Source organism: Streptomyces sp. NPDC051684, assembly GCF_044453445.1.
Taxonomy (GTDB): Bacteria; Actinomycetota; Actinomycetes; order Streptomycetales; family Streptomycetaceae; genus Streptomyces.
Window position 1 is genome coordinate 1 of sequence record NZ_JBITCS010000012.1, and the last position, 57,455, is coordinate 57,455.

Genomic DNA, 57,455 nt, shown 5'->3' on the forward strand with positions numbered 1-57,455 from the left:
AACGGCTCAACGACCACCCAGGCCTGATCAGTCAGCTCATGACGACGCACCACGAAAACACCAACGCGCCAACCACTTTGCGGACACGACCTAGGACCGGCCCGTCAGCCGAGCGCGTCCCGTGTCTCGTGCAGGATCTCCAGTGTCCGCTCGGCGCCGGCCGCCTGCGCCACCAGGTGGTCGAGGACCTCCAGGTGCATGCCGACCTCGTCCCGCGCGTCCAGGTACAGGGCCCCGGTCACGTACTCGCTGTAGACCATGTCCGGCAGTTCCCTGACCGGGAACCGGAACAGGGTGAACGGGCCGAACGTGCCGGGGTGCGGGCCCGTGTCGAACTCGGCTATCTGGAGCGTCACGTTGGGGCGCCGCACCGCCTCGATGAGCCGGTCCAGCTGGCCGCGCAGCACGTCGGGGCCGCCGGGCGGGCGCCGCAGCACCGTCTCGTCCATGACGACCCACAGGTGCGGCGAGTCCTCCCGGTCGAGCAGCGACTGGCGGGCCATCCGCAGGTCGATGTGGCGGTCGACCTCCTCGGGCCGTGAGCGCCCCACCGTGCCGGCGTCGAAGACGGCCCGCGCGTACGCCTCGGTCTGCAACAGGCCGGGCACGAAGTGCGGTTCGTAGGCGCGGATCATCGCGGCCGCGCCCTCCAGGCTGACGTACAGGCTGAACCAGTCGGGCAGCACGTCGTGGAACCGCTGCCACCAGCCCGGCAGGTTCGCCTCCTCGGCGAGCGCCACGAAGGCCTCGATCTCCCGCTCCGGCACCTCGTACTGTTCGAGCAGCATCTGCACGTAGGGGATCTTGAGGGCGACCTCGGCGGTCTCCATCCTGCGGATCGTCGCGCTCGCCACGCGCAGCGGCCGGGCCGCCTCCTCGCGCTTGAGTCCTCGCGCCTCGCGCAGGTCGCGCAGCCTGCGACCGAGGACGACCTGGCCGACGGTGGGCGCGGGGCGACGTTCACTCACCTTGGTACGTCCCCCAGGAGTTAGGAGCCGGTGCGCTCCCAACCCCGACGCTCCGGGCGTGCGCCGAGGCGCCGCTGGTCGCGGCTGCGGTAGACGACGTACGGGCGGAACAGGTACTGCACCGGCGCGCTGAACATATGCACGAGCCGGGTGAACGGTACCAGCGCAATCAGTAGCATGCCCACTACCGCGTGAATCTGATAGAGCACGGGCACCCCGTCCATCAGCGCCACATCGGGGCTCAGTGTGAACAGGCTGCGCGACCACGGGGCGATGGTCTGCCGGTAGTCGTAGCCGTTGCCGCCGGAGTGCGTGAGCTTGGCCGTCATGCCGAGGATGATCGCGCCGAGCAGGAAGACGTACATGGCCTTGTCGTTGCGCGTCGTCGCGCGGAAGACGGGGGCCTTGGTACGGCGCCGGTAGACGAGCATCGCGATCCCGGCCACCGCGAGCACACCCGCGAACGTGCCGCCGATCAGCGAGAACATGTGGTACGTGTGCTCACTGACGCCGACCTTCTCGGTCCACGACTCCGGGATGAACAGGCCGACGATGTGGCCCACGAGCACGAAGAGGATGCCGTAGTGGAACACCGGTGACGCGATGTTGAGCAGCTTCGACTCGTAGACCTGTGACGAGCGGGTCGTCCAGCCGAACTTGTCGTAGCGGTAACGCCACAGCGTGCCCGCGATCAGCAGGACGAATGCTACGTAGGGCAGGACGCCCCAGATCGCCGTGTTCACCGGGCGTGCTCCGTTTCGAGGAGGGGGAGTGCGAAGGGTTCGAGGCCGACGTTCTCCTGGGGCGGCCCCGAGCGGGCGAGCGCCTGTGCCTCGGCCCGGTCCTTGGGAGAGGGGCCCGGCAGGGCGGCGCACACCGCGTTGAGGACGACCGCGTACGGCGTGCCGTGGTCGGTGAGGGCGAAGCGCAGCAGTTCGAGGCCGGCCCGGTTCTCCTCAAGCAGGAACGGGCCCGCCTGCGCGGAGAATTCGAGGACGGCCGGCAGGAAGTCCGGGAGTTCCTCGCCGGTGAACTCCATGCCGTGCTCCCGGTAGACCTCCTTCATCCGCACCAGGGACATGCCGCGCCGCCGGGTGTCTCCGTCGCGCCACCACGTCAGATACAGGCTGTGCCGGTTCTTGAAGTCGAAGACCTGCACGTAGTGGGCCTGGAGGTCCCGCATCGGGGTGGCCTCGGCGTGCGCGACGAAGGGCTCGAGCGGCGGCGCGGCCGCGCGGATCAGCGGGAGCCGCTGGTAGAACTCCTCGTCCGGGTACGTGAGACAGAGCGCGGATGCCTGAAGGAGCAGGGAGGTCCGGTCGGTCATCAGCTGTCCTCCTTGTCGATACCGTCCGTGCTGTCGGCGGTCTGCCGTTCCTTGCTGAGCTGGAAGTTCTCGACGGAGACGACGGGCAGCAGCTTGCGGCCGTCGGCGACCGTCGATCCGGAGTCGCCGCCGAAGGGGCCCTCGCCGCCCATGCCGGGACCACCCTCGTGGTCGAGCGAGCAAGTGTCGGACGGCAGCGCGGACTCCTCCAGGCGCTCCGCGTCGCCGATCGCCGCGGTCGGGATCACGTACCGGTCCTCGTACTTGGCGATGGCGAGCAGCCGGTACATCTCCTCGATCTCGTACGGCGACATGTCGATGGACTCGGCGATCGAACTGTCGGGCAGCTCACCGAGGTTGATGGCCCGCATGTGCGAGCGCATCGCGGCCAGCTTCTCCAGGGAGGCCCGTACGGGTTTGGTGTCGCCCGCCGTGAAGATCTCCGCCAGGTACTCCAGCGGGATGCGCAGCGTGTCGATCGCGCCGAACAGGTTCGAGTGGTCCTCGCCGTCGTGGCCGGTCTCGGTGAGCGCGTCGACGACGGGGGAGAGCGGCGGGATGTACCAGACCATCGGCATCGTCCGGTACTCCGGGTGCAGGGGAAGGGCCACCTTGTACTTGCTGATGAGCGCGTGCACGGGCGAACGCCGCGCCGCCTCCATCCAGTCGTACGGGATGCCCGCCTCCTCGGCGGCCCGCTGCACCGCGGGGTCCTCCGGGTCGAGGAAGACGCCCAACTGCTCCTCGTACAGGTCGTGTTCGTTCTTCGAGGAGGCGGCCTGGGTCACCTTGTCGGCGTCGTAGAGCATCACGCCGAGATAGCGCAGTCGGCCCACGCAGGTCTCGGAGCACACGGTGGGCAGGCCCACTTCGAGGCGCGGGTAGCACAGCGTGCACTTCTCGGCCTTGCCGGTGCGGTGGTTGAAGTACACCTTCTTGTAGGGGCAGCCGGTCACGCACATCCGCCAGCCGCGGCAGGAGTCCTGGTCGACGAGGACGATGCCGTCCTCCACCCGCTTGTACATCGCGCCCGAGGGGCAGGACGAGACGCACGACGGGTTGAGGCAGTGCTCGCAGATCCGCGGCAGATAGAACATGAAGGTCTGCTCGAACTGGAACTTGACCTTCTCCGCGGCCTGTTCGCGGGTCTTCTCCACCATCGGGTCGAGGTCGCCGTACTCGGCCGAACCACCGAGGTTGTCGTCCCAGTTCGAGGACCACTCGATCTTCATCGGCTTGCCGCTGATGAGCGACCGCGGCTCGGCGACCGGATAGTCGTCGCCCAGTGGCGCGTTGGTCAGGTTCTTGTAGTCGTACGTCCAGGGCTCGTAGTAGTCCTTGATCTCCGGCAGCTTCGGGTTGGAGAAGATGCCGAGGAGCTTCTTGAACCGGCCGCCGCCCTTCAGCTTCAGGGCGCCCTTCTTGTTCAGCTCCCAGCCGCCGCGCCACTTCTCCTGGTCCTCGTAGCGGCGCGGATAGCCCTGGCCGGGGCGGGTCTCGACGTTGTTGAACCAGACGTACTCCATGCCGTTGCGGTTGGTCCACGCCTGCTTGCAGGTGACCGAGCAGGTGTGGCAGCCGATGCACTTGTCGAGGTTCATGACCATCGCGACCTGAGCCATGATGCGCATCAGTACTGGACCTCCTGGGAGCGGCGGCGGATGACCGTGACCTCGTCGCGCTGGTTGCCCGTCGGGCCGAGGTAGTTGAACGCCCAGCTCAACTGGGCGTAGCCGCCGATGAGATGGGACGGCTTGAGGATCAGTCGGGTGAGCGAGTTGTGGATGCCGCCGCGCTTGCCGGTCGTCTCCGCCTTGGGGACGTTGACGGTGCGTTCCTGCGCGTGGTGCATGTAGACCGTGCCCGCCGGCATCCGGTGGGAGACGATCGCGCGGGCGACGACGACGCCGTTGCGGTTCACGGCCTCGATCCAGTCGTTGTCCTTGACGCCGATCGACTCGGCGTCCTGCGGGGACATCCAGATGGACTGGCCGCCGCGCGACAGCGCCAGCATGAACAGGTTGTCCTGGTACTCGGAGTGGATGGACCACTTGTTGTGCGGGGTGAGGTAACGGACCGTCACCTCCTTCTCCCCGTCCGGGCCGAGGCGTGGCTCGCCGAACAGCCGGTTCATGTCCAGCGGCGGCCGGTAGATCGGCATCGCCTCGCCCAGCTCGTGCATCCAGTCGTGGTCGATGAAGAAGTGCTGGCGGCCCGTGAGGGTGTGCCACGGCTTGAGGTGTTCGGTGTTGAGGGTGAACGCCGTGTAGCGGCGTCCGCCGGACTCGCTGCCCGACCACTCCGGCGAGGTGATCACCGGGACGGGCGCGGCCTGCGTGTCCGCGTACGTGATGCGTTTGCCCTCGTGCTCGGCGGACAGGTGCGCCATCTCCTGGCCCGTACGCGCCTCCAGGGTGTGGAAGCCCTGCGTGGCGAGGCGCCCGTTGGTGGTGCCGGACAGGGCGAGGATGGTGTTCGCCGCCTTGACCGCCGTGTCCAGGGACGGGCGGCCGTCGGCGGGGCCGCCGCGCACCGTGCCGTTGCGCTCGCGCAGCTCCGTGACCTCCTGGTCGGGCTTGAGCGCGATGCCCTTCGCGGGCAGGCCCAGCTGTTCGACCAGCGGGCCGAGCGCGGTGAACTTGGCGCCGATCGCCGTGTAGTCGCGCTCGACGACCGTGAGGTTCGGCAGCGTCTTGCCGGGCGCCGGCTCGCACTCGCCCTTGCGCCAGTCCAGGACGACACCGCCGGGCTGCGCGATCTCCCCGGGGGTGTCGTGCTGGAGAGGTGTCGCCACCAAGTCCTTTCGCACGCCCAGATGTTGGGCCGACAGCTCGCTGAGCTTGTGGGCGAGCGCCTTGAACGTGTCGAAGTCGCTGCGGGCCTGCCACGGCGGGTCCACGGCCGGAGTGAAGGAGTGCACGTAGGGGTGCATGTCCGTCGAGGCGATGTCGTGCTTCTCGTACCAGGTCGCCGCGGGCAGCACCACGTCCGACAGGAGCGTCGAGGACGTCTGCCGGAAGTCGAGCGAGGTGAGCAGGTCGACCTTGCCCTCGGGGGCCTCGTCGTGCCACGTCACCGTCGTGGGGCGCTCCTCGGGGGAGGCCTCCTCGGCGCGCAGCGAGGAGTGCGTGCCCAGCAGGTGCTTGGTGAAGTACTCGGCGCCCTTCGCGGACGAGCCGAGCAGGTTCGCCCGCCACAGGGTCATCACGCGCGGCCAGTTCTCCGGTGCGTCCGGGTCCTCGCACGCGAACTTCAGCGAGCCCGCCTTGAGTTCGGCGACCGTGTCCTCGACGGACTGCTCGCCGAGCGCCAGCGAGCTGCGGTCGAACGTCGGATACGAGGGCATCCAGCCCGACCGCGCCGACAGGGACAGCACATCGGCGCCCGTCATGCCCTCAAAGGCGCCCTTGCCGAGCGGGGACGCGAGCACGTCCGCGCTGAACCGGTCGTAGCGCCACTGGTCGGTGTTGAGGAAGAAGAAGCCGGTGCCGATCATCTGCCGCGGCGGCCGCGACCAGTCGTTCGCCGAGGCCAGCGAGGCCCAGCCGGTGACCGGACGGCACTTCTCCTGGCCCACGTAGTGCGCCCAGCCGCCGCCGTTCCTGCCCTGGCAGCCGGTGAGCTGGAGCAGCGACAGGAAGCCCCGGTAGGTGGTCTCCGAGTGGAACCAGTGGTTGGTGCCCGCGCCCATCAGGATCATGCAGCGCCCGCGCGACTTCTCGGCGGTCCCCGCGAACTCCCGCGCGATCTTTACGCACTTGGCGGCCGGGACGGAGGTGTGGATCTCCTGCCAGGCCGGGGTGCCGGGCGTCTCCGCGTCGTCGTACGAGGCGGGCCACTGGCCGGGGAGTCCGTCGCGGCCGACGCCGTACTGCGCGAGCAGCAGGTCGAACACGGTGGTCACCAGCGGGCCCTCCTGCCCGCCGAGCCGGGTCGCCGGGACCCCGCGCCGCACGACCTCGCCGCGGCCCTGACCGTGCGTGCCGCCGTCGGTGTCGAAGCGCGGCAGGAGCACCTCGACGCCGCCCGCGATGTCGGCGTCGTGCAGGCTCAACTTCGGCTGGATATTGCCCAGTTCGAGGTTCCACTTGCCCTTGCCGGACTCGGTCCAGCGAAAGCCCAGCGAACCGTTCGGCACGACCGGCTGCCCCGTCGCCTCGTCGAGCACCGCCGTCTTCCACTCGGCGCCCTCGCCGCCCTGCCCGAGGTCGGTGGCGCGCAGGAACTTCGACGGCACGTACGAGCCGTCCCGCTCCTCCAGCGTCACCAGGAACGGCAGGTCGGTGAACTTCTTGACGTAGTCCGTGAAGAACGGCGTCTGCTTGTCGACGAAGAATTCCTTGAGGACCACGTGCCCCATGGCGAGCGCGAGCGCGCCGTCGGTCCCGGGGTGCGGGTGCAGCCACTCGTCGGCGAACTTCGCGTTGTCCGCGTAGTCGGGCGCGACGACCACGACCTTCTGGCCGCGATACCGCGCCTCGGCCATCCAGTGCGCGTCGGGCGTCCTGGTCACCGGGACGTTCGAGCCCCACATCATCAGATACGCGGCGTCCCACCAGTCACCCGACTCGGGCACGTCCGTCTGGTCGCCGAACACCTGCGGCGAGGCCACCGGCAGGTCCGCGTACCAGTCGTAGAACGACAGCATCGGCGCGCCGATCAGCGAGTGGAAGCGGGCCCCCGCCGCGTGCGACACCATCGACATCGCGGGGATGGGGGAGAAGCCGGCGATTCGGTCGGGACCGTACGTCTTGATGGTGTGCACGTGCGCCGCGGCGACGATCTCCACGGCCTCGTCCCAGGTGGCCCGCACCAGACCGCCCTTGCCGCGGGCCTGCTGGTACCTCCTGCGCCGCTCGGGGTCGGCCTGGATGTCGGCCCACGCGAGGACCGGGTCGTGCAGCCGGGCCTTCGCCTCCCGGTACATCTCCACGAGCACGCCGCGGATGTACGGGTAGCGCACCCGGGTGGGCGAGTACGTGTACCAGGAGAACGCGGCGCCACGCGGGCAGCCGCGTGGCTCGTACTCCGGACGGTCCGGGCCCACGCTCGGATAGTCCGTCTGTTGGGTCTCCCAGGTGATGATGCCGTCCTTGACGTATACCTTCCACCGGCACGAGCCGGTGCAGTTCACGCCGTGCGTGGAGTTCACGACCTTGTCGTGGCTCCAGCGGTCCCGATAGAAGACGTCACCGTCCCGGCCGCCCTTGATCTGCACGCTGTGCAGGTCAGGCGCCGCCGTCCCCCGCCGGAAGAACCGCCCCGCGCGCAGCAGCGCGGCGTCCGGCTCGGTCGGGGTGCGCGTCGTGTCCGTCACCGTTAGCTCCCTCGATGTCCCGTTCTGGGCACGCTAATGGCGTTGTGTCAGCCGCACACCTCGGCCGGGACTGTACGAGGAGGACGCGGGCGGCCGCCCGTACGGCTTCGGCCATTACCCCGGACGTAATCGACCCGCCGTCCGGGCGCCACCAGGGTGGTGTCACCGACCCGCCGACGGAGGGTGATCCCCATGTCCGCCACCACGCTCACCACGACCCCGGTCCGGGCCCGCACCTGGCTGCGCCGCCTGCTCGCCGCCGACGCGCTCGGCACCGGCGCCAACGGCGTCGCCTACGTCGCCGCCTCCGGGCTGATCGGCCGCTTCCTCGGCATCGACCCGGGGCTGCTGCTCGGACTCGGCGCCGCCCTGGTCGCGTACGCCGCCGCGGTCGGGGCGCTCGCCGCGCGCAGCAGCCCGCCCGCGACCGGCGTGCGCACCGTGGTCGAGGTCAACCTGGCCTGGACGGTGCTCAGCTTCGTCGCCCTGTCCGCCTGGCTGGAGCCGAGCACGGCCGGCCGGGTCTACGGATCGCTGCAGGCCGTCGTGGTGGCCGCGTTCGCGGCGCTCCAGTACGCGGCACTGCGCGCTCAGTCCCGCGTGGAGTGAAGGTACTTCGCCGTCGCCGGGTCGGCCGGGAGCAGTGTCTCCACGGCCAGCTCGGCGACCGTCACGTCCATCGGCGTGTTGAACGTCGAGATCGACGACACGAACGACAGCACGTGCCCCTCGTGCTCGATCACCATCGGCAGCGCGAAGTAGGGCAGCACCGGCGCGGCCGGCTCGGCCGCGTCCGCGCCCGGCGGCAGCGGATACGCGGCCACCTCCTCGTACAGCTCCCGCAGCGGCCGCGAGCCGGTCAGCGCGATCTGCTGCTCCAGCTGCGCCAGCAGATGCCCACGCCACTCCCGCAGATTCCTGATCCGCGGCGCGAGGCCCTCCGGGTGCAGGGTGAGGCGCATCGCGTTCAGCGGCTCCGTGAGCAGATGCTCGGGCGCCGAGGACATCAGCAGGGCGATGCCGTCGTTCGCCGCGATCACGTTGAACGTCGCGTCGACGATGAACGCCGGATACGGCTCGTAGGGCTTGTCGTTTGGATCAGGCCGGATCAGGGAGCGGGGCCTGGTGCGTGCGATCGCAAGGCGGAGGAGGGAGGCGACGCGGAGCGTCGTCGACCGACGACAACGCCGCGAGCGTGCGTGCCAGGCCCCGCGAGCCCGGCCTGATCCAAACGACAGGCCCTAGCCGCGCAGCAGCGTTTCGAGCCCCTCGCGCAGCACGCCGAGCGCGGGGTCGTCCAGCGGGGTCTCCTTGAAACGCGGGGCGTACCCCGCGGCCAGCAGCAGCGCGTTGCGCTCCCGCACCGGTACGTCGAGGTGCTCGGCGAGCCGCATCAGGAAGTCCTCGCTGGGGCGCGAGCGGCCCGTCTCCACAAAACTGATGTGCCGCGCCGACGACTCCGCCCGCGAGGCCAGCTCCAGCTGGCTGACCCTGCGCCGCTCCCGCCAGCCGCGCAACAGGGCGCCCACGTCCGACGGGTTCTTGCGCGCGGTGGCGGCCATGGGAAGACCGTAACCGGATCCGGTGGCACGCTGGAGGCATGCCTACTGAACCGCTCTCGCAGAAGGACATCGAGGACCGCCTCGCCGAGCTGCCCGGCTGGTCCGTGGAAGGCGACGCGCTCACGCGCACGTACCGCCTGGGCTCGCACTTCGCCGCGGCGGCCATGGTCGTGCACATCGCGCAGACCCAGGAGGAGCTGAACCACCACTCGAACCTGACCCTCGGCTACAACACCGTGACCCTCGCGGTGAACACCCACGACGCGGGCGGCGCCCTGACGGCGAAGGACTTCGCGCTGGCGGAACGGGTGGAGAAACTGGCGGCGGCACATACTTCCAGCCCTTCCAGCGCTTGACCTCCCAGCCCCTCCGGCGATTGAGGAGCGGGGTCCGGGGCGCAGCCCCGGTTTCGGGAAGGGGCGGGGTGGGGGAAATTTCCTGGGCTACAGTCCGGGCGTGCTCGACTATGACGAGGAAGCGAACCGGTACGACGCCACCCGTGGCGGCGAGCCACGCGCAAGGGCAGCCGCCGACGCCGTACTCGCCCTCGTCCCGGAGAACGCCCACACCCTCCTCGACCTGGCCTGCGGCACCGGCATCGTCACCCGCCACCTGACCCGCGAGGGCCTGCGGCCCTTCGGCGTGGACCGCGCCGCCGCCATGCTGCGGGGCGCCGCGCCCCGCCTGTCCGGCGCGGTGTGCCAGGCGGACGTCCGCCGGCTGCCCTTCGCGGACGACACGTTCGACGCGGTCAGCGCCGTCTGGCTGCTGCACCTGCTGCCCGACGCGGCACCCGTCGTCGCCGAGGCGGCCCGCGTGCTGCGCCCCGGCGGCGTATTCGTGACGACGGTCGACAAGGCCGCGGCCCACCTCGGCGGCAGCGACATCTGCGCCCTCGTCGCACCCCACGGCCGCCGCCGGCTCGCCGACGCCACCGCTCGCATCACACAACTCGCCGCCGAGCACGGCCTGCACCCCCACGGCTCCGCCGGCTTCACCGGCCACGGCCAGGGCCGAGTGCCGGCAAAGCTCGCCCGGGAGGTGCGGGCCGGGCGGATCTACCCGAAGGGCGGCGAGGACCTGGCGGCACACCTGGAGGCACTGCCGAACCAGCAGACGGCGCGACCGGACCCGGTCTACACCGTGCTGGCGTTCTCGGCCTGAACCGGCGCCCGAGAGGGCCCGGACCGCCGTGCGAACTCCATGACCCAGTTCGTCAGCCACGTCCGCCCTTCGTCGACGGAGAACGCCTGCTCCCAGCGGGCGGTCGTCGTGCTGATTCCGGACCACGTGAACCGCACCCGTACGTCCCGGCCGTCGTGCGTGTCGTCCCCCTCGAAGCGGCCGACCCCGCCCTGGAAGCCGCCGATCACGGGCGGGAAGAGGCGCCCGGCGCGGTCGGTGGACCAGTTCAGGGACCACGTGCGGGCCGCCGGGTCGAACAGGCGGAGCGTGAGCCCGGTCCAGCCCTGCGCGGGCACCGGCATCTCGTCGATGTTCGCGGCGCCGCCGAACAGGCTCCAGCAGCGACTTCTCGCCGTGAACTCCTCCCAGCTGCTGTCCGGATCGAGGAAGTCGAGACGGCGACGGTGGGCGACGTCCCACTCGCCGAAGAAGAAGTCGAAGTCGCGCGCGGTGCTGTGGTGCGACGCGGTCTGCGTGGTCATCGGCGGCGGTCTCCTGTCGTTCCCTCGGGCAAGGCGTCGTGCACGTACGCGTCCAGATCGGGGCGCTCCGGCGTCAGCAGGTGCCGCACCCACGCATCCCGTTCGTGCAGCAATGGCGGCAACTCCCATACGCAGCCGATCAGTTGACGGTCTAGCAGGACGAAGTGGGTCGGTTCCAGGTCCGGGCAGCCCAGCGCCGGCTGGCCCGCCGCGGCGCCCCGGAAGTGCAGGGCGTTGTCCCACACCCAGCTGTACGCGTTCAGGTACGCGCCGTCGTCGCCGCCGCGGTGCAGCACGACGAACGTGGCGGGCGGTGTGCCGTCCGGCTCCGGCAGCAGCTCGGGCAGGATCGCGTACGCCGCCTCGGCCACCTCGGGCGCGATGCCCTCAGGGGCGGCGGTCACGTGGTAGCGCTTGATCCGGCGGCCTGCCACCTCGATGGGCGGTGGCACCGTCAGACGTTTCTCTTCGAAGGCCATGCCGGGACGGTAGGGCCGCTTCCCTGACATCCTGTGTCAGTGAAGCATCCTGTGTCAGTGAAGCACTCATGAAGTCCAGCCGCCTCGTCTCGATCCTGCTCCTGCTGCAGACCCGAGGCCTGATGACCGCCGCCCGACTCGCCGCCGAACTGGAGGTGTCCGTCCGCACCGTCTACCGGGACGTGGAGGCGCTGCAGGCCGCCGGAATCCCGCTCTGCGCGGACTCCGGGCACGCGGGCGGCTACCGGCTCGTCGACGGCTACCGCACCCGGCTCACCGGCCTGACCGCCGACGAGGCCGAGGCGCTGTTCCTCGCCGGACTGCCCGGGCCCGCCGCCGACCTCGGGCTCGGCCCGATGCTCGCCGCCGCCCAGCTGAAGGTGCGGGCCGCGCTCCCCGCCGAACTCCGCCCGCACGCCGACCGGATCAGCGCCCGCTTCCATCTCGACGCGCCGGGCTGGTACGCGGAGGGCGACGACACCGCCGCGGCGTTGCCCGCGGTGGCGGAGGCGGTGTGGAACCGGCGCGCGCTGCACGTCACGTACCGCCGCTGGCGCGAACCGACCGACGTGGAGCGGCGGTTGGAGCCGTACGGGCTCGTGCTCAAGGCCGGCCGCTGGTACGTGGTGGCCTCGGCCGGGGCGGGCGGCCCGCGCGTCTACCGCGTCGACCAGATCCTCGAACTCCGTGCGACAGAGGAGGAGTTCGAGGCGCCCGTCGACTTCGACCTGGCCGCGTTCTGGGCTGCGTACCAGGCGGACTTCCACCGGCGGCTGCACACCGCCGAGGCCGTCGTGCGCCTCGCCCCCGGCGCGGCCGACCGGCTCACCGGGGCCGCCGCGCGTGCCGTGCGCGCCACCGGCCGCACCGAGGCCGACGGCAGGCTGCGCGCCCGGGTGCCCATCGAGTCGGTCGGCCACGCGCACGACGAGTTCCTTCGCCTCGGCGCGGACATCGAGGTCCTCGAACCGGCCGAGCTGCGTGACCGGATCGCGGCGACGGCGCGGACGCTCGCGCGCGTGTACGCGGGCACGAACACCGGCAACCCACCGGCGGACGGCGGCAACTGAGGGGGTGCAGGAACCTGCCGACCCACCCCCCCCAGGAGTGCTCATGACCCGCACCCACCGCAGACGCCGCCGTCTGCTGCTCGTCGCCGCCACGGCCGCCGCGCTCGCCGGTACCGGCCTGACGCTGCTGCCCGGTGACGACGCCTCCGCCGCCACCGCCCGCCAGGCAGAGAAGCTGGACCGCGGCCTGGTCAGCGTGCACACCGACGCCGCGAACCTGGTCGGATCGACAAGTACAAGTCGGACTTCATCGAACCGATCGCGAAGAGCCTCGCCGACCCCAAGTGCGCGGGCCTGCGCATCGTCACCACGATCGAGATCGACTCGCTGCCCAACCTGGTCACCAACGTGTCGGGCCGCCCGACCGCCACGCCCAACTGCGACACCATGAAGGCCGACGGCAACTACCAGAAGGGCGTCGGCTACGCCCTCGACAAGCTCGGTGACATCGCCAACGTCTACAACGACATCGACGCGGGCCACCACGGCTGGCTCGGCTGGGACGACAACTTCGGCGCCTCCGCCGAACTGTTCAAGTCGACCGCGAGCAGCAACGGCGCCAAGCTCTCCGACGTGCAGGGCTTCATCGTGAACACCGCCAACTACAGCACCCTGAAGGACAGGCCATGCGCGACAAGCTGGTCTCGCTCGGCTTCGACCAGAACCTCGGCATGCTGATCGACACCTCCCGCAACGGCTGGGATGGCGCGGCGCGGCCGACAGGACCCGGCGCGAAGACCGACGTCGACACGTACGTGGACGGCGGGCGCTACGACCGCCGCATCCACCTCGGCAACTGGTGCAACCAGAGCGGGGCGGGCCTCGGTGAGCGGCCGCAGGCGAACCCGGCGACTGGGATCGACGCCTACGTGTGGATGAAGCCGCCGGGCGGGTCGGACGGGTCGAGCACCGCCATCGACAACGACGAGGGCAAGGGCTTCGACCGGATGTGCGACCCGACGTACACCGGAAACCCGCGGAACAACAACCACATGTCCGGGGCGCTGCCGAACGCGCCGGTGTCCGGGCACTGGTTCTCCGCGCAGTTCCAGGAGCTCATGAAGAACGCCCACCCGGCGCTGTAGGCCACCCAGTGCCGGCATATTGCTGAGTCGGCAACGTGGCTTGCCCGCCCGTATGTCGTCGGCGCACCCTTGGGGTCGACGGACGACATACGGGCACGAAGGGCGGCGACACCGGACATGGCACACGGTCACCACCAGCACGAACAGCACGGCGGACACCAGCACGGCGGCCACGGCGGCCACGACCACACGGACATCGACTGGGCCGACATGATCCCCATGCTGGAGCGCAACGCCTCCGTGTACGAGCCGCTCTATACGCAGGCCCTCTCCTGGCTCCGGGACACCCGCCCGGCCGGCACCGGCCTGATCGTCGACGCGGGCGCGGGCCCCGGCGCCGTCTCGCTGCACCTCGCCGAGGCCTTCCCCGAGGCCCGCGTCATCGCGGCCGACCCGGAGGAGAAGCTGCTCGCCCGCGCCATGGAGCGGTTCGCGCAGCACGGCATCGCCGAGCGCACCGGCACGCTGCGCGTCGAACTCCCCGACGCCATCGACGAGTTGCCGCACGCCGACCTCATCTGGGCCGCCCGCTCCCTGCACCACGTGGGCGACCAGCGGGCCGCCGTGGCGGCGCTCGCGGGGCGGCTCGCGCCCGGCGGCACCCTCGCGCTCGTCGAGGGCGGCCTGCCGCAGCGCTGCCTGCCGCGCGACTTCGGCCTCGGCAAGCCGGGACTCCAGGCGCGGGCCGACGCCATCGAGGAGGAGTGGTTCGGCGACATGCGCGCCAACCTGCCGGGCGCCAAGCAGGACACCGAGAACTGGTCGGAGCTGCTGACCGACGCGGGCCTGACGAACGCCGTCAGCCGCACCTTCCTGCTCGACCTGCCCGCCCCGCTGTCGGGCGAGGCCCGCGAGACGGTCGTCGACCTGTGGAAGCGCCGCCTGGAGGTGTTCGCCGAGGCACTGTCGCCCGAGGACATGGCCACGATCGGGCAGCTCATGGACAAGGACGACCCGCGGAGCCTGTACCGCCGCGACGACCTCTTCCTGCTGACCGCCCACACCGTGCACACGGCGGTCAAGGAGGCCTGAGGCCCCCCGGACACGTGAGAGGGGCCCCGGGTGACCGGGGCCCCTCTCACGTACGGGTCACGCCACGTCGAACGTCGCCGGGTCCGGGCCGAGCCGCCGGTCCTCGTTGAGCGCGGAGATCGCGCCGAGATCCTCGGTGTCGAGTTCAAAGCCGAACACGTCGATGTTCTCCTTGATCCGCGACGGCGTCACGGACTTCGGGATCACCACGTTGCCCAGCTGGACGTGCCAGCGCAGCACGACCTGCGCAGGCGTACGGCCGTGCTTCTGGGCGATCGCGACGATGGCCGGGACCTCCAGGAGGCCCTTGCCCTGGCCGAGCGGCGACCAGGCCTCGGTCGCGATGCCCAGCTCGGCGTGCTTCTCACGGGAGGCGCGCTGCTGAAGGTGCGGGTGCAGCTCGATCTGGTTGACCGCCGGGATCACGGAGGTCTCGGCCGTCAGCCTGTCCAGGTGCTCCGGCAGGAAGTTGGAGACGCCGATGGACTTGGCGCGCCCGTCCGCCTGGATCTTCTCGAAGGCCTTGTACGTGTCCGTGCCCAGGCCCTTGGACGGCAGCGGCCAGTGGATCAGGTACAGGTCGACGTAGTCGAGACCCAGCTTCTCCAGCGAGGCGTCGAAGGCGCGCAGCGTGGAGTCGTGGCCCTGGTCGGCGTTCCACAGCTTCGTCGTGACGAACAGCTCCTCGCGGGGGACGCCGGACGCGGCGATGGCCTTGCCGGTGCCCTCCTCGTTGCCGTAGATCGCGGCGGTGTCGATGCTGCGGTACCCGGCCTCCAGCGCCGTCGCGACGGCCTTCTCGGCCTCGTCGTCCGGCACCTGCCACACGCCGAAGCCGAGCTGGGGCATCTCGACGCCGTTGTTCAGGATGATCGGGGGAACCTTGCTCACGAGGTGTCGATCCTTTTTCGTCCGGTGATGGGTGACACTGCACAATTCGGTACTCCCATGGTCAACGATCACGGGCGTACGCGCATTCCTGTGGGTGACACCAGCATGACAGTCAGCTATGCGAACTTTGCGCCGGGGTGTGTGACCCCAGGTACGCCTCGCGTACCCGTGTGTCCGCCCGGATCACCTCCGCCGTCCCCTCGGCGAGCACCGAGCCCAGATCGAGTACCACGACCCGGGAGCACAGCTCCATCACGAACGCCACGTTGTGCTCGACGAGCAGGATCGCGCAGCCGTCCGCGGCGAGGCGGCGCACCGTCGCCGCGAGCAGCTCGCGCTCCTGCGCCGTCATGCCGGACGCGGGCTCGTCGAGCAGCAGCACGCGCGGCCGGTCGGCGGCCGCCCGCGCCAGCTCCAGCATCCGGGCGCGGCCGACCGGGAGTGTTCCCGCATATGTGTCGGAGAGGTCGTCGAGGCCGCAGTCGCGCAGGAGGGCGCGGGAATGCTCAGGATTCGCCCCGCCGCGCCGCCACTCCTGCGCGACCAGCAGGTTGTCCGCGACCGTGAGCTGTCCGAACAGCTGCTGGCGCTGGAACGTGCGGCGCATCCCGTGCCGGGCCCGCCAGACGGGGGAACGCCGGGTGATGTCGGCACCGTCGAGCAGCACGCGGCCCGCGTCGGGCCTGCGGATGCCGGAGACGACGTCGAAGAGCGTCGTCTTGCCCGCGCCGTTCGGCCCGATGAGGCCGCACACCTCGCCGGGCGCGAGGCGCAGCCCCACCCCGTCGAGCGCCCGCACACCGCCGAAGCGCACGCCGATGTTCTCGGCTTCGAGTACGTGCCTCATGAATGTTCGGCCTCCTTGGTCGCCGCGATACCGAGGTACGCCTCCGTGAGCCGCTCGGCCTCCACCTTCTCGCGCGGTCCGCACCAGGTGACACGGCCCTGCGCGAGGTACGCCACGGTGTCCGCGACGCCGAGGATCTCCGACGCCTTCTCCTCGACGAGCAGCAGCCCGGTCCCCGCGTCGCGGAGTTCGGCGAGCAGCCGGTACACCTCGTCGGCGACGCGCGGCGCGAGGCCGAGCGAGGGCTCGTCGGCGATGAGGACGCGCGGCGGGCGGTGCAGCAGCGGGGCGAGCGCGAGGAGCTGCTGCTCGCCGCCGGAGAGCGAGCCTGCGGTGACCTCGCGCCGGGCGGCGAGCCCGGCGAACCGCTCGTAGACCGCCAATCGGTCACTCTGCTGAGGGAGTTGGAGGGCCAGGTTCTCGTCGACCGTGAGCGAGGGGAAGATGCCGCGGCCCTCCGGCGCGAGCACCACCCCGGCCCGCGCCCGGCGGACCGCGCCCTTGTCGCCGACCGTGTCCCCGGCGACGTGGACCTCGCCCTGCTGGGGTGTCATGAGGCCCGCCGCGACCTTGCAGGTCGTGGACTTCCCGGCGCCGTTGGGGCCGAGGAGCGCCACGATCTCGCCGGGGCGGACGGTCAGGTCGACGCCCTGGAGGACGCGGGCGCCGTCGTATCCGGCCTGGACGCCCGCGAGTTGGAGCGCGGCGTCGGGGTCGGTGGAAGCCGGTACCGGGGCGTCGGCGACGGTGTCCGGCGTGGCGGACCTGCGGCGGTGGCGGCGGGCCGGGATCGCCGCGCAGTAGCCGTCCGGATCGTTGGCGAGCGCGAGGCCCGCGAGGCCGAAGAGGATCACCGGCAGCTGGACCGACTCGGTCAGATAGTCGCTGATGAGGTGCGGTACGACGGCGAAGCTGAGGCCGGCGATCACCGCGAACTGCGGCCGCCGCACGCCCGCCGCGACTACCACGGCGAGCCAGATGAGGCCGGTCATCGCCGTGAAGTCGGTCGCGGTGATGCGGGTGTTGTACGAGGCATACATGACGCCGCCGAACCCGGCGAGCCCCGCCGAGATCGTGAACAGCAGCAGCTTCGTGCGGATCACGGAGACACCCGAGGCCATGGCCGCGGCCGGCGCCGAGCGCACGGCGAGCATGGCCCGGCCCGCCCGGGAGTTGCGGAGCGCGCTCAGGCCCGCCACGGCTGCCGTGCACAGGACGACCATGGCCACGCCCATCGCCCGGTCGTCGCCGAGGTCGATCGGCCCGGCGACGGCGCGCGGGATCTCCCAGCCGGTGTCACCGTTCCTCAACCAGCCCAGCTGGAAAAGGACTTGGTCCGCCAGGAAGGCGAGCGCGAGCGTGGCGAGGGCCAGCGAGCGGCCGCCGAGCCGCAGCGCGGGCAGCGCAACGAGCGCGCCGAGCAGGGCCGCCGCGCACGTCCCGGCGAGCGCCGCCCAGATGAACGGCACACCATGGCTCATCAGCAGCCCCGCGACCAGCGCCGCGCCCGTCACGAACGCGGCCTGTGCCAGTGACACCATCGCACCGAGCCCGGTGACGACGGTGAACGACAGGAACACGAGGGAGATCGCGAGCCCTTGGGCGAGGATCCCGCTCCAGAACGGCGTCGTCACCGTGTAGAAGGCGACGGCGAGCAGCACGGCGGCGGTCGCCCACGGCCCCCAGCGCCGCAGCCAGGACCGGCCCGCCAGATAGTCCACCGGCGGCGCGTCGCTCGCCACCGTGCCCGCCGTGCGCTGCCGCCGCGTGAGCAGCAGCAGCCCGGCGAACAGGATCAGGAACGGCACCGCCGTACGGAACCCGGTGATCTTCTCCGCGAACGTGGCGTACCCCGCGACCAGATTTTGCAGCACCCCGAGCCCGAGGCCGCCCGCGAAGGCGAGCGGGATCGACATGAACCGGCCGAGCACGGCGGCCGTCGCCGACACGAACAGGAACAGCGTGAAGTCGTGCGACGAGAGCCCGAGCAGGGGAGTGGCGAGCACACCGGCGAGCCCCGCGAGCACCGACGAGAGCATCCACGCCACCGAGGAGAGCCGGTCGGCGCTGATCCCGCGCAGCTCGACGAGCGAACGGTTGTCGACGGCGGCGCGCAGCTTGAGCCCAAGTGCCGTGTGGCGCAGGAGAATCCACAGCCCGAGCGCGACGACGGCGGTCGTCACCCACGTGATCAGCTGGTCGGAGTCGATGCCGACGCCGTCCATCAGCTGCCAGTTCTTCGCGGGACTCGGTCCGACACCCGGGAGCCCGAACTGGTTCTCCGCCGGCTTGACCGGCGCCCCCGCGTCCTCAAGGAGCTCGACGATCCACAGGCCGAGCGCGGGCAGCGCGACGAGCAGCCCGATCGTCGCCACGATCTGCGCGGTCTCGCCGACCCGCGCCAGTTTTCTGAACATCAGCCGGTCGAGCCCCCAGCCCAGCAGGGGCGCCACGACGAGGACGAGCAGCAGCGCCGTCGGCACGGCGGGCCAGCCGAAGCCGGAGTGCAGCTCATAGAAGGCGAGCGCGCACAGATAGGCGGTCGCGCCGTGCGCGAAGTTGAAGAGCCCGGAGGCCGAGTAGGAGAGCACGAGCCCCGTGGCGAGCAGCGCGTACAGCGCCCCCGACACGAGCCCGCTCAGCACGAAGGCAAGCAGATCCGACACGTCAACACCCCTTCCCTGCGGTCTACTTGAAGGGGATCGGCGGATAGCACTTGAACGCGGACGACACCCGGTACGCCCCGTCCTTGAGCTGCGCGAGCGCCCCGCAGCCGAACGACTCGGTGCGCCCGCGCGGCAGCGCGCGGTCGCCGACGAGGGTCCCGGTGTCGGAGAACCCGTTCGCCGCCTTCTGGAAGGACGCGACCGTCAGGTCCTTGCCCGCCTTCTTCGCGATGGCGAGGAACAGGTCGGCGCTCATGTAGCCCGTCATCATGTGCATGTTGAGGGGGACCTGCTTGCCCCCGGACGCCTTCTTGATGTCTGCCTTGAACTGCTTCATCCCGGGCGTCGACGCCTCGAACGGTTCGAAGGACAGCAGCACGTGCACCCCGTCGAGCGCCTGCTTCGTCGCCTTCTTGGCGAGCAGGCCGGGGTCGTAGTCCGTCGGGTCGGTGAGCACACCCTTGTACCCGGTGCGCTTGACGGCGGTGAACAGGCCGATGTTGTACGGCGTCTGCATCACGGAGACGACCACGTCCGGAGCCTTGCCGCCGTCGCTGCGCAGCAGCTCCTTGGTGTACGCCGACCAGTCGCTCGGCACCGCGGTCGCCGGGACGGTGGCCTTGGCGTAACTGACCTTGTAACCGGCCGACGTGAAGGACTGCTTGTACGTGCGGATGGCGAAGGTGCCCGCGTCGTTGTCGTTGGCGAGGATCGCGACGGTCTTGCCCTCGGCGCCGCCCGTGACCTTCTTCAGCCCCTCGGGCCAGGTCTGCGAGATGGTGCCGCCCGGCATCGGCACCATGCAGCCGCCGAAGCCGTAGATGTACGTCGGTCCGCAGAACGAGGGAAGTGTGCCCCAGCCGAAGGTCGGCACCTTCTGCTTCTGGAGGAAGTCCGCCCCGGAGAACGTCACGGAACTCATCGGCGAGATCGCGAACACCTTGTCCTGCTGCACCAGTTTGCGGGCCGCCGCGAGATTCTTCGCCGGGTCCTGGCCGTCGTCCTCCGCGCCCAGGTAGTCGATCGTCCGGCCGTTGACGCCGCCCTCGGCGTTGGCCCGGTCGAAGCGGGCCTTCGCGCCGAGGTCGGTGTCCTTCTTGCTGTAGCCGCTCGACGTCGTCATGGAGACGATGCCGCCCACCTTGATGCTGTCGTCGGTCACGCCACGGACCGAACCTCCTTGTCCGCCCGCGGCGTTGTTCCCGCTGTTGGCGGTGGAATTGCAGGCGGTGGCGAGCAGGAGTGCCGCCACGGCGGCGGTGATGGCGCGGATCGGTCGCGACACGGTCGGTCCCCCTCCGTCGGAGTAAGAGCCTGCGAACAAACCCCCGCCTGCGCCGTGGCGCCCGGCACGCACGCTCGCGGCGTTGCCGAACCGCCCGAGTAGCTCCGCTACTAGGACGCTCCGGCGCCTTGCGATCGCACGCACCGGACACCAAGCGCCCGCCCTTCGGGCGGACGGCGGGGGTTTGTTCGCAGGCTCTGCGATTCTGTGTGCGACCTGATGAACCGTCAATAACTGACGCATCGACAATTGATGATGCGTCAGTTACCGACGGTTTACCTCAGGGGGCTTCTGGCGGCCGCCGTCACCAGCCTCCGCCGCCCCCACCGCCGCTGCCGCCACCGGCCCCGCCGCCCCCTCCGCCGCCGCTGAAGGAGGTGCCGCCCCCGCCGCCACCGGAGGACGAGGGCGCGGACGCGCTGCTGCTCGCCACCGACGTCAGGGTCGGCGAGTACCTGAGGATGCGGTCGCCTCCGAGCGGCGAGGTCTGCTGCGGGCCGGCGGCGGTCGTGTCCGCGGCCGCCGTCCACGACTCGGCCTCGCCGAGCGCCATGGCCCAGCCCACTAGGGCCTCCGCCTCGGCGGCGTTCCGGTGCGCGGGGGATTCGGCGAGGTGGCGGCGGAACGCCTCGGTCCGGCACCACAGGTGGGTGCCGAGCTCCGTGTGCCTGCGCAGCTCCCAAGCGCGCAGGACCAGCGCGGCCCCGGCGCCCACGAGCGCGGAGCCGAGCACGAGCGGCACCGCCCAGGCGCCGCCCGGGTCGGTCTGCTGCCAGGCGGCGGGACACACCAGCCGCAGGCCCACGGCCACCCCGAGGCCGCCGACGATCACCGAAGCCAGCCACCGGCCCTGCCCGCCGGGCTCCCACAGCCCCTTGCCGCCCGAGCGGTGCCACTCGTGCAGGTCACGGCCCAAGTGGCGCCAGCCGACGGCGAAGTTCTCGTGGTACGTGCCGAGCCGGACGTCGCGGCCGTGGGCGAAGATCCTGTCCAGGGCCCGCGCGGTCATGGGGTCCGTGGGCGCGTCCGGCGCCTGTCTGGGGCGGGACAACTGCGGGGTCTTCGGCTGCCCGCGCAGGATCAGATGCCCGGTCGCCGCCGCGTGCAGCAGGGCCGCCGTGCGGTGGCGCCGACGGGCCCGGCCCGCGAGCAGCACGCCCGCCTGCGCCGGAGTGAGGCCCTCCGGAGGAACCGGCGAAGGCGGTGACTCGTCGGCGAGGCGCTGCCGGTCGCGGCGGCGCGTCCCCTGCGGCGTACGGACCCGCTCGCGGCCGGCCCGGCGGATCACGAGCGTGGCGAGCAGCGCGGCCACGAGCGCCGTGCCCGTGGCCGCCGCCCAGAACACGAGCGGCGAGGTCCCTTCCGTCCCTTCCGGCGCCGACATGAACGCCTTCGGCGGCTGCGGCAGGACGGCCGGGGCGGCGCGCGCGAGGGGTGCGCCCCGGCCCGCGTAGACGGTCATGGCCTGACCGGCCGCGAGCCCGTCGGCGGAGACGTCGATGCGGCCCGGCGCGGGCGAACCGGCCTCGGCGCACGGGGCGTCGGAGCCCTGGTCGCCGGACACGCAGCGCAGGTGCGGGAGCTCGCGGGGCGCCGTGATGTGCGCCTCGGCGTGCGCGACCGGCACGTCCCAGCCGGTGCCGACGGCGTTCCAGTCGAGCCCGTCGCCGGCCATGACGCCCGGCAGCGTGTACGCGATCCGGTAGCGGTGGCGGCCGGTGACCGTGTGATCCGGGTCGCCGATGGTGTAGTCGACGGAGTCCGGCTTGTGCTCGACATCGACCGGCACGGGGCGGCCGTCCATGGAGACGTTCGGGGCGGTGGCGGTGCCGGCCCCGGTGCCCGGGATCTGCCGGTGGATGCCGTGCCGGTCGCCGTCCGTGAAGTCGTAGTCGATCGTCTCCGTCACCCGCAGGTCGCCGTCCGCCCGGACCACGGCGTTCGCCCACAGGGAGTCGACGCGCTCGGCCGGTTTGCCGATCGCGGCCGTCACCAGGGCCACAAGGCCGGTCAGGACGACCGCGCAGAGCAGCAGGAGCGAGTCGAGCCTCCTGCGCCGCCGGGCCGTGCCGCCACTCACTGAAACGCCTCTTCCCACGTCGTCCGTCGCGAGTTCCATCCCTCGCGACGCGACACCCTAGCCGCAGGTCAAACGGGCGCGAAAACCGTCACAGCGTCCCGTACAGCGCGTCGACCTCCGCCGCGTACGCCTGCTCGATCGCCTTGCGCTTCAGCTTCAGGGACGGCGTGAGCAGCCCGTGCTCCTCGGTGAACTGGTGAGCCAGGATCCGGAACGTACGGATCGACTCGGCCTGCGAGACCAGGGTGTTGGCGGCCACCACCGCGCGCCGCACCTCCGTCTCCAGGTCCGGGTCGCGCACCAGGTCCGCCGGGGACATCGACTGCTTGCCGCGCATGCCGAGCCAGTGGTCGACGGCCTCGGTGTCGAGGGTGACGAGCGCGGCGATGTACGGGCGGTCGTTGCCGACGACCAGGCACTGCGCGATCAGCGGATGGTCGCGGACCCGCTCCTCCAGCTGCTGCGGCGAGACGCTCTTGCCGCCGGAGGTCACGAGGATCTCCTTCTTGCGGCCCGTGATGGTGAGATAGCCGTCCTCGTCGAGGGAGCCCAGGTCACCGGTGGCGAGCCAGCCGTCGTACAGGGAGGAGTCGGTGGACTTCGGGTCGTTGAGGTAGCCCTGGAAGATGTTGCCGCCGTAGACCCACACCTCGCCGTCGTCGGCTATGTGCACGCTGGAGCCGGGTATCGCCTGGCCGACCGTGCCGTAGCGGGTCTGTTCGGGCGGGTTCGCGGTCGCGGCGGCCGTCGACTCGGTGAGGCCGTAGCCCTCGTAGATCGATACGCCCGCGCCTTCGAAGAACAGGCCGAGCCGTCGGTCCATGCCGCTGCCGCCGGACATCGCGTGCCGCACCCGGCCGCCCAGCGCGGCGCGCACCTTGGAGTAGACGAGCTTCTCGAAGACGGAGTGCTGCATGCGCAGCGAGGCGGAAGGGCCCGGGCCCGTGCCGAATGCTTTCGCCTCCTGGGCGTCCGCGTACTTCACGGCGCACTCGATGGCCTTTTCGAACGGCCCCGACTTGCCGTCGTTCTCGGCCTTCCTGCGTGCCGCGTTGAACACCTTCTCGAAGATGTACGGCACGGCGAGGATGAACGTCGGCTTGAACGACTGGAGGTCCGGCATGAGCGCGGAGGCCCGCAACTCCGGCTGGTGGGCCAGCTTCACGCCGCCGCGGATCGTCGCGATCTCCACCATGCGCCCGAAGACATGCGCGAGCGGCAGGAAGAGCAGCGTCGACGGGGTGCGGTCGCGCTTGGAGGAGAACACCGGCTCCCAGCGCGTGATCATGGTGTCGGCCTCGAACATGAAGTTCCCGTGCGAGATCACACAGCCCTTGGGGCGGCCCGTGGTGCCGGAGGTGTAGATGATCGTGGCCGTCGACTCGGGGGTGATCGCGCGGCGGTGCCGGTGCACCGTCTCGTCGTCGATGTGGGTGCCGGACGCGGTGATCTCGTCGACGGCGCCGCCGTCCATCTGCCACAGGCGGTGCAGATGGGGCAGCCGCCCGATGACCGTCGCGACGGTCATCGCGTGGTCCTCGTGCTCCACGATCGCCGCCGACACCTCGGCGTCGTACAGCATCCAGAAGACCTGCTCGGCCGAGGACGTCGGGTAGATGGGGACGACCTGGGCGCCGATGGTCCACAGCGCGAAGTCGAACAGCGTCCACTCGTAACGGGTGCGCGACATGATCGCGACCCGGTCGCCGAACCGGATGCCCTGCGCGAGCAGGCCCTTGGCCAGGGCCATCACCTCGTCGCAGAACTGGGCAGCGGTGATGTCCTGCCACTTGTCGTGCTGGTCCTTGCGGGCCAGCGCTATATGTCCCGGTGTGTCCAGGGCATGGTCGAACACGGCGTCGGCCAGGCCGCCGACCAGCGGCGCCGACGCCACAGGGGGATTGGTGAACTCACGCAAAGTTGCTCCTTGTGGCGCTCCGCACAGCGTCGGTGACGGTACCCGACCGGAAGCGCTTGCGGGAGTGCCTTCCTTGGGCGGAAGGTGCGCGGAATTTGCACAGGTCAGACGTTTATAACGGGCCACAACGGGTGGAGGTGGGCAGAATACTTACGCTCCAGTAAGTTTCGGGAGCGTAATCTCCCGGCCCTCTTCACGGGCCTCCATCGGATCTGTGCAAAGAGGTCACCGCCGATGGTCCGCCTAGTTTTTAGACGGAGTAGTCGGTTCCGGGGACGGTACCACCACCGCCGTCAGCGGTGGCCGCGGTGCAGCCGGTCCCCGCCCGCGAGGATCGCCTGCGCGAGCGCCCGCGCGGGCTCGCTCTCCTCCCGTGTCGCGCTGCGCACCACGAAGTCGACCTCGCCAAGCTCCGGCAGGCCCACCCGGTCCGGCACCCGGACGAGCCCCGGCGGGATCAGCCCCCGCGAATGGGCCATCACGCCGAGCCCCGCCCGCGCCGCCGCGACAAGACCGTTCAGCGAGCCGCTCGTGCAGGCGATCCGCCACGCCCGCCCGTGCCGCTCAAGTGCCTCCAGGGCCAGGGCGCGCGAGATGCCCGGCGGCGGATAGACGATCAGTGGGACGGGCCGGTCCTGGTCGATGCGCAGCCGCTCGGAGCCGATCCACACCAACTGGTCGTGCCACACCGACTCGCCGCGCGGATCCTCCGGGCGCCGCTTGGCGAGCACCAGATCCAGCTTCCCCGCGTCCAGCTGCTCGTGCAGCGTCCCCGACAGCTCGACCGTCAACTCCAGGTCCACCTCCGGGTGTTCGGCCCGGAAGGACTCCAGGATCTCCGGCAGCCGGGTCACCACGAAGTCCTCCGACGCCCCGAACCTGAGCCGGCCGCGCAGCCGCGTCCCCGTGAAGAACGACGCCGCCTGCTCGTGCACCTCCAGAATTCTCCGGGCGAATCCGAGCATCGCCTCCCCGTCCTCCGTCAGCTCCACGGAGTGCGTGTCCCGCGTGAACAGCGTGCGCCCGGTCGCGTCCTCCAGGCGCCGCACATGCTGGCTCACGGTCGATTGCCGCAGGCCGAGGCGGCGCGCGGCCTGCGTGAAGCTCAGCGTCTGCGCGACGGCGAGCAGGGTCCTGAGCTGTCCGGGGTCGTACATGCCACGAACCGTACTCCCGCTCATCACGCGGCGCGATCACAGTAAGAGCGGTATGCAGGATTCCCGATCAAGGCCCTGGGGAGGAGCATGGAGAGGGCACGACATGAACCGAGAGCAAGGAACCAATGAAACGCCTGACCTGGCCGAGCTGGATGCCGATCGACCCGTACATCCTGGCGTTGATCGGAACAGTGGGCCTCGCCGCACTGCTCCCGGCCCGAGGGGCCGCCGCCGACGTCGCCTCAGGCGCCTCGACCGCGGCCGTCGCCTTCCTCTTCTTCCTCTACGGGGCGCGCCTGTCGACCCGTGAGGCGATGGACGGGCTGCGCCACTGGCGGCTCCACGTCACCGTCCTCGCCTGCACGTTCGTCGTGTTCCCGCTGCTCGGCCTCGCGGCCCGCGGCCTGGTCCCGGTGCTGCTGCCGCAGAACCTCTTCGAGGGCCTCCTCTTCCTCACCCTCGTCCCCTCCACCATCCAGTCGTCGATCGCGTTCACCTCGATCGCGCGCGGCAACGTCCCGGCGGCGATCTGCGCGGGCTCCTTCTCCTCGCTCGCCGGCATCGTCCTCACACCGCTGCTCGCGGCCGCGCTGCTCCACAACAGCGGCGGCGGCTTCTCCGCCGACTCGCTCGTCAAGATCGTGCTGCAGCTCCTGGTGCCGTTCCTCGCGGGCCAGTTGCTGCGCCGCTGGGTCGGCGGCTTCATCACCCGGCACAAGAAGATCCTCGGCTACGTCGACCGCGGCTCGATCCTGCTCGTCGTCTACACCGCGTTCAGCGAGGGCATGGTGCAGGGCATCTGGCACCAGGTCAGCGCCGTCCGGCTCGCCGGACTCCTGGCCGTCGAGGCGGTGCTGCTCGCGATCATGCTGGTGGTCACCTGGTACGGCGCGAAGGCGCTCGGCTTCAACCGGGCCGACCGGATCGCCATCCAGTTCGCGGGCTCGAAGAAGTCCCTCGCCTCGGGACTGCCCATGGCGAGCGTGCTGTTCGGCGCGCACGCCTCACTGGCCGTGCTGCCGCTGATGCTCTTCCACCAGATGCAGCTGATGGTGTGCGCGGTCATCGCCAAGCGCCGCTCCCGGGACCCCGAGGAGCCGGAGTTCAGCGAGCCGATGGAGGCCCGAGCCGAAGAGACACGAACCGCGGTCGGTACAGGGACACGTTCCGGCTGAGCTCCGCCTGCGCGGCGGCTGGCGCGGCGTCCAGCCAGTTGACGTCGTAGCTCAGGACGAGCCGGCCGTCGCCGCTCAGCGCCGGGTGCGCCTGCGGGTTGTACGCGGTCGCGCGCGAGGGCGAGGCGCCGTCGCGGGGGAGCGGCGGGGTGAAGGCCTTCGCGGGGCCGTGCCAGGGACCGGCCGGTGAACAGGCCCAGTACGAGGTGACCTTCGTCAGCCCCTCCGGCCCCGCCGCCGTCGTGAACAGGACGTACGTGCCCGCGTCCCGCACCACCGTGAAGGCGGTGCCCACGCCGCGGCGCCGGTCGTCACCGAGGACCGGCGCGGCGTCCGTGCCCCACCGCTTCCCGTCCCAGTACCGCCACGCCCGTACGTCCCCGAGGCGGCCCTGCGGGACCCTGGCCACGTACGCGCGATGCACGGCCTTCTCCCCGTCGTCGGCGCCGAAGACGTACGTCCAGCCGCCCTCGTCGACGGCCGTCGTCCCGTACAGCACGCGCCGCGCCGGATCCCGCACCTGCCGCTGGTCGAGTACCTGGGTGATGCCCTCCAGGCGCAGGTCCGGCAGGGAAAGGGTGGCCACCTCGGTCGCGTTCGGAACGCCGTAGAGATACGGCCCCGAACCCTGGGCCCGCGTCCACAACAGCACCCGTACGACCTGCTCGCCGCCGCTCCTCTCGACGCGCGCGGCGACCGGCCAGCGCCATTCGCCCGCGGCGGTGTCCGGGAACAGGGGAGCGGTGAGGGTCCGATCGAGGCGGCCCGAACGGTCCGTCACCACGGCGGAGTTGCGGACGAAGGGCGCGTCCGCGGTGCGCCAGGGGTGCGGTTGGCCTGCCGGGTTCGGGGGCTGGTTCACGGCGCCGAGGAAGGTGTCGGAGAACAGCCACAGCAGCCGGCCGTCCGGCAGCCGCACGGAGTGCGTGCCGTCGCCGCCGGTCCAGTCGTCGAGCCGGGAGGCGTCGTCGCCGTAGCGGGCGAACGCGTCGGTGTGGCGGGTGTCCGTGGACCACGAGGTGACGCCGCGGGGTCCGCAACGTGCGGCGCCCTCCCGGTCGGGTAGGGCGACGATCGCGATCAGCAGGAGTGCGAGCGCGGCGAACACCGTGACCAGCGTTCCGCGTCCCGCCGTCATCCGTCTCTGTCTACCCCGCACGCGAGGCGACGCTAGTGCGTCCCGCCCGACCGGTCCATCACGCCTGCCCACCCACCCCTACGCCTCGGGGCTCCGCCCCGGCCCCCCGCGCCTCAATCGCCGGCGGGGCTGGAAAGGATCGGGGTTCCGCCCCCGGCCCCTCAAGCGCCGCCGGGACTCCAAAAGATCGGGGCTCCGCCCAGGACCCCGCTGCTCAATCGCCGCAGGGGCTTGATTTGCTGGGCCGGATTTCTCATGCCTCGGGGACGGGTGGGCAGAATCAAGCCCCGCCGGCGATTGAGGCGCGGGGTCCGGGGCGGAGCCCCGTGGCGTCAACCGCGTGGGGCCGGTCACGAACCAGGCCGCGCCCCCACGCCGACCGGTTCCGCCTCAGCGGCAGCGCCGAGCCGAGAATGCCGCCGCGCATCCGGGCGCGTCGGCGGCGGAGCCGACCTCCTCGCCGTCGATGGAGAGGGTCAACAGACCGTCGCCGCGCCGGAGTCGGAGCCGGTGCCAGTATCCGTCGTTGTACGCGGACGCCGACTGCACCGTCACCGTCCTGGGGGTCGCGGCCCCGTCCCGTACGGTGATCAGCCCGGTGATCCGGTGCGCGGCGGGCTCGGCGCGCAGTGTCACCTGGGGCTGCGAGGCGCCGGTGCCGCCCAGGGAGAGCAGCGGCTGCTCACCGCTCGTCGCGCTGTAGCGGAACCACAGCGACGCGTCGAACTCCCTTGTCCCCAGGCGCAGTCGGTCGCTGTAGGGCAGGCGCACCGCGTCGTCCGTGCCGTCGAAGGAGAGCGTGCCGCCGGCCGGGCCACCGGTCTCCGTGGGCCCGCCGAGCACGGCCGCGGCGCGGGCGCCCGGCGCCCGGTCATGTGTCGTCGGGTCCGGGCCGCGCCGCTCCTTCAGCCAGTCGGGGGTGAACCGGGCGAAGCGGATCTCGTCGCGGGCGTCCACGGCCCCGGCCTCGTACAGCAGCCCCACGTGGTCGCGGTCGGCCTGCACCAGATCCGAGTAGCCCGACCAGTCCTGGGTCACGACGGTGCCCCGGTCGAAGCTCTCCCAGGTGCGCCCGCCGTCGTACGAGGAGCGGATCACACCCTTCGCGTCGTCCGACTGCCCGGACACCCGACGTCCTACGTCCTGCGTCCAACATGTGTGACAAGACGCTACGCGGGCCCCCGGTGCCTCACAAGAACCACGGTGGTGACTGCGCGTCAGGGCACGAGCACGACCTTCCCGGTGTTGGCCCGCGCCTCGATCACGGCGTGCGCCGCCGACGCGTCCTCCAGCGCGAACACGCCGTGGACCATCGGCTTCAGAGCGCCCGTCAGAAACAGCTCCCACAGCTCCGTGCGCCACCGCTCGTACGTCTGGGGCTGCCCGCGCGCGATCAGCCCCATCTGGAAGCCGATCACCGACTTCGCGCCCACGAGCAGGTCGTACGCCTCCACGGTGCCGCCGCCCGAGCTGTATGCCACGAGCCGGCCGTGCGGGGCGAGGGCGGCGACGGCGGGTTTGAGCAGTGTGCCGCCGACCGCGTCGAGCGCGTAGTCGACGGGTTCGCCCCAGGACCCGGCGTCGTAACTCACCACCTCGTCGGCCCCGAGCGCGCGCACGAAGTCGGCCTTGCCGGTGTCGGAGACCGCGGCCGTCGTCCGTCGCGCACCCTTCAACCTGGCCAATTGCAGGGCGAGATGGCCCACCCCGCTCGCCGCCGCGGTCACCAGGGCGGTCTCGCCCGGCTCGGGCCGCGCGGCGCGCAGCGCCCCGTACGCGACGAGCCCGCTGCGCACGAGCGTCACCGCGTCGACCGCGCTTGCCCCGGCCGGGACCGGGGAGGCCATCGCGGTGTGCAGCAGCGCGCAGTCGGCGTAGCCGTGGCCGAAGACCAGGCCGGTGACCCGGTCGCCGACGGCGTACCCCGTCACACCCGCGCCGAGCGCGAGCACCTCGCCCGCGATCTCGCCCCCGAGTGCGATCGGCTCGCGCGCCTCGCGGACCTTGCGGACGACGGGCAGCGTGACCCCGACCGCCTCGGCGCGCACGAGGAGTTCTCCTGGTCCCGGCGCGGGTGCGGGCACCTCCTCCAGGAACAGGACCTCGGGCCCGCCGCTGTGCTCGTACCGGACACGACGCATGGACGTGACCCCCTCCGTGTGCGGTCGTCCGACTATTCGTTGGGGATCCCAACGAACAAGCTGGACGGTACGCGGATTTCATTGGGAGGTCCAACGTTTATTCGGTACGGTGGCCGCATGAGCGCACCGAGCCCGCCGCCCACCGCCCCCGGCGCCATCCGTGACCTGCCGAGCTGGCTGCTGGGGCGGGCCGCGGCGCGCGGGCGCGCGCTCGTCGCCGACGCGCTCGCCGAGCAGGGGCTGAGGATGTGGCACCACGTGGTGCTCAGTGCGGTGTCCGACTGGGGGCCCGTCGCCCAGGCCGCTCTCGTGCGCGGCGTCGGGCTCGACCCCAAGGACATGGTCGGCGTGCTCAACGACCTGGAGGCCGCGGGCCTCGTCGAGCGCGCACCCGACCCCAGGGACAGGCGTAAGAACGCGGTCACGGTCACGGCCGAGGGCGACCGCCTCGTCGGCACTTGCGCGGCGGCGGCGCGCGCCGCGAACGACGAACTCCTCGCGCCGCTGTCGGCGCGGGAGCGGGAGCGGTTCATGGAGATGTTGCGGCGGGTGTCCGGGATTCCCGCCGCCGGGAACTGAAGGCGCGGGGCCCGGTCAGCCCTGGGCGGCCGCGGTCTCCAGGGCGATCCGGTCCGTACCCGCGTACACGTTCATGGAGTTGCCCCGCAGGAAGCCGACCAGGGTCAGGCCCGTCTCGGCCGCGAGGTCCACCGCGAGGGACGAGGGCGCCGACACCGCCGCGAGCACGGGGATGCCCGCCATCACGGCCTTCTGCGCCAGCTCGAACGAGGCGCGGCCCGAGACCATCAGGATCGAGCGGGACAGCGGCAGGGCCCCGTTCTGCAGGGCCCGGCCGACGAGCTTGTCGACCGCGTTGTGCCGCCCCACGTCCTCGCGGATGTCGACGAGCCGGCCCTCCTCGTCGAAGAGCGCCGCCGCGTGCAGGCCCCCGGTCCGGTCGAAGACCCGCTGGGCCTCGCGCAGCCGGTCGGGGAGCGAGGCGAGCAGCTCGGGCGTCATCCGGACCGGGGGAGTGTCGGCGATCGGGAACCGGGCCGTGGTGCGCACCGCGTCGAGGCTTGCCTTGCCGCACAGGCCGCAGGACGAGGTCGTGTAGACGTTGCGCTCCAGAGTGATGTCGGGCAGCTCGACGCCGGGCGTCGTCCGCACGTCGACCACGTTGTACGTGTTGCTGCCGTCCTCCGTGGCGCCCGCGCAGTACACGATGTTCTGCAGGTCGGCATCGGTGGCCAGGACGCCCTCGCTGACCAGGAAGCCGGCCGCGAGCGGGAAGTCGTCGCCGGGGGTGCGCATGGTGATGGCGAGCGGCTTGCCGTTCAACCGGATCTCCAGCGGTTCCTCCGCGACGAGGGTGTCGGGCCGCGTGGAGACGTGCCCGTCCCTTATCCGGATCACCTTGCGTCGTTCCGTGACTCGTCCCATGGCTCCCATTCTCCTGCATCGACGGGGCGGGGCGACGCCCGGCCCGGCGAACCATGCGGGATATTGCCTACAGTATGGAAGTCGCCGGGTTCGTCGACAAGGGCTGCGCAAAGGGGGTTCCCAACTCCCCCGCGACTGCCTACCGTTCGGGATCATGAAGCCCCCCGTCGCACCGGCCGGCTGGAGCCGCTGGCTCGTACCCCCGGCCGCGCTCGCCGTCCATCTCTCCATCGGCCAGGCCTACGCCTGGAGCGTCTTCAAGCCGCCCTTGGAGTCCGCGCTGGGGCTGAGCGGCACGCAGAGCGCGCTGCCGTTCCAGCTCGGCATCGTGATGCTCGGCCTGTCGGCCGCCTTCGGCGGCACGCTCGTCGAGCGCAACGGGCCGCGCTGGGCGATGACCGTCGCGCTGATCTGCTTCTCCTCCGGCTTCCTGCTCTCCTCGCTGGGCGCCGCCACGGAGCAGTACTGGCTGATCGTGTTCGGCTACGGATTCGTCGGCGGCATCGGCCTCGGCATCGGCTACATCTCGCCGGTCTCGACGCTGATCAAGTGGTTCCCCGACCGGCCCGGCATGGCCACCGGCATCGCCATCATGGGCTTCGGCGGCGGCGCGCTCATCGCGTCCCCGTGGAGCGCCCAGATGCTGGAGTCCTTCGGCGCGGACAGCGGCGGCATCGCGCTCGCGTTCCTGGTGCACGGGCTCGCGTACGCGGTGTTCATGACGCTCGGCGTGCTGCTGATCCGGGTCCCGGGGCCGCAGGCGCGGGCGGCGCGGCAGGGCGGGGTCACCACGGAGGCGCCCACGGCCGCGGGCCCCCAGGTCTCCGCGAAGCAGGCGATCCGCACGCCCCAGTTCTGGTGCCTGTGGGTCGTCCTGACCATGAACGTGACCGCGGGCATCGGCATCCTGGAGAAGGCCGCCCCGATGATCACGGACTTCTTCGCCGACACCAGCACCCCGGTGTCCGTGTCGGCGGCCGCGGGCTTCGTGGCGCTGCTCTCCGCCGCGAACATGGCGGGCCGCATCGGCTGGTCCTCCACCTCCGACCTCATCGGCCGCAAGAACATCTACCGCGTCTACCTCGGCGTGGGCGCCCTGATGTACCTGTTCATCGTCCTGTGGGGCGATTCCTCGAAGCCCCTCTTCGTGCTGTGCGCCCTCGTGATCCTCTCCTTCTACGGGGGCGGGTTCGCGACGATCCCCGCGTATCTGAAGGACCTCTTCGGCACCTACGAGGTCGGCGCCATCCACGGCCGGCTGCTCACCGCCTGGTCCACGGCGGGCGTCCTCGGCCCGCTCATCGTCAACTGGGTCGCCGACAGCCAGGAGAGCGCGGGCAAGCACGGCGCCAACCTGTACGGCCTCTCGCTCATGATCATGATCGGGCTGCTTGTCATCGGCTTCGTCGCCAATGAACTGGTACGTCCCGTGCACGCCCGCCACCACGTAGTCCCCGCCCCCAGGGAGCCCGCAGATGACATCGACACCGCCGCCGGAGACCGCAAGGAGCGCGCCTGAGCGGCGCGGCCTGATCGCCCTCGCCTGGCTGTGGGTCGGGCTGCCGCTCGCGTACGGCGTGTACGAACTGGTGCAAAAGTCCACACAACTGTTCACCGGGTGAATCTCCGTGACCGGCTCGGCGGCTCCATCGGAAGTCTCCAAGCGAAACGGCACTTTCCTGTCGCTGACCGCCACCCGTTACTCGTGAGTCGCTGACCAGACTGGAGGATCCGCAGCTCACGAGGGGGCCTCCATGGTCGGTTCGCGCATTGTCGGCATCGGGCACCACCAGCCCGCCAGGATCCTCACCAATGAGGAACTGGCGGGCATGGTCGACACCAACGACGAGTGGATCCGCAGTCGCGTCGGTATCCGCACCCGGCACGTCGCGGGTCCGGACGAGCCGGTCGACGAGCTCGCCGCGCACGCCGCCGCCAAGGCGCTGGCCGGCGCGGGCCTGAGCGCGGCCGACATCGATCTGGTCGTCGTCGCGACCTCCACGGCCGTGGACCGCTCCCCGAACATGGCGGCCCGCGTCGCTCACCGGCTCGGCATCCCGTCCCCGGCCGCGCTCGACCTGAACGTCGTGTGCGCGGGCTTCACGCACGCCCTCGCCACCGCCGACCACACGCTGCGCGCCGGGGCAGCGACGCGCGCCCTGGTCATCGGCGCCGACAAGATGTCCGCCGTCACCGACTGGACGGACCGCTCGACGTGCGTCCTGGTCGGGGACGGCGCGGGCGCCGTGGTCGTCGAGCCCTGCGCCGAGGGCGAGGAGCCGGGCATCGGCCCCGTCCTGTGGGGCTCGGTACCCGAGATGGGCGACGCCGTGCGCATCGAGGGCGAACCGGCCCGTTTCGCCCAGGAGGGCCAGTCCGTCTACCGCTGGGCCACCCGCTCGCTGCCGCCGCTGGCCCGCGAGGCCTGCGCCAAGGCGGGGCTCGACCCGGCCGACCTCGCCGCGGTCGTCCTCCACCAGGCCAATCTGCGCATCATCGAACCGCTCGCGGAGAAGATCGGCGCCACCAACGCCGTGATCGCCCGGGACGTCGTCGACTCCGGCAACACCTCCGCCGCGAGCGTGCCGATCGCCCTGTCGAAGCTGGTCGAGCGCGGCGAACTGGTCAGCGGTGCGCCCGCGTTGCTCTTCGGCTTCGGCGGCAACCTCTCGTACGCGGGCCAGGTGGTGCGCTGTCCATGAGGTGAACGGCAGGGTCCGGTGTACGGAATGTGACGAGGCCAACTCGCTCTAGCCGTGGCGATTGCGCTCGGTAAACTGTATTCCAAAGCCAATCCGGCACACCGCCGGAGCCGGCCGGCCGGATGCTCGAAGCCCAGGAGGGGGACCGCGATGTTGTCCACAGGACTGCCGCAGGGGGCGGTGCCCAAGCTGGAGCGCCCGGGACCACTGCGCGAGCGGGTCTACGAGGCGCTGCTCGAACTGATCACGACGCGCGCCCTGCGGCCCGGCCAGCATCTGGTCGAGAGCGAACTCGCCGGCCACCTCGGAGTCTCCCGCCAGCCGGTGCGCGAGGCGCTGCAGCGGCTGAACACCGAGGGCTGGGTGGACCTGCGCCCCGCGCAGGGCGCGTTCGTGCACGAGCCGACCGAGGAGGAGGCTGACCAACTCCTCAGCGTCCGTACGCTGTTGGAGGCCGAGGCCGCCCGGCTCGCCGCGGCCAACGCGGGCAAGACCGGCATCGCCGAGCTAGAGGCGCTGTGCGCCAAGGGCGAGCAGGCGGTCGCCGACGGGGACGTGGACCTGGTCGTCGCCACCAACGCGGAGTTCCACGCCAAGGTCATGGAACTCGCGGGCAACGTCGTCCTCGGCGAACTCGCCGGGCAGGTCGACCGCCGGGTGCGCTGGTACTACCAGCCCGTCGCCCGGCAGCGCGGCGAGCAGTCCTGGATCGAGCACCGGCAGCTGATCGCGGCTATCTCCGCGCGCGACGAGGCGAAGGCCACCGCGGTGATGCGGACGCACACCGAGCACACCCGCGAGACGTACCACCACCGCGAGCGCGACTGACGCGCTGCCCGGCCCGTGCGCCTGGTCGGCGTGCACCAGCTCGACGTAGGCGGGCGGCGCCGCGACGCCACGAAGCTTTTGCAGTACGCGCGCACCCCGTCGCCGGGTGCCGGGCGTGTGTCGGGCAGTGCGTCCTCCGGCCCGTGCCGTACGGCGGCGTCCGCGTCGGCGGCCGACTCCACGCTCCATCCCCGCAGGGTAATGAGTCGCGCGCGGTACGGGAACCGTGGTCGTCCGGCAGTGCTCCGCCCCGTCTTTGTCCTGTGGCGGGAGAAAGTTGGGAGCAATTCCCGCGCAACTTCTTCCCGTGCCGGGTGGGCGCTGCTACGTTCCCCGACGAACCACGGCACGAGCGCACGGCACCACCACCCATGAGGCCCGAAGCGGCGGGGAGGGGCACGTGAGACGCATGACGGCTCGACCGGCCAATGGGCACCAGGCGCGGCTGCTGCGGCTGCTGCGCGACGAAGGGCCCAACTCCCGCGCCCAGTTGGGCGATCAGGTGGAACTGTCGCGCTCGCGGCTTGCCGTGGAGGTGGACCGGCTCCTGGACACCGGGCTCGTGGTCGCCGACGGGCTCGCCGCCTCGCGCGGCGGCCGCCGCTCCCACAACGTCCGGCTCGCCCCCTCGCTCCGTTTCCTCGGCGTGGACATCGGCGCGACCTCGGTCGATGTCGCGGTCACCAACGCTGAGCTGGAGATCCTCGGCCACATCGCCCAGCCCATGGACGTACGCGAGGGTCCGGTCGCGATCTTCGAGCAAGTCCTCGCCATGGCGGCAAAGTTGCGGGCCTCCGGCCTCGCCGAGGGGTTCGACGGGGCGGGCATCGGTGTGCCGGGACCCGTCCGGTTCCCCGAGGGTGTCCCCGTCGCGCCGCCGATCATGCCCGGCTGGGACGGCTTCCCGGTCCGCGAGGCGCTCAGCCAGGAACTGGGCTGCCCCGTCATGGTCGACAACGACGTGAACCTGATGGCCATGGGGGAGCAGCACGCGGGCGTCGCCCGGCAGGCGAGCGACTTCCTCTGCGTCAAGATCGGCACCGGTATCGGCTGCGGCATCGTCGTCGGCGGCGAGGTCCATCGAGGCACCACCGGGTCGGCGGGCGACATCGGGCACATCCGCGTCGAGCAGGACGGCCGACAGTGCGCCTGCGGCAACAAGGGCTGCCTGGAAGCACACTTCAGCGGCGCCGCGCTCGCCCGTGACGCCGAGGCCGCCGCCCGCGACGGGAGCTCCCCGGAACTCGCCGCCCGCCTGGAGAGCGCGGGCCGGCTCACCGCCGCCGACGTCGCGGCGGCCGCCGCGGCCGGTGACACCACCTGTCTCGACCTGATCCGGGAGGGCGGCAACCGCACCGGACAGGTCATCGCGTCACTCGTCAGCTTCTTCAACCCGGGACTCGTCGTCATCGGCGGCGGCGTCACCGGCCTCGGCCACACCTTGCTGGCCGCCCTGCGCACCCAGGTCTACCGCCAGTCGCTCCCCCTGGCGACCGGCAATCTCCCCATCGTGCTCGGGGAGTTGGGGCCCACCGCCGGAGTGACCGGCGGCGCCCGACTGATCAGCGACCACCTGTTCTCACCCGCGTAAGCCCAGCCGCTCCACGCGCACCTCGTACGACGCACACCTTGTACGGCGCTCAGCCCCGCCCTGCCCTGAACCCGGTCCGCACCTGCCCCGAGGGGAACCGTCATGGGACCCGATACGGCCTTGGCACCACCGCTGCTCACCATGTCCGGCATCACCAAGTCGTTCCCCGGCGTGCGCGCCCTGGACGGCGTCGACCTGGAGGTCCAGGCCGGGGAGGTGCACTGCCTGCTCGGCCAGAACGGGGCCGGGAAGTCCACCCTGATCAAGGTCCTCGCCGGGGCGCACCAGCCCGACGACGGCGTCATCACCTGGCGCGGCGAACAGGTCGCCCTGCGCTCGCCGATCGCCGCGATGCGCCTCGGCGTCGCCACCATCTACCAGGAACTCGACCTGGTGGAGGCCCTGTCCGTGGCCGAGAACGTGTTCCTCGGACACGAGCCGACCTCCGGCGGATTCGTCGTGCGCGGACGCGCGGCCCGCGCCGAGACGGCCACGCTGCTGCGCCGGCTCGGCCACCCCGAGATCGACCCCGAGCGCCTCGTCGGCGACCTGTCCGCCGCCCATCAGCAGATCGTCTCCATGGCCCGCGCGCTCTCCCACGACGTACGGCTCATGGTCATGGACGAGCCGTCGGCGGCGCTCGACCCCGACGAGGTCGAGAACCTCTTCCGGATCGTCGGCGACCTCACCGCCCAGGGCGTCGCCGTCGTCTACATCTCCCACCGCCTGGAGGAGATCCGCCGCATCGGCGACCGTGTCACCGTCCTCAAGGACGGCCGCGCGGTGGCCGTCGGGCTGCCCGCCGAGTCCACCCCGACCCGCGACATCATCTCCCTGATGACGGGCCGCAACGTCGAGTACGTCTTCCCGGACCGGCCCAATGCCGGGCCGCACACGGATCCCGTCCTGAAGGTGCAAGGACTCACCCGCGACGGGGAGTTCGCGCCGCTCGACCTCGACATCCGGCCCGGCGAGATCGTCGGCCTCGCCGGACTGGTGGGCTCCGGGCGCTCGGAGATCCTGGAGACCATCTACGGGGCCCGAAAACCGACGGCCGGTCAGATCCACCTCGGTGGAAGGCCGTTGCGCACGGGCAGCGTACGCGCCGCCGTCCGCGCGGGGCTCGGCCTCGCTCCGGAGGAGCGCAAGGCGCAGGCCCTGATGATGCTCGAATCGGTCACCCGCAACGTCTCCGTCTCCTCCATGTCGCGCTTCTCGTACGGGGGTTGGCTGGACCGCGGCCGGGAGCGCGAGGCCGCGCGCGGCGCCACCCGCGAACTGTCGCTGAGCCCCGACGACCCCTCCATCCCGGTACGCACGCTCTCCGGCGGCAACCAGCAGAAGGCCGTGCTCGCCCGCTGGCTGCTGCGCGGCTGCCGGGTGCTGCTGCTCGACGAGCCGACCCGCGGCGTCGACGTCGGCGCCCGCGCGGAGCTGTACGCCGTGATCCGCCGGCTCGCCGACGAGGGCCTCGCCGTCCTCCTCGTCTCCAGCGAGGTCCCCGAGGTGCTCGGCCTCGCCGACCGGGTCCTGGTCCTCAGGGAGGGCCGGGTGATCCACGAGTCCCCTGCCACGGACCTGGACGAACACGGGGTCCTCGATCTGGTCCTGGAGGGCGCGCGATGACGGGCGACACGTCGAGGACGCCGGCCGAGGGGCGTGGTCCGGCGGTCGGGCCGGCAGCGGACCGTGCCCCGCACGAAGACACCCCATCGAGCCCACACCACCCGCCCGCGAAGGGAACTGGCGTCATGACGCACCCCGCCCCCGCCGCCAGCCCGGCGGCCCCCGAGGCCGCTCCGGCCAAGAACCGTCCCCGCGTCGCCCGGATGGACGTCCGAACGATCTCGCTCCTCGGCGTCCTCGCCGCGCTCGTCGTGATCGGCGGCATCACCCAGCCGGGCTCCTTCCTGGATACGGACAACCTGCAACTCGTCCTCACCCAGGCGTCCGTCATCGGCGTCGTCACCGTCGGCATGACCTTCGTGATCATCTCCGGTGGCATCGACCTCTCCGTCGGCGCGATCGTCGCCCTCGCCGGTGTCTGGGCCACCACCGTCGCCACCCAGGAGTACGGCTTCGCCGGCGTCCTGTTCACGGCGATCCTCGTCGGCGTCGGCTGCGGCCTCGTCAACGGGGTGCTGATCGCGTACGGCGGCATGGTCCCGTTCATCGCCACGCTCGCGATGCTCGCCTCCGGCCGCGGCCTCGCCCTCCAGATCACCGACGGCAAGACCCAAATGGTCACCGTGCCCGGGGTGTTGAAGCTCGGCGAGCGCGACTCGTACGTGCTCGGGATCCCGCCCCTGGTGCTGGTGTTCGTCGCGGTCACCGTGATCGGCTGGTTGGTCCTCAACCGGACCACCTTCGGCCGCCGCACCGTCGCCGTCGGCGGCAACGCGGAGGCGGCCCGCCTCGCCGGCATCGACGTACGCCGTCAGCGCCTGTACCTGTATCTGCTCTCCGGCCTGTGCTGCGGCATCGCGGCCTTCCTGCTGATCGTGCTCTCCGGCTCAGGGCAGAACACCAACGGCAACCTCTACGAACTCGACGCCATCGCCGCCGCCATCATCGGCGGCACCCTGCTCACGGGCGGCCGCGGCACCATCGTCGGCTCCGTGCTCGGCGTTCTGATCTTCACCACGATCCAGAACATCTTCGCGCTGAACAACCTGCAGAGCGACGTCCAGCAGATCGCCAAGGGCGCCATCATCGTCGTGGCGGTCCTGGTGCAGCGGCGCACGGCCAGCACTTCCCATTGAAACGCGGAAAGGGACACGCCATGCCAGAGACAACGAGCCGCCGAGGACTGATCTTCGGCGCGGCCGCGGCCGTCACCGCGGGCGGACTGCTCACCGCCTGCACCAGCAACGAGCCGAGCGACAAGAGCGACGACAAGAAGGCCGCCGACCAGCCGGTCGCCGACGAGAAGAAGGGCAAGCAGGTCACCATCGGCTTCGCGGGCCCGCAGGCCGACCACGGCTGGCTCAACGCCATCAACGACAACGCCAAGGAACGCGCCAAGAAGTACGCGGACGTCACCCTGGAGACCACCGAGGGCTCCAACGACACCGCCGCGCAGATCGGCCAGGTCGAGACCCTCATCAACAAGAAGGTCGACGTCCTCGTCGTACTGCCCGCCGACGGCAAGGCGCTGACCCAGGTCGGCCTGAAGGCGATGCGCGCCGGCATCCCCGTCGTGAACCTCGACCGCATCTTCAACACCCCGCAGGCGTACCGCTGCTGGATCGGCGGTGACAACTACGGGATGGGCCTGAGCGCCGGGCACTACATCGGCGAGCAGCTCAAGGACAAGAAGAACGCGCGGGTCGTCGAGCTCGCCGGGCTCGACAACCTCGAACTCACCAAGCAGCGCACCGAGGGCTTCGACGCCGCCCTGAAGAACTACCCGAACATCAAGAAGGTGGCCCGGCAGGCCGCCGAGTTCACGGTCGAGTCCGGACAGGCCAAGATGTCCCAGCTCCTCCAGGCCCAGAAGAACTTCGACGCCCTGTGGAACCACGACGACGACCAGGGTGTCGGCGCCCTGCGCGCCATCAAGCAGGCCGGCCGCGACGACTTCCTGATGGTCGGCGGCGCGGGCGCGCTCTCCGCGTTCGAGGAGATCAAGCAGGGCCGGGGCGTGCTGAAGGCCACCGTCCTGTACCCGCCGACCATGGCCGCCTCCGCGATCGACCTGGCCCGCGCGCTCGGCCAGGGCAAGGGCATCAGCGGCATGGCCGAGTTCGAGATCCCCGCGCACGTGACCCTGTACTCGGCCGTCGTCGACAAGAAGAACGTCGACCAGTACATGCCCACCGGCTTCAAGTGAGCCCCGCCCGTACGGCGTATCCCCCCCAGCACCGCGCGGACGAGGAGGTCTTCTGCATGGCAGGCAGCAATGGACACGACGGGGCGAGGCCCGTCCTGGGTGTCGGCATGGTCGGCTACGCGTTCATGGGCGCCGCCCACTCGCAGGGCTGGCGCACCGTGGGCCGCGTCTTCGACCTGCCGCTCACGCCCGCGCTCGCCGCGATCTGCGGCCGCGACGCCTCGGGGGTGCGGGACGCGGCGGACCGGCTCGGGTGGGCCGCGGCCGAGACCGACTGGCGGGCGCTGATCGCCCGGGACGACGTCGGCCTGGTCGACATCTGCACCCCCGGCGACAGTCACGCCGAGATCGCCGTCGCCGCCCTGGAGGCCGGCAAGCACGTGCTGTGCGAGAAGCCGCTCGCCAACTCGGTGGAGGAGGCGGAGGCGATGGCCGAGGCCGCCGAACGGGCTGCTGCCCGCGGCCAGTTGGCCATGGTCGGCTTCAACTATCGCCGCGTCCCGGCCGTCGCCCTGGCCCGCCGCATGGTCGCCGAAGGCCGTATCGGCACCCTGCGGCACGTCCGCGTCCACTACCTCCAGGACTGGCTCGTCGACCCCGCCTTCCCGCTCACCTGGCGGCTGCAGAAACCGCACGCGGGCTCCGGCGCCCTCGGTGACCTCGGCGCGCATGTCGTGGACCTCGCCCAGTACCTCGCGGGCGAACCCGTGACCGGGGTCTCCGCGCTCACCGAGACCTTCGTGCGGGAACGCCCGCTCCTGGACGGGGCGTCCTCCGGCCTCTCGGCGGCCGGGGGCGGCGAGGCGGGCACCGGGCCCGTCACCGTCGACGACGCGGCTCTGTTCACCGGCCGGTTCGCCTCCGGTGCCCTGGCCTCCTTCGAGGCCACCCGGTTCGCGACCGGCCGCAAGAACGCGCTCACCATCGAACTCAACGGCTCCCAGGGGTCGTTGGCCTTCGACCTGGAGCGCCTCAACGAACTGTCCTTCCACGACCACACCGAACCCGCCGAGCACGCCGGCTTCCGGCGGATCCTCGCCACCGAGCCCGGCCACCCCTACCTGGAGGCATGGTGGCCGCCCGGCCACGGCCTCGGCTACGAGCACACGTTCACCCACCAGGCCCGCGACCTCCTCACCGCCATCGCCGAGGGAACGCAGCCCCGGCCCTCGTTCGCCGACGGCCTCCAGGTGCAGCGCGTCCTCGCGGCGGTCGAGGAGAGCGCGGCCAAGAACTCCGTCTACACCCCGATTCCGGCCTGAGGGCCCCCGGCCCGAGAGGAGCCAGCCATGCCCCGCCCGTTCACCCTCTTCACCGGCCAGTGGGCCGACCTGCCGCTCGAAGACGTCTGCCGCATCGCCCGCGACGCCGGATACGACGGCCTCGAACTTGCCTGCTGGGGCGACCACTTCGAGGTCGACAAGGCCCTCGACGACCCCGACTACGTCAAGGGCCGGCACGCCCTGCTCGACAAGTACGGCCTCAAGTGCTGGGCCATCTCCAACCATCTGGTCGGGCAGGCCGTCTGCGACGCCATCATCGACGAACGCCACGAGGCGATCCTGCCGTCGCGGATCTGGGGGCACGGCGAGGCCGAGGGGGTACGGCAGCGGGCCGCCGCCGAGATCAAGGACACCGCACGCGCGGCCGCCGCCTTCGGCGTCGACACCGTCATCGGCTTCACCGGCTCCGCCATCTGGCACCTCGTCGCCATGTTCCCGCCCGCGCCCGAGTCGATGATCGAGCGCGGCTACGAGGACTTCGCCGAGCGCTGGAACCCGATCCTCGACGTGTTCGACGCCGAGGGCGTCCGCTTCGCGCACGAGGTCCATCCCAGCGAGATCGCCTACGACTACTGGACAACGCACAAGGCCCTGGAGGCAGTCGACCACCGGACCGCCTTCGGGCTGAACTTCGACCCCTCCCACTTCGTGTGGCAGGACCTCGACCCGGTCGGCTTCCTGTGGGACTTCAAGGACCGCATCCTGCACGTCGACTGCAAGGAGGCCCGCAAGCGCCTCGACGGCCGCAACGGCCGACTCGGCTCCCACCTCCCCTGGGGAGACCCCCGCCGCGGCTGGGACTTCGTCTCCGCCGGGCACGGCGACGTCCCCTGGGAGGACGTCTTCCGCATGCTCCGCTCCATCGACTACTCCGGGCCGATCTCCGTGGAGTGGGAGGACGCGGGCATGGACCGCCTTCAGGGCGCCCCCGAGGCCCTGACCCGCCTGAAGGCGTTCGACTTCGAACCACCCACGGCGTCCTTCGACGCGGCGTTCAACAGCTGACGCCGGGGCCACGGCCGCGCGACCCGATCCGCTGGTCGCGCGGCCGGCCGCCCCTGCCCGAAAACGGCTTTGTCCTGAGCTGGGAGAAAGCTCAACTCCCTTACGTACAAGGTCTGTTCGAACGGGACAAACGCAGCTAGCGTCCTCCCCCGAATGACCGCACGGCTCACACATGGCACTCACGGCACAGATCCCTCCGGGGCGACGGCGCGCCCCGGCGTAACGCACGACCCACCCCTCTGTCCGGAGGAACCCGTGCACAGGAAACGCCTGAGAACCCGCAACGCACTCGCCCTCATCACCGGCACCCTGCTCGCCGCCGCCTCGCTCACCTTCTCGGCGGCCGCGGCCCCCGCGCCCGTCGACTCCGCGGCCGCGGCCGAGGACTTCCAGCAGGTCACCCTCGCCAAGGGTGCCGAGGAGGTCGGCGAGCCGATGTCGCTCGCCGTCCTGCCGGACCGCAAGGTCCTGCACACCTCGCGCGACGGCGTGCTGCGCCTGACCGACGAGAACGGCACCACCAAGGTCGCCGGCAAACTCGACGTCTACACCCACGACGAAGAGGGCCTCCAGGGCGTCGGCGTCGACCCGAACTTCAGCGAGAACCGCGCGATCTACCTCTACTACGCGCCGCCGCTGGACACCCCGGCGGGCGACGCCCCGAACGACGGCACGGCCGCCGACTTCGCCCCCTTCGACGGCTACAACCGGCTCTCGCGCTTCACGCTCAACACGGACGGCACGCTCGACAAGGCCTCCGAGAAGAAGGTCCTCGACGTCCAGACCTCGCGCGGTATCTGCTGCCACGTCGGCGGCGACATCGACTTCGACAAGGACGGCAACCTGTACCTGTCGACCGGCGACGACTCCAACCCGTTCGCCTCCGACGGCTACACGCCCATCGACGAGCGCGCCACCCGCAACCCCGCCTACGACGCCAGGCGTTCGGCGGGCAACACCAACGACCTGCGCGGCAAGATCCTGCGCGTCAAGGTCGCGGACGACGGCTCGTACACCGTCCCGGACGGCAACCTGTTCGCCCCCGGCACCGACAAGACGCGCCCCGAGATCTACGCGATGGGCTTCCGCAATCCGTTCCGGATGAGCGTCGACAAGCCCACCGGCACCGTCTACGTCGGCGACTACGGGCCCGACGCGGGCACCGCCGACCCGAAGCGGGGTCCCGCGGGACAGGTCGAGTTCGCCCGCGTGACGAAGGCCGGGAACTTCGGCTGGCCGTACTGCACCGGTGACAACGACGCCTACGCGGACTACGACTTCGCGACCGGCGCCTCCGGCTCGAACTTCGACTGTGCGGCGCCGAAGAACACCTCGCCGCACAACACCGGCCTCACCGACCTGCCACCCGCGCAGGCCGCCTGGATCCCCTACGACGGCGGCTCCGTACCCGAGTTCGGCTCCGGCTCCGAGTCCCCGATGGGTGGCCCGGTCTACCGCTACGACGCCGCCAACACCTCCCCGGTGAAGTTCCCCGAGGCGTACGACGGTGACTTCTTCGCCGGCGAGTTCGGCCGCCAGTGGATCAAACGGATCGAGCAGGACGCCGACGGCAAGGTCACCTCGATCAACCCGTTCCCCTGGACCGGCACCCAGGTGATGGACATGGCCTTCGGCCCCGACGGCGCGCTGTACGTCCTCGACTACGGCCTCTCCTGGTTCGGCGGCGACGAGAACTCCGCCCTGTACCGCATCGAGAACGCCACCGACGGACACTCGCCGACCATCGACGCCAAGGCCGACAAGACCTCCGGCCAGGCGCCCCTGAAGACGCGGTTCACCTCCACCGCCTCGGACGCCGACGGTGACGCGCTCACGTACTCCTGGAACTTCGGCGACGGCACCACCGGTACCGGCGCCTCGCCCAGCCACACCTACAAGAAGAACGGCACCTACACCGCGACCGTGACCGCCAAGGACGCCACGGGCCGCACCGGCAGCGCCGATGTGCACCTCACCGTCGGCAACACCGCGCCCAAGGTGACCCTGGAACTGCCTGCCGACGGGCAGCTGTTCACCTTCGGCGACAAGGTCTCGTTCAAGGTGAAGGTCACCGACCCCGAGGACGGGGCGATCGACTGCTCCAAGGTCAAGGTCACGCACGTTCTCGGCCACGACAGCCACGGCCACCCGATCACCTCGGCCACCGGCTGCTCCGGCACCATCCAGACCAGCGCCGACAGCGAGCACGACCCGAACGCCAACGTCTTCGGTGTCTTCGACGCCGAGTACACCGACAAGGGCGCGAACGGCCAGCCGGCGCTCACCACGCACGACCAGGCCGTCACGCAGCAGAAGCACCGCCAGGCCGAGCACTACGGCGACTCGAAGGGTGTGTCGGTCGTCGGCCACGAGTCGGCGAACGGCGGCAAGGCCGTCGGCACCATCGAGAACGGCGACTGGATCTCCTTCAAGCCCTACGCGATCGGCAACGCCAAGTCCCTGAAGGCGCGCGTCGCCTCCGCCGGCAACGGCGGCACCCTGGAGATCCGCACCGGCTCGGCCACCGGCCGGCTCGTCGGCAGCGCCAAGGTCGCACCCACCGGCTCCACGGAGACGTACGCCGACGTCACCACCGCCATCAGCAAGCCGCCCACCAAGAGCACCACGCTCTACCTCGTCTTCAAGGGCGGCAGCGGCAAGAACCTGTTCGAGATCGACGACTTCACCTTCACCACGAGCTGAGAGGAGCAGGACAGCATGCGCAGCACCCTCCGCATCGGCCTCGCGACGGCCGCCGCCGCCCTGCTCGTCGGCGGGCTCACGGTCCCGGCCACCTCGGCGCCCGACGGCGCCGGGGCCCGGGACCGGGTCCTGGTCTTCTCCAAGACCGCCGCCTTCCGCCACGACTCCATCCCCGAGGGCATCGCGGCCCTGAAGGAACTCGGCGCCGCCGACCGGCTCGCCGTCGACACCACCGAGGACGCGAGCGCCTTCACCCCGGGCAACCTCGCCCGCTACAAGGCCGTCGTGTTCCTCTCCACCACCGGCGACGTGCTCGACGCCGCCCAGCAGAAGGCTTTCGAGGGCTACGTCGCCAAGGGCGGCGGCCACCTGGGCGTGCACGCCGCCGCCGACACCGAGTACGACTGGGACCACTACGGCGGCCTCGTCGGCGCCTGGTTCCAGGGGCACCCGGCGATCCAGCCGGCCACGCTCCGCGTCGAGGACCACAAGCATCCGGCGACGCGCGAGCTGCCGGACGCCTGGCAGCGCACCGACGAGTGGTACAACTACCGCTCCAACCCGCGGGACAAGGTGCACGTCCTCGCGTCCCTCGACGAGACGACGTACAGCGGCGGCACCATGAACGGCGACCTTCCCCAAGCTCTCCGACACGCTCCGAGCAGGGGAGACCCCACTATCGCCTGGTGCCAGAACTACGGCGGCGGCCGGGCCTTCTACACCGGCGGCGGACACACCAAGGAGTCCTACGCCGACCCCGCGTTCCGCGGCCATCTGCGCGGCGGCCTGCGGTACGCCACCGGGAAGGTCGCCGCCAACTGCCGCCCGAACACCGGCTACCGGGACTTCTTCAACGGAGAGACGCTCGACGGCTGGAAGCAGGCGGGACCCGGCGGCTTCGCCGTGGACCCGGCGAAGGGGGCCCTCGACTCCCAAGGCGGCATGGGCCTGCTCTGGTACCAGGCCAAGGAGCTGCACTCGTACTCCCTCAAGCTCGACTGGAAGATGTCGAGCGCCGACGGCGACGACAACTCGGGTGTCTTCGTGGGCTTCCCGGCCTCCGACGACCCCTGGTCGGCCGTCGACAAGGGCTACGAGATCCAGATCGACGCCACCGACGCACCCGACCGCACCACCGGCGCGGTCTACTCCTTCCAGTCCGCCGACCTCGCCGCCCGCGACAAGGCCCTGAAGCCGCCGGGGGAGTGGAACTCCTACGAGATCAAGGTGCGGGGCGAACGCCTCCAGGTGTTCCTCAACGGAGTCGAGGTCAACGACTTCACCAACAAGGACCCCGAACGGAGCCTGACCGACGGCTACATCGGTCTGCAGAACCACGGCGACTCCGACCAGGTGTCCTTCCGCAAGATCCGCCTGAAGGAACTCAACCCCACGTCCGGCCCGGGCGCGCTGCCCGGCGCGGGCTACTAGGACGGCGGCGGGCGAGGGACGCCGGACCCCCGCCCGCCGCCTTGCCCCGCCCCGCCCGGCGGGGCACCCACTGGCTGCACGCTCGACTAGGAGGCTGCCCATGTCCGCCGGACCGTCCTGCCCTCCGTCCGCACCCGGACCGCGGTTCGGGGTGTGGCTGATCGGGGCCCGCGGCTCCGTCGCCACCACGGCCGTCGCCGGCTGCGCCGCACTTGGCGCCGGGCTGCATCCGCCCTCCGGGATGGTCACGGAGACCGAGCCGTTCACCACGGCGGCCCTGCCTGCCCTGACCTCGCTCGTCTTCGGCGGCCACGACACCCTCGACTGCCCGCTGCCCAAGCGCGCCGAGCAGCTCGCCGCCGGGGGAGTGCTGCCGCACGGACTGCCGGGCGCGGTGGGCGCCGAACTCGCCGCCGCCGACCGGGAGATCAGACCCGGCGGGCCGCTCCCCGGCGACGGCCGCACCCAGGACGAGCTGATCGCCGCCTTCACCGCCGACATCCAGTCCTTCGTGCGACGCCACGCCCTGGCCGGGGCCGTCGTCGTCAACGTCGCCTCCACCGAGGCGGCACCCGGCGGCGACGACCTCCCGGCCAGCTCCCTGTACGCGGCGGCGGCCCTGCGCGCCGGCCTCCCGTACATCAACTTCACCCCCTCCACGGGACTCCACCACCCCTCTCTCCAGCGCGCGGCCCGCACCGCGGGCGTGCCCTTCGCGGGCCGCGACGGCAAGACCGGGCAGACCCTGCTGCGGTCCGTGCTCGGCCCGATGTTCCGCAGGCGCGCGCTCGACGTGCGCGCCTGGTCGGGCACCAACCTCCTCGGCGGCGGCGACGGCGCGGCCCTCGCCGACCCGGCCGCGGCTGCCGCGAAGAACGCCGGCAAGGAACGTGTCCTCGCCGACACCCTCGGCACCGTCCCTCAGGGCGAGGTCCACATCGACGACGTCCCGGCGCTCGGCGACTGGAAGACGGCCTGGGACCACATCGCCTTCGACGGCTTCCTCGGCGCCCGGATGACCCTCCAGACCACGTGGCAGGGCTGCGACTCGGCCCTCGCCGCGCCCCTCGTCCTCGACCTGGCCCGCCTGCTGCTGCGCGCCGCGCGGGCCGGACTGACCGGCCCCCGCCCCGAGCTGGGCTTCTACTTCAAGGACCCCGACCCCGGTGCGTCCTGCGACCTGGACCATCAGTACGAGGCGCTGCTCGCCTTCGCGGACCGTCTGCGGGACGGTGCGGCGTGAGCGGGGAGGGTGTGGGGCCGGGGACGCGGGTGCCGGAGTCACGAGGCCGCGCCTGGGTCGAACTCCTGCGGCTCCCGGCCCTGTTCACGGTGCCCGGCGATGTCCTGGCCGGTGCGGCCGCCACGGGATCCCGCCCCGGCCGCGGCACGCTCCTGGCAGCCGGCGCCTCCGTCAGCCTGTACGCCGCGGGCATGGCCCTCAACGACTGGGCCGACCGGGACGAGGACGCCCGCGACCGCCCGCACCGCCCGCTGCCCTCCGGCCGCGTCCGGCCCGCCCACGCCCTGGCGGCGGCGGGCGCGCTGACCGGCGCGGGCCTCGCCCTGGCCTGCCGCGCCAACCGGACGACCGGCGCGGTGGCCGCGGCGCTCGCGGCGACGGTGTGGGCGTACGACCTGCGCCTCAAGGACACCCCGGCGGGCCCGGCGGCGATGGGCACGGCCCGGGGACTCGACCTGCTGCTGGGCGCGGCGGCCTCGGCCCCGGTCGCCGACCACGGCCCCCTGGGCCCGGCCCTCACGGCGGCCACCACCCTTGCCGTCCACACGGCGGCGGTCACCACGGTCTCCCGCAACGAAACCCAGGGCGGCGACATCGTCGCCCCGCTGACGGCGCTGGCCACGGCGACCACCATCGCGGCAACCCTCCTCACCGCGCGTGCCCGGGGCTCGCGCCCCCTTGCGCACACCGCGGGCCGAACCGCGGGCGCCGCCCGCCTCGGCGTCGCCCTCCCTGCCGCCGCATACGCCACCACGGCCCTGCGCCCCCTCTTCCACGCCGCCCTCAACCCCTCGCCCCCGCTCACCCAACGCGCCGTAGGCGCCGGCATCCGCGCGCTCGTCCCCCTCCAATCCGCGCTGGCCGCCCGCTCCGGCGCCCCCGTGACCTCGCTCGCCACCCTCGCCCTCGCGCCCCTGGCCCGCCGCTTCGCGAAGAAGGTGAGCATCACGTGACCGCCACCGCAGCCGCGCCGGTCCCACCGCGCTGGGGCTACGGCACCAACGGCCTCACCGACCTGCGCCTCGCCGACGCCCTCGGCCTCCTCGCCGACCTCGGCTACGACGGTGTCGGGCTCACCCTCGACCACATGCACCTCGACCCGCTCGCCCCGGACCTGGCGGCCCGCACCCACGAGGTGTCCCGCGCCCTCGAACGGCACCGGCTGTCGGTCACCGTCGAGACCGGCGCCCGCTACGTTCTCGACCCACGCCGCAAACACGGCCCCTCCCTCCTCGACCCGGACGCCGACGCCCGGTCCGCCCGTGTCCGACTGCTGCTCCGCGCCGTCCAGGTCGCCGCCGACCTGGGCGCCCACGCGGTGCACTGCTTCAGCGGCGGCACCCCCGCAGGCACCGACCCGGACACCGCCTGGAAGCGCCTCGCCGCGGCCCTGACTCCCGTACTGGAGGCCGCCGACGCCGCCGGTGTCCCGCTGGCCATCGAGCCCGAACCCGGCCACCTCCTCGCCACGCTCGCCGACTTCCACCGGCTGCGCCGCGACCTGGGCAGCCCCGAAGTCCTCGGACTGACCCTCGACATCGGGCACTGCCAGTGCCTGGAACCCCTGCCTCCCGCCGACTGCGTCCGCGCGGCGGCGCCCTGGCTGCGGCACGTGCAGATCGAGGACATGCGCCGGGGCGTCCACGAGCATCTGCCGTTCGGGGAAGGGGAGATCGACTTCCCGCCCGTGCTCGACGCCCTCGCCGCCATCGGCTACCAGGGCCTGACCGTCGTCGAACTGCCCCGGCACTCCCACGCGGGCCCCCAACTGGCAGCCCGTTCCCTCGACTTCCTGCGCTCCGTGGCCCGACCCGCACCGCGAGGAGGAGGCACACCATGACGTACGGCACCGGCACCGGCACCCTCCCGGACCTCGGCACCGTCCGCGCACGCCTCGGCGCCACGCTGGACGCCACTGCCCGCGCCTGGCTGCACGCGGCGCTCACCGGCGCGAGCGCCCGGCCCGACACCCAACCATACGAACACCGGCTAGCCGCTTGGCAGTTGAGGTTCGCCGAAGCGGGACGCCGCGTCGGCGACGAGCACGCGGACGCCGCCCGGCTCCTGCTGCTGCACGCCGCCCGCGCCGACACCGCCACCCTCACCGTGCTGTACACCCAGGGCACCGCCGCCGAACGCCGTGCCGTACTGCTCGCCCTGCCGCATCTCGTGGCAGGACCGGACGCCCTTCCGCTGGTCGAGGACGCCCTGCGGGCCAACGACACCCGCCTGCTGACCGCCGCCGTCGGGCCGTACGCCGCCGCCCATCTGCCCGCCCACGCCTGGCGGCACGCCGTCCTCAAGTGCCTGTTCACCGGCGTGCGGGCGGACGCCGTGGCGGGCCTCGCCGAGCGCGCCCGCGGCGACGGCGAACTCGTCCGCATGCTGGGCGACTTCGCCGACGAACGCACCGCCGCCGGACGGCCCGTCCCCGACGACCTGCACCGCGTCCTGGCCCTCAGCGCGCCCGAGTCCCCGACGCACGGCCGGCCCGACCCCCACGGCAAGGAGTCCTGATGCGCCTCTTCGACCCCCACATCCACATGACCTCGCGCACCACCGACGACTACCAGGCGATGCGCGCCGCCGGAGTGCGGGCCCTGGTGGAGCCGGCCTTCTGGCTCGGCCAGCCCCGCACCTCGCCCGCCTCCTTCTTCGACTACTTCGACGGGCTGCTCGGCTGGGAGCCGTTCCGCGCCGCCCAGTACGGCATCGCGCACCACTGCACGATCGCCCTCAACCCCAAGGAGGCGAACGACGCGCGCTGCGTGCCCGTCCTTCACGAGCTGCCCCGCTACCTCGTGAAGGACGGCGTCGTCGCCGTCGGCGAGATCGGCTACGACTCCATGACCCCCGCCGAGGACACCGCGCTCGCCGCCCAGCTGCAACTGGCCGCCGACCACGAGCTCCCCGCCCTCGTGCACACCCCGCACCGCGACAAGCTCGCCGGCCTCCGCCGCACCCTCGACGTCGTCCGGGAGTCCGCGCTGCCCGTCGAGCGGGTCCTGATCGACCACCTCAACGAGACCACCGTCAAGGAGGCCAAGGACTCCGGCGCCTGGCTCGGCTTCTCCGTCTACCCCGACACCAAGATGGACGAAGCGCGGATGGTGGACATCCTGCGCACCCACGGCCCGGAGAAGGTCCTCGTCAACTCCGCGGCCGACTGGGGCAACAGCGACCCCCTCAAGACCCGCAAGGTCGCCGACGCCATGCTCGCCTCGGGCTTCGGCGACGACGACGTCGACCGCGTGCTGTGGCGCAACCCGGTCGCCTTCTACGGGCTGAGCGGACGGCTGCGGATCGACCTCCCGACGACGGAACCCGCCACCACGCATGAAGGCAACTCGATCCTGCGCGGCGGTGAGTGACCCATGCGCTTCCGGCACCCCGACGGCTCCACCGTCCACCTCGCGTACTGCACCAACGTGCACCCCGCCGAGACCCTCGACGGCGTCCTCGCCCAACTGCGCGACCACTGCGAACCCGTGCGCAAACGCCTCGGCAGGGACCGGCTCGGCATCGGCCTGTGGCTCGCGAAGGACGCCGCCCGCGCCTTGATCACCGACCCCACGGCGCTGCGCGGACTGCGCGCCGAACTCGACCGGCGCGGCCTCGAGGTCGTCACCCTCAACGGCTTCCCCTACGAAGGGTTCGGCGCCGCCGAGGTCAAGTACCGCGTCTACAAGCCGGACTGGGCCGACGAGGAACGCCTCGCCCACACCGTCGACCTGGCCCGGCTGCTCGGCACCCTGCTGCCCGCCGACGCCGCCGAGGGCACCGTCTCCACCCTGCCGCTCGCCTGGCGCACCGCCGTCGACCCGCGGCGGGCCGAGCGTGCCCGCGACGCCCTGCGGACTCTCGCCGAACGCCTCGACACCATCGAGGAGTTGACCGGGCGGTCGATCCGCATCGGCCTCGAACCCGAACCCGGCTGCACCGTCGAGACCACCGGCGACGCCATCGGCCCGCTCACCGACGTCGCCCGCACCGACCGCGTCGGCCTGTGTCTGGACACCTGCCATCTCGCCACCTCCTTCGAACAACCCGGCGCCGCGCTCGACGCCCTGACCGCAGCCCGCATCCCCGTCGTGAAGGCGCAGCTCTCTGCCGCCCTCCATGCCGAACACCCCCATCTGCCCGAGGTCCGCTCCGCGCTCGCCGCCTTCGACGAGCCGCGCTTCCTGCACCAGACCCGCGCCCGCGCCGACGGCACCCTGCACGGCGTCGACGACCTCGGCGAGGCGCTGGCCGGCACGGCCGACGGACAGGGCCTGCCGCAGGGCGTGCCCTGGCGGGCCCACTTCCACGTCCCGCTGCATGCGGCTCCCGCCGCGCCTCTCACCTCCACGCTCGATGTTTTGAAGGACACGTTGAGCCGGCTTGTCGGGGGTGTGCGGCCGCTCACGCGGCACCTTGAGGTGGAGACGTATACGTGGCAGGCGCTGCCGCCCGCATTGCGGCCGCGTGGGCGGGCGCAACTCGCCGATGGCATCGCCGCGGAACTCGCCCTGGCACGTGACCTGTTGACCGACATCGGCCTCAAGGAACTGCCATGACCTCCGCTCCCACGCCACGGGGCTCTGCCCCGGACCCCGCTCCTCAATCCCCGGCTGGGCTTGATGTGCCCACCCGAACACAAGGGCCCGCCACCCCCCTGCTCGTCCTCGACATCGTCGGCCTCACCCCCCGCCTGCTCGACCACATGCCGCGCCTCAAGGAACTCGGTCAGGACGGATCCCGCGCCCCGCTCGGCACCGTGCTGCCCGCCGTCACCTGTGCCGCCCAGTCCACCTTTCTGACCGGCACGATGCCCGCCGAGCACGGCATCGTCGGCAACGGCTGGTACTTCCGCGAGCTCGGCGACGTGCTGCTGTGGCGGCAGCACAACGGTCTCGTCGCGGGCGACAAGCTCTGGGACGCCGCTCGCCGCGTCCACCCCGGGTACACGGTCGCCAACATCTGCTGGTGGTACGCCATGGGCGCCGACACCGACATCACCGTCACCCCCCGTCCCGTCTACTACGCCGACGGCCGCAAGGAACCCGACTGCTACACCCGGCCCCCGGACCTGCACGACGAACTCACCAACAAGCTCGGCACGTTCCCCCTGTTCCACTTCTGGGGGCCGGGCGCCGACCTCGTGTCGAGCCGGTGGATCGTCGACGCCACCCGCCACGTCCTGGACACCCGGCACCCCGATCTGATCCTGAGCTACCTCCCGCATCTCGACTACGACCTCCAGCGCTACGGGCCCGACGACCCGCGCTCCCACCGCGCGGCCGCCGAACTCGACGCCGTCCTCGCCCCGCTCCTGGACGACGCCCGCGCCGAAGGCCGCACCGTCGTCGCCCTGTCCGAATACGGCATCACCCGCGCCGACCGCCCCGTCCACATCAACCGGGCGCTGCGCCGCGCGGGACTGCTCGAGGTGCACACGCAGGACGGCATGGAGTACCTCGACCCGATGGCCTCCCGCGCCTTCGCCGTGGCGGACCACCAGATCGCGCACATCTACGTACGCCGTCCCGAGGACCTCGACGCCACCCGTGCCGCGCTCGCCGATGTGCCCGGCATCGAGCAGCTCCTCGACGACGAGGGCAAGAAGGCGCACCAGCTCGACCATCCGCGCTCCGGCGAACTCGTCGCCGTCGCCGAGGCCGACGCCTGGTTCACGTACTACTACTGGCTCGACGACGCCCGCGCGCCCGACTTCGCTCAGCTCGTCGAGATCCACCGCAAACCCGGCTACGACCCGGTCGAACTCTTCATGGACCCCCTCGACCCCTATGTGAAGGTCAAGGCGGCCACCGCCCTCGCCCGCAAGAAGCTCGGCATGCGCTACCGCATGGCGGTCGTCCCGCTGGACGCCTCACCTATTCGCGGCAGCCACGGCCGGCTCCCGGCGAGCGAAGAAGAAGGTCCGCTCATCCTGTGCTCCACCCCCCACGCGTTCTCCGGCCGCGTCGCGGCCACCGAAGTGAAAGCCCTGCTCCTCGAACTGACAGGAGGAGCAGTTACTGAGAGTGAAGCACACGCCACTGACAACGCCCGGACCGAGAGAAGGCACCCGTGACCGAACTCCACCGCACCGCCGCCGCCGAGGCGCTCGCGGCCGACGCGGCAGCAGGCCCCGACGAGGCCCTCAGATCCCGCCTCGGCATCAACCGCCGCCGCTTCCTCAGCACCTGCACCGCGGCCGCCGGCGCCGCCATCGCCGCGCCCGTGTTCGGCGCGGCACCCGCCCTCGCCCAGCCGGCGACCGGCTCCTCCTCCGGCGGCGGCCTCGGCACCAGGCTGGTCCCCGCCGACAAGCGCGGCATCATCCTCTACACCGTGCGCGACGCCACCGGCCGCGACCCGCTGAGCAGCGATCTGCCCTCCGGCTTCCGCGAGGTGTTCAAGGAGCTGGCCCGCTACGGGTACAAGCAGGTCGAGTTCGCCGGTTACGGCCAGCATGCCAACGCGCCCGGAGGTGCGAACCTGGAGTCCGTCGCGGGCGCCAAGCTGCTGCGTTCATGGCTCGACGAGTACGGCCTGCGCGCCCAGGGCAACCACGGGTTCATCCCGTCGTCCTGGCCGCTCACGCAGGCCGACACCGACCAGTTCAAGAAGCACCTGGAGATCGCGAACATCCTCGGCATGGACCACATGGGCACCGGCGGCGACCCCACCGGCAGCTCGTACAAGGCGGACTGGGACGTCGCCGCCGACAAGTGGAACGCGCTGGGGCGGATCGCGGGCCGCGCGGGCCTCAAGCTCTACACGCACAACCACGACGCGGCGTACGGCTTCCTGATCGACGGCGGGCCGCTCGACGACCAGGGCAGGCCCACCCGCAGCTCCGGCATCCGCAAGCTGGAGTACTTCCTGCGGATCAGTGACCCGAAGACGGTGTGGCTGGAGATGGACATCTTCTGGGCGCACGTGGCCCAGTACAAGTTCCACACCTACACCGCGCACGACGGCTCCACCCGCGAGAATTTCTTCGACCCGGCCGCCCTGGTCGTCGCCCACAACGCGCGCTACCCGCTCTTCCACGCCAAGGACGGCACCCGCAACGACACTAACGGCATGGGCTACGACATGGTGCCCTTCGGTGAAGGTGTCATCGACTACCGGACGTTCTTCAAGCGGGTCGGCGCCCGCAACTACCGCAATCCGATGGTCGAGCAGGACAACGCGCCCAGCGCCACCGTCCCCGGCCAGTCCCTGACCCACGCGCGGATCGGCTACGACAACCTGGCGGCCCTGCGCAAGTAGCCCCGCAGGAGCGGCACATGAGTGGGGCCCGGCCTGATGGCCGGGCCCCACTCAACTGTCGCGTCTGCTTTACGTGATCATGTCAATGGCACCGCCTTCTCGTTCCGCCCCGGCTGCCGCAGCAGGAGCGCGACGAGCGCCGACAGCATTGAGATCCCGCCGGCCAGGGCGTACGCCCCGTTGTAGCCCCAGGCGCCGACCACCATCGAGCCGAGGCCGCCGCCGAACAGGCCGCTGATGAGCTTGCCGCTGTACACCAGGCCGTAGTTGGTGGCGTTGTAGTTCTCCCCGAAGTAGTCCGGGGTCAGCGCCGCGAACATCGGGTAGAAGGCGCCGCCACCGAAGCCGGACAGGAACGCGAAGACCAGGAACAGCCACTCGCTGCGGACGTCGCCCGCCCAGATGATGCCGAACTGGGCGAGACCGAGGACGACGATCACGAGGATCAGGCTCGCCTTGCGGCCCCACAGGTCCGACATCCAGCCGACCACGGCTCGTCCGACGCCGTTGATGACCGCCATGACACCCATCGAGGAGGCGGCGACCAGCGGACCGAAGCCGACCTCCTTGGCGAAGTCGACCTGGAAGGAGATGCCGAAGATCGACACACCTGCCGTCAGGACCAGGCTCAGCCACATCAGCGGCAGCTGGCCCGTCTTGATGGCCTCCATGGGCGTGAACTGCCGTACCGCGGGCGGGTTCTTGGCGAGAGCCTTCTCGCTCTTGCCCGAGCCCGACGTGGCGAGCGGGTCGACCTCCGAGGGCCACCAGTTCCTCGGCGGGTCCCGGAAGAAGAACGCACACACCAGCACGACGACCAGTACATAGATGCCGATCATGTCGAGCACCCGGTGGTAGTTCGATGTGTCGAAGGCGTAGTTGAAGATGAAGATGAACGGAAGCGAGCCGTAGGCGAAGCCTCCGTTGACGAAACCTGTCCTGCCGCCTTTGCGTTCGGGGTACCACTTGCCGACCATGTTGATGCAGGTCGCGTACACGAACCCGGAGCCGAGTCCGCCGATCACGCCGAATCCGACGATGGCCAGCCACACGTTGTGCAGGTGCGAGAGGGCCAGGAACCCGATCATGCACAGGAAGGCGCCCACGTACATGGCGCGGCGGGCCGGCATGATGCCCTTCTCGCGGAGCCAGCCCGCCGGGAACGCCACACCTGCCTGGAAGAACACCCAGACACTCAGGATCCAGAAGGTGTTGGACTGCGTCCAGCCGTGCGCCGCGGACAAGGTGTCCTCGGCGGACCCGTAGGCGTACTCGGAGACACTGATGGCCATCATCGCGACCCATGGCAAATACACCATGAACTTGCGGGAGTGGCCGAGGATGTCCCGGTCGGTCTCGCCCACGCGATAGATCCGGCCGTGGTCGTCGGTTATTTCTCGGTACCGGCTCCCCGTAGCCGGTGCCGTATTGCTAGCGGAGACAGGTTCCGCCGTCATATCAAGCCATCTCCTCACCAAGGGGGTGTGGGTTGGGGTGGACCCCACGCTTCTTTGGCCTACCGGGCGGGGACAGGAAGATCGCCACGAAGCCGGCGAAGAGCGAGATGCAGCCGGCCAGGATGAACGCACCCGAGTGTCCCCAGGCCCCGACGACGACGGACCCCATGCCCGCGCCGAGCCCCGAGACAAGCTTTGAGCTGTAGACCATGCCGTAGTTGGTGGCGTTGTTGTTCTCACCGAAGTAGTCCGCGGTCAGGGCCGCGAACATCGGGAAGATCGCGCCGCCACCGAAGCCGGAGATCGCGGAGAAGATCAGGAACATCGCGAGGATCTGCTCCGACGCCGACCAGATGATGCCGAACTGGGCGAGGCCCAGGATCACGCAGACCGCAAGGAGACACTGCTTGCGGCCGTACCGGTCGGACAGCCAGCCGATGACACCGCGACCGGTGCCGTTGACGACTGCCTTGAGTGACATCGCGGTGGCCACGATTCCGCCGGCGAAGCCCGCTTCCTTGCCGATGTCGACCTGGAAGGCGATGCCGAAGATGTTCACACCCGACGTACAGGCCAGGCAGAACCACATCAGCGCGACCCGGCCCGTCTTCCATGCCTCCATGGGGGTGTACTGCTTGACGGCCGGCGGGTTCTTCTCCAGCGACCGGCGTGCCCGCGGGTCCTCCGGAGGGTTGAGCGGGTCGATGTTCGCCGGCCACCAGTTCTTCGGCGGGTCCTTGAAGAAGGACCCGGCCACGGCGACCATCGTGGCGAGCAGGACACCCACCGAGACCAGCACCCAACGGAAGTTGGTCAGGTCCATGAACCCGGTGAACAGGAACACGAACGGGACCGAGCCGTAGGCGAAG

The 57,455-nt window shown here is 71.2% G+C and carries 47 protein-coding genes and 3 pseudogenes (1 of these 50 running past the window's edge); 28 read left to right on the forward strand and 22 right to left on the reverse strand.

The annotated features are described in order from the left end of the window. Window positions 1-104: 104 nt before the first annotated feature. From ACIA8D_RS16370 to ACIA8D_RS16390, 5 genes are read right to left on the reverse strand one after another with little or no spacing between them, the layout of a single operon-like run. Window positions 105-968, reverse strand: coding sequence for a helix-turn-helix domain-containing protein (locus tag ACIA8D_RS16370; protein ID WP_399232591.1), 864 nt, complete (start codon window positions 966-968; stop codon window positions 105-107). A gap of 20 nt (window positions 969-988) precedes the next feature. Continuing rightward, window positions 989-1,711, reverse strand: coding sequence for a respiratory nitrate reductase subunit gamma (gene narI, locus ACIA8D_RS16375; protein ID WP_399232593.1), 723 nt, complete (start codon window positions 1,709-1,711; stop codon window positions 989-991). After that, window positions 1,708-2,295 carry a nitrate reductase molybdenum cofactor assembly chaperone gene (narJ, locus tag ACIA8D_RS16380; protein ID WP_399232595.1) on the reverse strand — a complete coding sequence of 196 codons (588 nt, stop codon included), beginning with the start codon at window positions 2,293-2,295 and terminating at the stop codon, window positions 1,708-1,710. The genes narI and narJ overlap by 4 nt, the downstream gene beginning before the upstream one ends. After that, a complete protein-coding gene (gene narH / locus ACIA8D_RS16385; protein WP_399232597.1) occupies window positions 2,295-3,926 on the reverse strand; it encodes a nitrate reductase subunit beta in 1,632 nt (543 codons plus the stop codon). The genes narJ and narH overlap by 1 nt, the downstream gene beginning before the upstream one ends. Beyond that, window positions 3,926-7,612 carry a nitrate reductase subunit alpha gene (locus ACIA8D_RS16390; RefSeq protein WP_399232599.1) on the reverse strand — a complete coding sequence of 1,229 codons (3,687 nt, stop codon included), beginning with the start codon at window positions 7,610-7,612 and terminating at the stop codon, window positions 3,926-3,928. Before ACIA8D_RS16390 ends, narH begins: the two co-directional genes overlap by 1 nt. A 192-nt stretch (window positions 7,613-7,804) precedes the next feature. Between ACIA8D_RS16390 and ACIA8D_RS16395 the strand changes: the two genes are divergently transcribed. Further along, complete coding sequence (locus tag ACIA8D_RS16395) at window positions 7,805-8,221, forward strand: hypothetical protein (protein ID WP_399232601.1); 417 nt, start codon at window positions 7,805-7,807, stop codon at window positions 8,219-8,221. On the opposite strand, the pseudogene ACIA8D_RS16400 reads toward ACIA8D_RS16395, so the two are convergent. Further along, window positions 8,203-8,694: pseudogene (locus ACIA8D_RS16400) on the reverse strand (transcriptional regulator); the annotation flags it as partial. The gene ACIA8D_RS16395 and the pseudogene ACIA8D_RS16400 sit on opposite strands and share 19 nt — an antisense overlap. Before the next feature lie 162 nt (window positions 8,695-8,856). Continuing rightward, window positions 8,857-9,174 (reverse strand): annotated as a pseudogene (locus ACIA8D_RS16405) (helix-turn-helix domain-containing protein); the annotation flags it as partial. 38 nt (window positions 9,175-9,212) lie between these two features. Between ACIA8D_RS16405 and ACIA8D_RS16410 the strand changes: the two are divergent. Both ACIA8D_RS16410 and ACIA8D_RS16415 read left to right on the forward strand, forming a co-directional pair. Then, on the forward strand, window positions 9,213-9,530 hold the full coding sequence (locus tag ACIA8D_RS16410; protein WP_399232602.1) for a 4a-hydroxytetrahydrobiopterin dehydratase: 318 nt from the start codon (window positions 9,213-9,215) through the stop codon (window positions 9,528-9,530). Between the two features lie 100 nt (window positions 9,531-9,630). Continuing rightward, the gene (locus ACIA8D_RS16415) at window positions 9,631-10,338 is read left to right on the forward strand and encodes a class I SAM-dependent methyltransferase (RefSeq protein WP_399232605.1); all 708 of its coding nucleotides are present in this window, start codon (window positions 9,631-9,633) and stop codon (window positions 10,336-10,338) included. On the opposite strand, the gene ACIA8D_RS16420 is transcribed toward ACIA8D_RS16415, so the two are convergent. Further along, window positions 10,311-10,841, reverse strand: a complete 531-nt coding sequence (locus ACIA8D_RS16420; protein WP_399232607.1) for a hypothetical protein — start codon at window positions 10,839-10,841, stop codon at window positions 10,311-10,313. The genes ACIA8D_RS16415 and ACIA8D_RS16420 overlap by 28 nt on opposite strands. Further along, the gene (locus ACIA8D_RS16425; protein ID WP_399232609.1) at window positions 10,838-11,320 is read right to left on the reverse strand and encodes a hypothetical protein; all 483 of its coding nucleotides are present in this window, start codon (window positions 11,318-11,320) and stop codon (window positions 10,838-10,840) included. Before ACIA8D_RS16425 ends, ACIA8D_RS16420 begins: the two co-directional genes overlap by 4 nt. Window positions 11,321-11,388: 68 nt before the next feature. On the opposite strand from ACIA8D_RS16425, the gene ACIA8D_RS16430 reads away from it, so the two are divergent. The 3 genes and pseudogenes from ACIA8D_RS16430 to ACIA8D_RS16440 all read left to right on the forward strand — a co-directional run bounded on the left by ACIA8D_RS16430 (window position 11,389) and on the right by ACIA8D_RS16440 (window position 14,507). Continuing rightward, window positions 11,389-12,390: a helix-turn-helix transcriptional regulator gene (locus tag ACIA8D_RS16430; protein ID WP_399232611.1), complete on the forward strand. Its 1,002-nt coding sequence runs from the start codon at window positions 11,389-11,391 to the stop codon at window positions 12,388-12,390. A gap of 216 nt (window positions 12,391-12,606) precedes the next feature. Then, window positions 12,607-13,475, forward strand: a pseudogene (locus tag ACIA8D_RS16435) (glycoside hydrolase family 6 protein); the annotation flags it as partial. A gap of 117 nt (window positions 13,476-13,592) precedes the next feature. Continuing rightward, window positions 13,593-14,507, forward strand: a complete 915-nt coding sequence (locus ACIA8D_RS16440) for a class I SAM-dependent methyltransferase (protein WP_399232612.1) — start codon at window positions 13,593-13,595, stop codon at window positions 14,505-14,507. Between the two features lie 57 nt (window positions 14,508-14,564). Here the strand turns inward: ACIA8D_RS16440 and ACIA8D_RS16445 are convergent, their stop codons facing one another. From ACIA8D_RS16445 to ACIA8D_RS16475, 7 genes are all read right to left on the reverse strand, one after another. Then, entirely contained in the window at window positions 14,565-15,356 is a 792-nt protein-coding gene (locus tag ACIA8D_RS16445) for an aldo/keto reductase (protein WP_399232894.1), read from the reverse strand. Window positions 15,357-15,510: 154 nt separating this feature from the next. Further along, the gene (locus tag ACIA8D_RS16450; RefSeq protein WP_399232614.1) at window positions 15,511-16,245 is read right to left on the reverse strand and encodes an ABC transporter ATP-binding protein; all 735 of its coding nucleotides are present in this window, start codon (window positions 16,243-16,245) and stop codon (window positions 15,511-15,513) included. Beyond that, window positions 16,242-18,911 (reverse strand): ATP-binding cassette domain-containing protein, encoded by a 2,670-nt coding sequence (locus ACIA8D_RS16455; protein ID WP_399232616.1) that lies wholly within the window; start codon window positions 18,909-18,911, stop codon window positions 16,242-16,244. Before ACIA8D_RS16455 ends, ACIA8D_RS16450 begins: the two co-directional genes overlap by 4 nt. A gap of 22 nt (window positions 18,912-18,933) precedes the next feature. Beyond that, the gene (locus tag ACIA8D_RS16460) at window positions 18,934-20,196 is read right to left on the reverse strand and encodes an ABC transporter substrate-binding protein (protein WP_399232618.1); all 1,263 of its coding nucleotides are present in this window, start codon (window positions 20,194-20,196) and stop codon (window positions 18,934-18,936) included. 304 nt (window positions 20,197-20,500) lie between these two features. After that, window positions 20,501-22,276 carry a DUF2207 domain-containing protein gene (locus ACIA8D_RS16465; RefSeq protein WP_399232619.1) on the reverse strand — a complete coding sequence of 592 codons (1,776 nt, stop codon included), beginning with the start codon at window positions 22,274-22,276 and terminating at the stop codon, window positions 20,501-20,503. Between the two features lie 88 nt (window positions 22,277-22,364). Next, window positions 22,365-24,194, reverse strand: coding sequence for an AMP-dependent synthetase/ligase (locus ACIA8D_RS16470; RefSeq protein WP_399232622.1), 1,830 nt, complete (start codon window positions 24,192-24,194; stop codon window positions 22,365-22,367). Between the two features lie 293 nt (window positions 24,195-24,487). Next, window positions 24,488-25,351 carry a LysR substrate-binding domain-containing protein gene (locus ACIA8D_RS16475; RefSeq protein ID WP_399232625.1) on the reverse strand — a complete coding sequence of 288 codons (864 nt, stop codon included), beginning with the start codon at window positions 25,349-25,351 and terminating at the stop codon, window positions 24,488-24,490. Window positions 25,352-25,476: 125 nt separating this feature from the next. Between ACIA8D_RS16475 and ACIA8D_RS16480 the strand changes: the two genes are divergently transcribed. After that, on the forward strand, window positions 25,477-26,526 hold the full coding sequence (locus ACIA8D_RS16480; RefSeq protein ID WP_399232627.1) for a bile acid:sodium symporter family protein: 1,050 nt from the start codon (window positions 25,477-25,479) through the stop codon (window positions 26,524-26,526). On the opposite strand, the gene ACIA8D_RS16485 is transcribed toward ACIA8D_RS16480, so the two are convergent. From ACIA8D_RS16485 to ACIA8D_RS16495, 3 genes are all read right to left on the reverse strand, one after another. Further along, the gene (locus ACIA8D_RS16485; RefSeq protein ID WP_399232629.1) at window positions 26,456-27,664 is read right to left on the reverse strand and encodes a DUF4185 domain-containing protein; all 1,209 of its coding nucleotides are present in this window, start codon (window positions 27,662-27,664) and stop codon (window positions 26,456-26,458) included. The genes ACIA8D_RS16480 and ACIA8D_RS16485 overlap by 71 nt on opposite strands. 390 nt (window positions 27,665-28,054) lie before the next feature. Beyond that, complete coding sequence (locus ACIA8D_RS16490; RefSeq protein ID WP_399232631.1) at window positions 28,055-28,792, reverse strand: LamG-like jellyroll fold domain-containing protein; 738 nt, start codon at window positions 28,790-28,792, stop codon at window positions 28,055-28,057. 89 nt (window positions 28,793-28,881) lie between these two features. Then, window positions 28,882-29,805 carry a zinc-binding alcohol dehydrogenase family protein gene (locus ACIA8D_RS16495; protein ID WP_399232633.1) on the reverse strand — a complete coding sequence of 308 codons (924 nt, stop codon included), beginning with the start codon at window positions 29,803-29,805 and terminating at the stop codon, window positions 28,882-28,884. 117 nt (window positions 29,806-29,922) lie between these two features. Here ACIA8D_RS16495 and ACIA8D_RS16500 point away from each other — a divergent pair, with 117 nt between their 5' ends. Continuing rightward, entirely contained in the window at window positions 29,923-30,384 is a 462-nt protein-coding gene (locus tag ACIA8D_RS16500; RefSeq protein WP_399232634.1) for a MarR family winged helix-turn-helix transcriptional regulator, read from the forward strand. Between the two features lie 15 nt (window positions 30,385-30,399). Here the strand turns inward: ACIA8D_RS16500 and fdhD are convergent, their stop codons facing one another. After that, entirely contained in the window at window positions 30,400-31,248 is an 849-nt protein-coding gene (gene fdhD, locus ACIA8D_RS16505) for a formate dehydrogenase accessory sulfurtransferase FdhD (RefSeq protein ID WP_399232636.1), read from the reverse strand. 154 nt (window positions 31,249-31,402) lie between these two features. Between fdhD and ACIA8D_RS16510 the strand changes: the two genes are divergently transcribed. The 20 genes from ACIA8D_RS16510 to ACIA8D_RS16605 all read left to right on the forward strand — a co-directional run bounded on the left by ACIA8D_RS16510 (window position 31,403) and on the right by ACIA8D_RS16605 (window position 55,129). Then, window positions 31,403-32,767 (forward strand): OFA family MFS transporter, encoded by a 1,365-nt coding sequence (locus tag ACIA8D_RS16510; protein WP_399232638.1) that lies wholly within the window; start codon window positions 31,403-31,405, stop codon window positions 32,765-32,767. Continuing rightward, window positions 32,724-32,870, forward strand: a complete 147-nt coding sequence (locus ACIA8D_RS16515; protein ID WP_399232639.1) for a hypothetical protein — start codon at window positions 32,724-32,726, stop codon at window positions 32,868-32,870. Before ACIA8D_RS16510 ends, ACIA8D_RS16515 begins: the two co-directional genes overlap by 44 nt. 132 nt (window positions 32,871-33,002) lie before the next feature. Continuing rightward, window positions 33,003-33,950 carry a beta-ketoacyl-ACP synthase III gene (locus ACIA8D_RS16520; protein ID WP_399232642.1) on the forward strand — a complete coding sequence of 316 codons (948 nt, stop codon included), beginning with the start codon at window positions 33,003-33,005 and terminating at the stop codon, window positions 33,948-33,950. A gap of 150 nt (window positions 33,951-34,100) precedes the next feature. Further along, window positions 34,101-34,778: a GntR family transcriptional regulator gene (locus tag ACIA8D_RS16525; RefSeq protein ID WP_399232644.1), complete on the forward strand. Its 678-nt coding sequence runs from the start codon at window positions 34,101-34,103 to the stop codon at window positions 34,776-34,778. A 409-nt stretch (window positions 34,779-35,187) separates the two neighbouring features. After that, window positions 35,188-36,369, forward strand: a complete 1,182-nt coding sequence (locus ACIA8D_RS16530; protein WP_399232646.1) for an ROK family protein — start codon at window positions 35,188-35,190, stop codon at window positions 36,367-36,369. A gap of 141 nt (window positions 36,370-36,510) precedes the next feature. Beyond that, window positions 36,511-37,995 (forward strand): sugar ABC transporter ATP-binding protein, encoded by a 1,485-nt coding sequence (locus tag ACIA8D_RS16535; protein ID WP_399232896.1) that lies wholly within the window; start codon window positions 36,511-36,513, stop codon window positions 37,993-37,995. Window positions 37,996-38,198: 203 nt separating this feature from the next. Further along, the gene (locus ACIA8D_RS16540; protein WP_399232898.1) at window positions 38,199-39,131 is read left to right on the forward strand and encodes an ABC transporter permease; all 933 of its coding nucleotides are present in this window, start codon (window positions 38,199-38,201) and stop codon (window positions 39,129-39,131) included. 20 nt (window positions 39,132-39,151) lie between these two features. Further along, window positions 39,152-40,201 carry a substrate-binding domain-containing protein gene (locus tag ACIA8D_RS16545; RefSeq protein ID WP_399232648.1) on the forward strand — a complete coding sequence of 350 codons (1,050 nt, stop codon included), beginning with the start codon at window positions 39,152-39,154 and terminating at the stop codon, window positions 40,199-40,201. A 56-nt stretch (window positions 40,202-40,257) separates the two neighbouring features. Continuing rightward, window positions 40,258-41,463, forward strand: coding sequence for a Gfo/Idh/MocA family protein (locus tag ACIA8D_RS16550; RefSeq protein ID WP_399232650.1), 1,206 nt, complete (start codon window positions 40,258-40,260; stop codon window positions 41,461-41,463). A gap of 27 nt (window positions 41,464-41,490) precedes the next feature. Beyond that, a complete protein-coding gene (locus ACIA8D_RS16555) occupies window positions 41,491-42,489 on the forward strand; it encodes a sugar phosphate isomerase/epimerase family protein (protein WP_399232652.1) in 999 nt (332 codons plus the stop codon). 255 nt (window positions 42,490-42,744) lie between these two features. After that, complete coding sequence (locus ACIA8D_RS16560; RefSeq protein ID WP_399232654.1) at window positions 42,745-45,192, forward strand: PQQ-dependent sugar dehydrogenase; 2,448 nt, start codon at window positions 42,745-42,747, stop codon at window positions 45,190-45,192. A gap of 15 nt (window positions 45,193-45,207) precedes the next feature. Then, entirely contained in the window at window positions 45,208-46,623 is a 1,416-nt protein-coding gene (locus tag ACIA8D_RS16565) for a ThuA domain-containing protein (protein WP_399232656.1), read from the forward strand. 100 nt (window positions 46,624-46,723) lie between these two features. Beyond that, a complete protein-coding gene (locus ACIA8D_RS16570; protein WP_399232658.1) occupies window positions 46,724-47,866 on the forward strand; it encodes an inositol-3-phosphate synthase in 1,143 nt (380 codons plus the stop codon). Further along, the gene (locus ACIA8D_RS16575; RefSeq protein ID WP_399232659.1) at window positions 47,863-48,819 is read left to right on the forward strand and encodes an SCO3242 family prenyltransferase; all 957 of its coding nucleotides are present in this window, start codon (window positions 47,863-47,865) and stop codon (window positions 48,817-48,819) included. Before ACIA8D_RS16570 ends, ACIA8D_RS16575 begins: the two co-directional genes overlap by 4 nt. After that, on the forward strand, window positions 48,816-49,706 hold the full coding sequence (locus ACIA8D_RS16580; protein WP_399232661.1) for a sugar phosphate isomerase/epimerase family protein: 891 nt from the start codon (window positions 48,816-48,818) through the stop codon (window positions 49,704-49,706). The genes ACIA8D_RS16575 and ACIA8D_RS16580 overlap by 4 nt, the downstream gene beginning before the upstream one ends. Further along, complete coding sequence (locus ACIA8D_RS16585) at window positions 49,703-50,383, forward strand: EboA domain-containing protein (protein ID WP_399232663.1); 681 nt, start codon at window positions 49,703-49,705, stop codon at window positions 50,381-50,383. The genes ACIA8D_RS16580 and ACIA8D_RS16585 overlap by 4 nt, the downstream gene beginning before the upstream one ends. After that, the gene (locus tag ACIA8D_RS16590; RefSeq protein WP_399232665.1) at window positions 50,383-51,237 is read left to right on the forward strand and encodes a TatD family hydrolase; all 855 of its coding nucleotides are present in this window, start codon (window positions 50,383-50,385) and stop codon (window positions 51,235-51,237) included. Before ACIA8D_RS16585 ends, ACIA8D_RS16590 begins: the two co-directional genes overlap by 1 nt. 3 nt (window positions 51,238-51,240) lie before the next feature. Continuing rightward, the gene (eboE, locus tag ACIA8D_RS16595) at window positions 51,241-52,425 is read left to right on the forward strand and encodes a metabolite traffic protein EboE (protein ID WP_399232668.1); all 1,185 of its coding nucleotides are present in this window, start codon (window positions 51,241-51,243) and stop codon (window positions 52,423-52,425) included. Beyond that, window positions 52,422-53,942, forward strand: a complete 1,521-nt coding sequence (locus tag ACIA8D_RS16600) for a nucleotide pyrophosphatase/phosphodiesterase family protein (RefSeq protein WP_399232669.1) — start codon at window positions 52,422-52,424, stop codon at window positions 53,940-53,942. Before eboE ends, ACIA8D_RS16600 begins: the two co-directional genes overlap by 4 nt. A gap of 86 nt (window positions 53,943-54,028) precedes the next feature. Continuing rightward, window positions 54,029-55,129, forward strand: a complete 1,101-nt coding sequence (locus ACIA8D_RS16605) for a sugar phosphate isomerase/epimerase family protein (RefSeq protein WP_399232900.1) — start codon at window positions 54,029-54,031, stop codon at window positions 55,127-55,129. A gap of 77 nt (window positions 55,130-55,206) precedes the next feature. On the opposite strand, the gene ACIA8D_RS16610 is transcribed toward ACIA8D_RS16605, so the two are convergent. Beyond that, window positions 55,207-56,586 (reverse strand): OFA family MFS transporter, encoded by a 1,380-nt coding sequence (locus ACIA8D_RS16610; protein WP_399232672.1) that lies wholly within the window; start codon window positions 56,584-56,586, stop codon window positions 55,207-55,209. Between the two features lies 1 nt (window position 56,587). Further along, window positions 56,588-57,455: the 3' portion of an OFA family MFS transporter gene (locus ACIA8D_RS16615; RefSeq protein WP_399232674.1), read on the reverse strand. It continues 518 nt past the right edge of the window; the window shows 868 of its 1,386 coding nt (coding positions 519-1,386); its start codon lies beyond the right edge, outside the window — the gene reads right to left on this strand; its stop codon occupies window positions 56,588-56,590.

What these genes read in the sequence shown, in the direction of transcription:
- ACIA8D_RS16520 (WP_399232642.1), top strand. Translation starts at nt 33,003, where the DNA reads ATGGTCGGTTCGCGCATTGTCGGCATCGGGCACCACCAGCCCGCCAGG.
- ACIA8D_RS16500 (WP_399232634.1), top strand. Translation starts at nt 29,923, where the DNA reads ATGAGCGCACCGAGCCCGCCGCCCACCGCCCCCGGCGCCATCCGTGAC.
- ACIA8D_RS16510 (WP_399232638.1), top strand. Translation starts at nt 31,403, where the DNA reads ATGAAGCCCCCCGTCGCACCGGCCGGCTGGAGCCGCTGGCTCGTACCC.
- ACIA8D_RS16420 (WP_399232607.1), bottom strand. Translation starts at nt 10,841, where the DNA reads ATGACCACGCAGACCGCGTCGCACCACAGCACCGCGCGCGACTTCGAC.
- narH (WP_399232597.1), bottom strand. Translation starts at nt 3,926, where the DNA reads ATGCGCATCATGGCTCAGGTCGCGATGGTCATGAACCTCGACAAGTGC.
- ACIA8D_RS16475 (WP_399232625.1), bottom strand. Translation starts at nt 25,351, where the DNA reads ATGTACGACCCCGGACAGCTCAGGACCCTGCTCGCCGTCGCGCAGACG.
- ACIA8D_RS16485 (WP_399232629.1), bottom strand. Translation starts at nt 27,664, where the DNA reads ATGACGGCGGGACGCGGAACGCTGGTCACGGTGTTCGCCGCGCTCGCA.
- ACIA8D_RS16570 (WP_399232658.1), top strand. Translation starts at nt 46,724, where the DNA reads ATGTCCGCCGGACCGTCCTGCCCTCCGTCCGCACCCGGACCGCGGTTC.
- ACIA8D_RS16550 (WP_399232650.1), top strand. Translation starts at nt 40,258, where the DNA reads ATGGCAGGCAGCAATGGACACGACGGGGCGAGGCCCGTCCTGGGTGTC.
- fdhD (WP_399232636.1), bottom strand. Translation starts at nt 31,248, where the DNA reads ATGGGACGAGTCACGGAACGACGCAAGGTGATCCGGATAAGGGACGGG.
- ACIA8D_RS16440 (WP_399232612.1), top strand. Translation starts at nt 13,593, where the DNA reads ATGGCACACGGTCACCACCAGCACGAACAGCACGGCGGACACCAGCAC.
- ACIA8D_RS16515 (WP_399232639.1), top strand. Translation starts at nt 32,724, where the DNA reads ATGACATCGACACCGCCGCCGGAGACCGCAAGGAGCGCGCCTGAGCGG.
- ACIA8D_RS16480 (WP_399232627.1), top strand. Translation starts at nt 25,477, where the DNA reads ATGAAACGCCTGACCTGGCCGAGCTGGATGCCGATCGACCCGTACATC.
- ACIA8D_RS16610 (WP_399232672.1), bottom strand. Translation starts at nt 56,586, where the DNA reads ATGACGGCGGAACCTGTCTCCGCTAGCAATACGGCACCGGCTACGGGG.
- ACIA8D_RS16545 (WP_399232648.1), top strand. Translation starts at nt 39,152, where the DNA reads ATGCCAGAGACAACGAGCCGCCGAGGACTGATCTTCGGCGCGGCCGCG.
- ACIA8D_RS16555 (WP_399232652.1), top strand. Translation starts at nt 41,491, where the DNA reads ATGCCCCGCCCGTTCACCCTCTTCACCGGCCAGTGGGCCGACCTGCCG.
- eboE (WP_399232668.1), top strand. Translation starts at nt 51,241, where the DNA reads ATGCGCTTCCGGCACCCCGACGGCTCCACCGTCCACCTCGCGTACTGC.
- ACIA8D_RS16590 (WP_399232665.1), top strand. Translation starts at nt 50,383, where the DNA reads ATGCGCCTCTTCGACCCCCACATCCACATGACCTCGCGCACCACCGAC.
- ACIA8D_RS16530 (WP_399232646.1), top strand. Translation starts at nt 35,188, where the DNA reads ATGACGGCTCGACCGGCCAATGGGCACCAGGCGCGGCTGCTGCGGCTG.
- ACIA8D_RS16585 (WP_399232663.1), top strand. Translation starts at nt 49,703, where the DNA reads ATGACGTACGGCACCGGCACCGGCACCCTCCCGGACCTCGGCACCGTC.
- ACIA8D_RS16410 (WP_399232602.1), top strand. Translation starts at nt 9,213, where the DNA reads ATGCCTACTGAACCGCTCTCGCAGAAGGACATCGAGGACCGCCTCGCC.
- ACIA8D_RS16445 (WP_399232894.1), bottom strand. Translation starts at nt 15,356, where the DNA reads ATGCCCCAGCTCGGCTTCGGCGTGTGGCAGGTGCCGGACGACGAGGCC.
- ACIA8D_RS16565 (WP_399232656.1), top strand. Translation starts at nt 45,208, where the DNA reads ATGCGCAGCACCCTCCGCATCGGCCTCGCGACGGCCGCCGCCGCCCTG.
- ACIA8D_RS16600 (WP_399232669.1), top strand. Translation starts at nt 52,422, where the DNA reads ATGACCTCCGCTCCCACGCCACGGGGCTCTGCCCCGGACCCCGCTCCT.
- ACIA8D_RS16525 (WP_399232644.1), top strand. Translation starts at nt 34,101, where the DNA reads ATGTTGTCCACAGGACTGCCGCAGGGGGCGGTGCCCAAGCTGGAGCGC.
- ACIA8D_RS16535 (WP_399232896.1), top strand. Translation starts at nt 36,511, where the DNA reads ATGTCCGGCATCACCAAGTCGTTCCCCGGCGTGCGCGCCCTGGACGGC.
- ACIA8D_RS16395 (WP_399232601.1), top strand. Translation starts at nt 7,805, where the DNA reads ATGTCCGCCACCACGCTCACCACGACCCCGGTCCGGGCCCGCACCTGG.
- ACIA8D_RS16425 (WP_399232609.1), bottom strand. Translation starts at nt 11,320, where the DNA reads ATGGCCTTCGAAGAGAAACGTCTGACGGTGCCACCGCCCATCGAGGTG.
- ACIA8D_RS16430 (WP_399232611.1), top strand. Translation starts at nt 11,389, where the DNA reads ATGAAGTCCAGCCGCCTCGTCTCGATCCTGCTCCTGCTGCAGACCCGA.
- ACIA8D_RS16450 (WP_399232614.1), bottom strand. Translation starts at nt 16,245, where the DNA reads ATGAGGCACGTACTCGAAGCCGAGAACATCGGCGTGCGCTTCGGCGGT.
- narJ (WP_399232595.1), bottom strand. Translation starts at nt 2,295, where the DNA reads ATGACCGACCGGACCTCCCTGCTCCTTCAGGCATCCGCGCTCTGTCTC.
- ACIA8D_RS16540 (WP_399232898.1), top strand. Translation starts at nt 38,199, where the DNA reads ATGGACGTCCGAACGATCTCGCTCCTCGGCGTCCTCGCCGCGCTCGTC.
- ACIA8D_RS16495 (WP_399232633.1), bottom strand. Translation starts at nt 29,805, where the DNA reads ATGCGTCGTGTCCGGTACGAGCACAGCGGCGGGCCCGAGGTCCTGTTC.